General features: G+C 72.6%; 43 protein-coding genes and 1 pseudogene (1 of these 44 running past the window's edge). 32 read left to right on the plus strand and 12 right to left on the minus strand.

The genetic code is table 11. The features are described from left to right. From ACFHWE_RS15270 to ACFHWE_RS15295, 6 genes are all read right to left on the minus strand, one after another. A partial coding sequence (locus ACFHWE_RS15270; protein WP_416602303.1) for a hypothetical protein occupies positions 1-1,312 on the minus strand: 1,312 nt, incomplete at its 3' end. A 278-nt stretch (positions 1,313-1,590) separates the two neighbouring features. Continuing rightward, positions 1,591-2,079, minus strand: a complete 489-nt coding sequence (locus ACFHWE_RS15275) for a YbhB/YbcL family Raf kinase inhibitor-like protein (RefSeq protein ID WP_416602304.1) — start codon at positions 2,077-2,079, stop codon at positions 1,591-1,593. Between the two features lie 307 nt (positions 2,080-2,386). Further along, positions 2,387-3,220, minus strand: a complete 834-nt coding sequence (locus tag ACFHWE_RS15280) for an ABC transporter permease (RefSeq protein WP_416602305.1) — start codon at positions 3,218-3,220, stop codon at positions 2,387-2,389. Beyond that, entirely contained in the window at positions 3,217-4,191 is a 975-nt protein-coding gene (locus tag ACFHWE_RS15285; protein WP_416602306.1) for an ATP-binding cassette domain-containing protein, read from the minus strand. Before ACFHWE_RS15285 ends, ACFHWE_RS15280 begins: the two co-directional genes overlap by 4 nt. Before the next feature lie 520 nt (positions 4,192-4,711). Further along, positions 4,712-5,899: a septation protein SepH gene (gene sepH, locus ACFHWE_RS15290; protein ID WP_416602307.1), complete on the minus strand. Its 1,188-nt coding sequence runs from the start codon at positions 5,897-5,899 to the stop codon at positions 4,712-4,714. Between the two features lie 410 nt (positions 5,900-6,309). Further along, complete coding sequence (locus ACFHWE_RS15295) at positions 6,310-7,608, minus strand: D-arabinono-1,4-lactone oxidase (RefSeq protein WP_416602308.1); 1,299 nt, start codon at positions 7,606-7,608, stop codon at positions 6,310-6,312. 110 nt (positions 7,609-7,718) lie between these two features. Here ACFHWE_RS15295 and ACFHWE_RS15300 point away from each other — a divergent pair, with 110 nt between their 5' ends. Both ACFHWE_RS15300 and ACFHWE_RS15305 read left to right on the plus strand, forming a co-directional pair. Continuing rightward, positions 7,719-8,750: a ferrochelatase gene (locus ACFHWE_RS15300; RefSeq protein ID WP_416602309.1), complete on the plus strand. Its 1,032-nt coding sequence runs from the start codon at positions 7,719-7,721 to the stop codon at positions 8,748-8,750. A gap of 66 nt (positions 8,751-8,816) precedes the next feature. Then, positions 8,817-9,629: an inositol monophosphatase family protein gene (locus tag ACFHWE_RS15305; protein WP_416602310.1), complete on the plus strand. Its 813-nt coding sequence runs from the start codon at positions 8,817-8,819 to the stop codon at positions 9,627-9,629. 111 nt (positions 9,630-9,740) lie between these two features. On the opposite strand, the gene ACFHWE_RS15310 is transcribed toward ACFHWE_RS15305, so the two are convergent. Continuing rightward, positions 9,741-9,905 carry a hypothetical protein gene (locus ACFHWE_RS15310; protein ID WP_416602311.1) on the minus strand — a complete coding sequence of 55 codons (165 nt, stop codon included), beginning with the start codon at positions 9,903-9,905 and terminating at the stop codon, positions 9,741-9,743. Positions 9,906-10,461: 556 nt separating this feature from the next. Here ACFHWE_RS15310 and ACFHWE_RS15315 point away from each other — a divergent pair. From ACFHWE_RS15315 to ACFHWE_RS15325, 3 genes are all read left to right on the plus strand, one after another. Further along, a complete protein-coding gene (locus ACFHWE_RS15315; protein WP_416602312.1) occupies positions 10,462-11,115 on the plus strand; it encodes a response regulator transcription factor in 654 nt (217 codons plus the stop codon). After that, complete coding sequence (locus tag ACFHWE_RS15320) at positions 11,112-12,362, plus strand: sensor histidine kinase (protein WP_416602313.1); 1,251 nt, start codon at positions 11,112-11,114, stop codon at positions 12,360-12,362. The genes ACFHWE_RS15315 and ACFHWE_RS15320 overlap by 4 nt, the downstream gene beginning before the upstream one ends. A gap of 460 nt (positions 12,363-12,822) precedes the next feature. Continuing rightward, positions 12,823-13,122: a DUF4193 domain-containing protein gene (locus ACFHWE_RS15325; RefSeq protein WP_028649319.1), complete on the plus strand. Its 300-nt coding sequence runs from the start codon at positions 12,823-12,825 to the stop codon at positions 13,120-13,122. A gap of 146 nt (positions 13,123-13,268) precedes the next feature. Here the strand turns inward: ACFHWE_RS15325 and ACFHWE_RS15330 are convergent, their stop codons facing one another. Continuing rightward, on the minus strand, positions 13,269-13,547 hold the full coding sequence (locus tag ACFHWE_RS15330; RefSeq protein ID WP_416602314.1) for a DUF4235 domain-containing protein: 279 nt from the start codon (positions 13,545-13,547) through the stop codon (positions 13,269-13,271). A gap of 180 nt (positions 13,548-13,727) precedes the next feature. Between ACFHWE_RS15330 and valS the strand changes: the two genes are divergently transcribed. From valS to ACFHWE_RS15350, 4 genes are all read left to right on the plus strand, one after another. Then, on the plus strand, positions 13,728-16,301 hold the full coding sequence (gene valS, locus ACFHWE_RS15335) for a valine--tRNA ligase (RefSeq protein WP_416602315.1): 2,574 nt from the start codon (positions 13,728-13,730) through the stop codon (positions 16,299-16,301). 117 nt (positions 16,302-16,418) lie between these two features. Beyond that, entirely contained in the window at positions 16,419-16,895 is a 477-nt protein-coding gene (gene dut, locus ACFHWE_RS15340; protein ID WP_416602316.1) for a dUTP diphosphatase, read from the plus strand. Positions 16,896-16,953: 58 nt separating this feature from the next. Beyond that, positions 16,954-17,763 carry a DUF3710 domain-containing protein gene (locus tag ACFHWE_RS15345; protein WP_416602317.1) on the plus strand — a complete coding sequence of 270 codons (810 nt, stop codon included), beginning with the start codon at positions 16,954-16,956 and terminating at the stop codon, positions 17,761-17,763. Positions 17,764-17,808: 45 nt separating this feature from the next. Beyond that, positions 17,809-18,549, plus strand: a complete 741-nt coding sequence (locus ACFHWE_RS15350) for a PIG-L deacetylase family protein (protein WP_416602318.1) — start codon at positions 17,809-17,811, stop codon at positions 18,547-18,549. Between the two features lie 8 nt (positions 18,550-18,557). Here ACFHWE_RS15350 and ACFHWE_RS15355 read toward each other — a convergent pair whose 3' ends face one another. Next, positions 18,558-19,649, minus strand: a complete 1,092-nt coding sequence (locus ACFHWE_RS15355) for a serpin family protein (RefSeq protein ID WP_416602319.1) — start codon at positions 19,647-19,649, stop codon at positions 18,558-18,560. Between the two features lie 244 nt (positions 19,650-19,893). Between ACFHWE_RS15355 and ACFHWE_RS15360 the strand changes: the two genes are divergently transcribed. After that, positions 19,894-20,700, plus strand: coding sequence for a DUF3159 domain-containing protein (locus ACFHWE_RS15360; RefSeq protein ID WP_416602320.1), 807 nt, complete (start codon positions 19,894-19,896; stop codon positions 20,698-20,700). A gap of 15 nt (positions 20,701-20,715) precedes the next feature. Here the strand turns inward: ACFHWE_RS15360 and ACFHWE_RS15365 are convergent, their stop codons facing one another. Both ACFHWE_RS15365 and ACFHWE_RS15370 read right to left on the minus strand, forming a co-directional pair. After that, complete coding sequence (locus tag ACFHWE_RS15365) at positions 20,716-21,399, minus strand: potassium channel family protein (protein ID WP_416602321.1); 684 nt, start codon at positions 21,397-21,399, stop codon at positions 20,716-20,718. Between the two features lies 1 nt (position 21,400). Continuing rightward, positions 21,401-22,066, minus strand: a complete 666-nt coding sequence (locus ACFHWE_RS15370) for a potassium channel family protein (protein ID WP_416602359.1) — start codon at positions 22,064-22,066, stop codon at positions 21,401-21,403. A gap of 217 nt (positions 22,067-22,283) precedes the next feature. Between ACFHWE_RS15370 and ACFHWE_RS15375 the strand changes: the two genes are divergently transcribed. The 21 genes and pseudogenes from ACFHWE_RS15375 (at position 22,284) to ACFHWE_RS15475 (ending at position 54,455) form a co-directional block, all read left to right on the plus strand. After that, positions 22,284-23,576, plus strand: coding sequence for a class I SAM-dependent RNA methyltransferase (locus tag ACFHWE_RS15375; protein WP_416602322.1), 1,293 nt, complete (start codon positions 22,284-22,286; stop codon positions 23,574-23,576). A gap of 794 nt (positions 23,577-24,370) precedes the next feature. Continuing rightward, positions 24,371-27,007: a class III lanthionine synthetase LanKC gene (lanKC, locus tag ACFHWE_RS15380; RefSeq protein WP_416602323.1), complete on the plus strand. Its 2,637-nt coding sequence runs from the start codon at positions 24,371-24,373 to the stop codon at positions 27,005-27,007. Between the two features lie 20 nt (positions 27,008-27,027). Continuing rightward, positions 27,028-27,153, plus strand: coding sequence for a SapB/AmfS family lanthipeptide (locus ACFHWE_RS15385; RefSeq protein ID WP_416602324.1), 126 nt, complete (start codon positions 27,028-27,030; stop codon positions 27,151-27,153). 155 nt (positions 27,154-27,308) lie between these two features. Further along, positions 27,309-29,066, plus strand: a complete 1,758-nt coding sequence (locus ACFHWE_RS15390) for an ABC transporter ATP-binding protein (protein WP_416602325.1) — start codon at positions 27,309-27,311, stop codon at positions 29,064-29,066. Between the two features lie 107 nt (positions 29,067-29,173). Beyond that, positions 29,174-30,913 (plus strand): ATP-binding cassette domain-containing protein, encoded by a 1,740-nt coding sequence (locus tag ACFHWE_RS15395; RefSeq protein ID WP_416602326.1) that lies wholly within the window; start codon positions 29,174-29,176, stop codon positions 30,911-30,913. Positions 30,914-31,123: 210 nt separating this feature from the next. After that, positions 31,124-32,509 carry an MFS transporter gene (locus ACFHWE_RS15400; RefSeq protein ID WP_416602327.1) on the plus strand — a complete coding sequence of 462 codons (1,386 nt, stop codon included), beginning with the start codon at positions 31,124-31,126 and terminating at the stop codon, positions 32,507-32,509. 85 nt (positions 32,510-32,594) lie between these two features. Then, a complete protein-coding gene (locus tag ACFHWE_RS15405; protein ID WP_416602328.1) occupies positions 32,595-33,527 on the plus strand; it encodes an LLM class F420-dependent oxidoreductase in 933 nt (310 codons plus the stop codon). A 371-nt stretch (positions 33,528-33,898) separates the two neighbouring features. After that, positions 33,899-36,613, plus strand: coding sequence for an aconitate hydratase AcnA (acnA, locus tag ACFHWE_RS15410; protein WP_416602329.1), 2,715 nt, complete (start codon positions 33,899-33,901; stop codon positions 36,611-36,613). A gap of 326 nt (positions 36,614-36,939) precedes the next feature. Then, positions 36,940-37,575, plus strand: a pseudogene (locus ACFHWE_RS15415) (serine/threonine-protein kinase); the annotation flags it as partial. 389 nt (positions 37,576-37,964) lie between these two features. Next, a complete protein-coding gene (locus ACFHWE_RS15420) occupies positions 37,965-39,032 on the plus strand; it encodes a hypothetical protein (RefSeq protein ID WP_416602362.1) in 1,068 nt (355 codons plus the stop codon). Positions 39,033-39,121: 89 nt separating this feature from the next. Beyond that, the gene (locus ACFHWE_RS15425; protein ID WP_416602330.1) at positions 39,122-41,110 is read left to right on the plus strand and encodes a hypothetical protein; all 1,989 of its coding nucleotides are present in this window, start codon (positions 39,122-39,124) and stop codon (positions 41,108-41,110) included. Next, the gene (locus ACFHWE_RS15430) at positions 41,100-42,392 is read left to right on the plus strand and encodes a hypothetical protein (protein ID WP_416602331.1); all 1,293 of its coding nucleotides are present in this window, start codon (positions 41,100-41,102) and stop codon (positions 42,390-42,392) included. Before ACFHWE_RS15425 ends, ACFHWE_RS15430 begins: the two co-directional genes overlap by 11 nt. A gap of 44 nt (positions 42,393-42,436) precedes the next feature. After that, positions 42,437-44,092 carry a serine/threonine protein kinase gene (locus ACFHWE_RS15435; RefSeq protein WP_416602332.1) on the plus strand — a complete coding sequence of 552 codons (1,656 nt, stop codon included), beginning with the start codon at positions 42,437-42,439 and terminating at the stop codon, positions 44,090-44,092. Between the two features lie 88 nt (positions 44,093-44,180). Beyond that, positions 44,181-44,831: a potassium channel family protein gene (locus ACFHWE_RS15440; protein WP_416602333.1), complete on the plus strand. Its 651-nt coding sequence runs from the start codon at positions 44,181-44,183 to the stop codon at positions 44,829-44,831. Positions 44,832-44,949: 118 nt separating this feature from the next. Further along, positions 44,950-46,125, plus strand: coding sequence for an ROK family transcriptional regulator (locus tag ACFHWE_RS15445; RefSeq protein WP_416602334.1), 1,176 nt, complete (start codon positions 44,950-44,952; stop codon positions 46,123-46,125). A 263-nt stretch (positions 46,126-46,388) separates the two neighbouring features. Continuing rightward, entirely contained in the window at positions 46,389-47,537 is a 1,149-nt protein-coding gene (locus ACFHWE_RS15450; protein WP_416602335.1) for a substrate-binding domain-containing protein, read from the plus strand. Positions 47,538-47,628: 91 nt separating this feature from the next. Continuing rightward, complete coding sequence (locus ACFHWE_RS15455; protein ID WP_416602336.1) at positions 47,629-48,426, plus strand: ATP-binding cassette domain-containing protein; 798 nt, start codon at positions 47,629-47,631, stop codon at positions 48,424-48,426. Further along, positions 48,426-49,700 carry a sugar ABC transporter permease gene (locus ACFHWE_RS15460; protein ID WP_416602337.1) on the plus strand — a complete coding sequence of 425 codons (1,275 nt, stop codon included), beginning with the start codon at positions 48,426-48,428 and terminating at the stop codon, positions 49,698-49,700. Before ACFHWE_RS15455 ends, ACFHWE_RS15460 begins: the two co-directional genes overlap by 1 nt. Before the next feature lie 150 nt (positions 49,701-49,850). Beyond that, positions 49,851-50,621, plus strand: a complete 771-nt coding sequence (locus ACFHWE_RS15465; protein ID WP_416602338.1) for a sulfite exporter TauE/SafE family protein — start codon at positions 49,851-49,853, stop codon at positions 50,619-50,621. A gap of 371 nt (positions 50,622-50,992) precedes the next feature. Next, complete coding sequence (gene dxs / locus ACFHWE_RS15470; RefSeq protein ID WP_416602360.1) at positions 50,993-52,918, plus strand: 1-deoxy-D-xylulose-5-phosphate synthase; 1,926 nt, start codon at positions 50,993-50,995, stop codon at positions 52,916-52,918. A gap of 100 nt (positions 52,919-53,018) precedes the next feature. Beyond that, complete coding sequence (locus ACFHWE_RS15475; protein ID WP_416602339.1) at positions 53,019-54,455, plus strand: FAD-dependent oxidoreductase; 1,437 nt, start codon at positions 53,019-53,021, stop codon at positions 54,453-54,455. On the opposite strand, the gene ACFHWE_RS15480 is transcribed toward ACFHWE_RS15475, so the two are convergent. Then, positions 54,425-55,504 carry a neutral zinc metallopeptidase gene (locus ACFHWE_RS15480; protein WP_416602340.1) on the minus strand — a complete coding sequence of 360 codons (1,080 nt, stop codon included), beginning with the start codon at positions 55,502-55,504 and terminating at the stop codon, positions 54,425-54,427. The genes ACFHWE_RS15475 and ACFHWE_RS15480 overlap by 31 nt on opposite strands. A 374-nt stretch (positions 55,505-55,878) precedes the next feature. Between ACFHWE_RS15480 and ACFHWE_RS15485 the strand changes: the two genes are divergently transcribed. Beyond that, a protein-coding gene (locus tag ACFHWE_RS15485; RefSeq protein WP_416602341.1) for an MMPL family transporter crosses the window boundary here: on the plus strand, positions 55,879-57,671 show its 5' portion. It continues 421 nt past the right edge of the window; only the first 1,793 of its 2,214 coding nucleotides appear in the window; the start codon lies at positions 55,879-55,881; the stop codon falls past the right edge of the window.

Raw genomic sequence — 57,671 nt, forward strand, 5'->3', positions numbered from 1 at the left:
CGGTGATGCCGTAGCCGGGCCCCGCCGGGGTGCCGTAGGCGGAGCGTGTGTGGTCGCCGGTGTCGTAGGGCGAGGGCGGTGTGCGGTCCTCGGCGGGGTAGGGGTGGTACTGCTGTGGTCCGGAGGGGGGCCCGCTGGGCGGTGGGCCCGCCTGGCTGCCGCTGCCGAAGGGGTAGGTGGGTGTGCTGGTGCTGTCGGGGATGCCGTGCGGTGTGCCCCAGGGCGGCGTGGTCGGGGCCTGGTCGGTGATGCCGTAGCCGGGCCCCGCCGGGGTGCCGTAGGCGGAGCGTGTGTGGTCGCCGGTCTCGTAGGGGCGTGCCCGTTCCGCGGGGGCGAAGAAGGAGTCGGCGGAGGCGCTGTAGGCGGAGCGTGTGTGGTCGCCGGTGTCGTAGGGCGAGGGCGGTGTGCGGTCCCCCGCGCCGTGGAGCGGCTGCGGGCCCGTGTCGTGTCGGCGGGGAAGGCCGCCCACGGTGTCGTCGACCGGCGTGCTCCGGCGCTGCTGGGAATCCGTACCCAGGCTCGACCAGATCGGTGAACCGGTGTCCGGGCGCTCGGAGGGGGACGGAGTGCGAAAGTCCGGGGAGAGCGGGTCGGACCAGCGTTCCGCGGTGGCTCCGTAACCCGGGTCGTTCTCGAACGCGCGGCCGAGCGGGGCGTCGGCCGCCGCCGGTGCGCCCAGAGGGTCGCTGGGGGCCGCGGGTGCGGGAACGGAACGCGCCCCGCGCCAGGAGTCGCCCCCGAGCGGGTCGTCGTCCCCGGCGGCGTCCACCGGCTCGGGCAGCGGGGGAGCGGGGTCGGCCGGGGGATCCTGGTGCGCGGTGCCCAGGCTGGCCAGCATGGCGAGGTCGTCGGCCCCGTCCGCCACGGGGGCAGCGGCGTCCTCGTCGGCGCGCACGGAGCGGTCCGGTTCGGGGCTGTCGTAGTCGTCCTCGTAGCCGTCGTCGGCGTACTCGTCGTCGTAGTCGTCCTCGAAGGAGTGCGGGGCGGTGTCCCGGCGGTCGTAGCCCTCGTCCCCGCTCAGGCTAGACCAGAAGTCGTTGTCGGACATGCCGTCGTCGTCGCCCCAGTCGACATCGACCTCGCGCCTGCGTTTGAGCTTGGGGCGGCGCTCCGCCTTCTGCCTCACCTCCTGCCGGGGGCGTCCGCGCGATCGGGGGGCCTCATCGTGTTCCGGGCCGCCCCCGTCGGCGGCATCCTCGTGGGCACGGTCGTCCCCGCCCGGGCCCGCACCCAGGAAGCGCATGCCCACCAGGAGGAGCAGAAGCACGGCCACAACGACGACGATGGCGATGATGATGACGGTGACGGTCATGTCGCACTACCTAGGAGAGGTCGGCCACGCCCGGAGCGCACCGGTGGTCGGCCTGGTGGGAACAGGCCGGAGAGCAGCGGTGCCGGGGCTCCGGCGCGGTCCCGGGGGCGGGTACCGAGCAGCGAGCGAACGGGTATCGGTCATCTGAAAACGAGACGAGGGGCACATCCCCACTGTATGCCTTGTCGCGCGCCGTGTGCAGAGGTGGACCGCCCCTTCTTCCGTGAGAGGTGAGGCACCGAGGCGTTGGCCGCCCCGCTGAGCGGCCCGCCCCCGCGTCAGCCGCTGGTGGCGACCAGGGAACCCCTGGCGACGGCCTGCTCGGCGATCGCGTCCAGTGTCCTGCTCAGTTCCGCGCCGTCGGGCAGGTCCAGGGTGTCCTCCAGGGCGTAGACGGTGAACCTGTACTCGTGGATGTCCTCGTCGGTCGGACACGGGGCGCCGTACCGGGCCTCGCCGGCGCTGTTCTCCGCCTGTTTGGCGTCCGCCGGGACGGTGTTCTGGCGCAGTTCGACCAGTTGGGGGTCCAGATCGAAGACGATCCAGAACACCTCGGCCTCCTGGGGGTCGTCCACGACCACCGCGATGGAGCCCACCCCGTCGGGCAGGCCCGACCAGCGCAGCGGGGGGGAGACGGCCCCGTCGGTGTCGCTCTCGGGGTCCCCCTCGCACACGTAGGCCTCCGGGAGCGGCTCGCCTTGCTGCATCAGGGGGCTGGTGACGTTGATGTCGGTGCGCATGTCGCCGTTCTGGCTGGGGGAGAACACACCGCACCCGGTGCTCAGGGCCAGACAGAGCCCTGCGGCCGCCGCTCCCACCCCGCGGACGGGGAACCGACGGGGCGTGTTCCGCGCACCGGTGATCCATGAGGGACTGAGGGCCGACGACAATGGGACTCCTGCTGGGCTTTTGGGCCGAAGAGGCGCAATTCGCTGTGGGCACGGGAGCGCGGCCGGATGGAACCCCGGCGCACGTCCCAGTGCGAACCCTACTGCGACCGGAGGCGAACTCCCCAGCCGTTCCCCGGGAGCGGGCGGCGGGTCGCGGCGATCCGCCGCCCGCTCCCGGGGCCGCTCACACGCGGCGCAGGTAGGACCACACGGCCAGCGGAGCGAAGACCGCGATGAAGACCGCCGTCCACACCAGGGTCCACGCGACGGGGGCGGCGGCCTCCCCCGTGCCCAGCATCAGGGCGCGCATCGCGTCCACGACGTGGCTGACCGGGTTGTGGGAGGCCACCGCCTGCAGCCAGCCCGGCATGTCGTCGGGGTCGACGAACGCCGAACTGCCGAAGGTGAGCGGGAACATCAGGACCATGCCGAAGGCCTGGACCGTCATCGGCGTGCGCGCCAGCATGCCCACGAACGCCGACATCCAGCACAGGGCGAAGGCGAACAGCAGCGCCAGCGCGGCCGCGGCCGCGGTTCCGAACAGTCCGCCCTCCGGCCGGAATCCGATGACCAGGCCCACCAGCAGCACCATGGTGACGGTGATCGTGTAGCGGACCAGGTCGCCCAGGATGGCGCCGGTCAGCGGGGCCGAACGGGCGATGGGCAGGGACCGGAACCGGTCGAAGATGCCCCGCTCCACGTCCTGGCTGAGGGAGAACCCCGTGCCGAGGGTGGCGAAGATGACCGACTGGGCGATGATGCCGGGCATGAGGAAGTCCCGGTAGGCCTGCCAGTCTCCCATCATCGCCTGCCCGAAGACGAACACGAACAGGGTGACGAACATGGCCGGCTGCATGACGAGCCCGACCACCTCGCCGGGGTTGGCCTTGAGTTTGAGGAGGCTGCGCTTGGCCAGGTGCAGGCCGTGTAGCGTTCCCGCCAGCGGTGTGCTCCGCCCCGCGGCGGCGGGGGAGGCCGCAGGGGCCCCGGACGGGGCGGGGGTGGTGACGGCGCTCATGCTCGGCTCCCTTCGCGCACGGCCTCGTCCGTGCCCTGGTCCTCGGCGGTGTGTCCGGTCAGCGCGAGGAACACCTCGTCCAGGCTGGGGCGGCGCAGCGACAGTTCGGCGACGGCCACGCCCTGCTCGTCCAGGCGCCGCACGACCTCGGGCAGCACACCCGTGTCGGTGGCCGGAGCGCTGGCGATCAGCCCGTCGGAGCTCGCGGGCACCCCGGTGGCCGCCTCGATGGCCTTGGCCGCCAACGGCAGGTCCTCCGGATCGGTGGTGCGCACCTCCAGCACCTGCTCACCGGCGCGGTCCTTGAGCTCCTCGGGGGTGCCCGTGCTGATCACGCGCCCGTGGTCGAGCACCATGAGGTCGTCGGCCAGTTGGTCGGCCTCCTCCAGGTACTGGGTGGTGAGCAGGACGGTCACTCCGTCCTGCGCCAGCCCGCGCACCACGTCCCACAGGCCGTTGCGGCTGTGCGGGTCCAAGCCGGTGGTGGGCTCGTCCAGGTACAGCAGCGAGGGGCGTCCGACCAGGCTCGCCGCCAGGTCCAGCCGTCGGCGCATACCGCCCGAGTAGGTCTTGGCGGCGCGCCCGGCGGCGTCGCTGAGTTCGAAGCGCTCCAGGAGCTGTGCGGTGCGCGCCCGCGCCTCGGACCGGCCGTAGCCGAGCAGACGGGCGATGAGCATCATGTTGTCGGTGCCCGACAGTTCGGCGTCGACCGCCGCGTACTGGCCGGTGAGGCCGATGAGCCGACGCACCTCGTGCGGCCGCTTCACGACGTCGAAGCCGCCGACCTCGGCGTGCCCGGCGTCTGGGCGCAGCAGGGTGGCGAGAATGCGCACCGTCGTGGTCTTCCCCGACCCGTTGGGGCCCAGGACGCCCAGCACCGCGCCCTTCCTGGCCCTCAGGTCCACCCCGTCCAGGGCGCGTTTGCCCTTGAACTCCTTGACTAGGCCCTCCGCGCGGATGGCGTCCGTCATGTCTCTCCCGTTGGTCCCCGTTCTGCGTGTTCGTCCACCAGTGTGCCTGGTCGAACCGACAGAACGCTGACATTTTTCCCAACGGTGGCCTCCTGTGTGAGGCCCAACGGCGGCGGCCCCGCTCTCGGTGCGAGGGCGGGGCCGTGCCGGAGGGGAAGGGCTCTAGGAGCTGTTTTCGAACGCGTTGCCGCATCGCAGGGGGTCGGCTCGGGCGCCCACGGGGCTGGCGGAGGTGCCGGAGGCGGGTTCGCGGGGAACGAGTGGCGAGGGGCGTACCGGTCTCTGCGGGAGGAGTCTCCGCCGCGGCGGGGGACGAGCAAGAAGGTAGCGACGACGAAGAGGCCGGTTCTCCGCGCCCGGAGCGCCGTCCGAGCCTGCGAGGGCGCGAAGGCACGCCGCAGGCGCCGAAGGTTCCCGTTCTCCGGGCGCCCGAGCACGAATTCGGAAAAGGGCTGCGCCGTCAGGTGTCCGTTGAGGGTGGTGGCGGGTGACGGGCGGGCGGAGGTTCAAAAAACACGGCCTAGTCGTCCTTCTTGGCACCGAACATGATCTCGTCCCAGGACGGGACGGAGGCCCGCCGCCCCCGGCCCTTGCGCTTGGGCGCGGTGCGCTCGGCGGCGCCACCGGGGGCGGCGGCGGGGCGGGGCGGCTCGGGCACCTCGCGGTGGCCCATGCCGGTGTCGCCGAGGTCGATACCGACCCGGCGGCGGCGCGCGGGGCGGGCCGGTGCCGGCGGCTCGGCGGGCGGGGGAGCGGTCTCGGGTCCGGGGCGCCGCGGTGCCGCGGCGGGGGCGGTGTCCTCGGGCGGCCTGCGCGCCGCTCCCTCACTCTCCGGGGCCGTGGTCGCGGCGGGTTCGGAGTGCTCCGCCTCCCGGGGCGCGCGGGGCCGGGACGGGGGCCGCTCCTCGGGCACGGGGGGGACGGCGGGGGCGGGGTCGGAGCGCCTGGCGCTCAGCGGCCGCAGCGGCTCGTCCAGGGGCGTGGCCGGGGGCGGGTTCCGGGGAGCGGCGGGGCCGACCGGCCGTTCGGGGCCCGTCGGGTAGTCCGCGTACGGCCGCTCGACCGGTGCCTCGGGCCGACGCGGGGGGAGAGGGGTCACCGTGGCCTCGGGGAGGGTCACCGGCGGCGGTGGGGAGGCGGGCGCGGAGAACCGGGCCGCCTCCTCGTCGGAGGGGGTGACGCTGTTGTGCCTGGGCTCGTAGAGCCAGTGGGCGACGCGCTCCTCGCCGCTGTGGACGAAGGCGAGTCTGACCTGCCAGGTCCGGTCCTCACGCTTCCAGGAGTCCCACGAGGCGTCGCCGCTCTCCAGTTGGTGGCCGCCGATCCGCTTGGCTACCAGTTCCTCCAGGGTCGCCCCGGGGACGGCGTCGCCCTGTGCGCGGACGGTGGCGTTCTGGGCCTGCTGGGCGATGTACTCGCGCTCCTGGAGGACGGGGCCCTCGAACCAGCGCACCCGTTCGATGGGGATCCCGGAGATCTCGGAGATGCCCTCGGCGGTCTCGCCGGACCGGATACGGGCCTGGATTTCCTTGGGACGCAACGGATTCTCCACTTCGATCTCGTACTGGCCGAGCCGGGAGAACTGGCCGCGTACGGCGGCGCGAAGGCGGTCGTCGACGGGCAGCATGAAACGGGTTCCACGGCCCGTGCTGGCGAGCACCAGGTAGGTGCTGTCCTCACTCACGGCCACGAGGCGAAGCTCGTGCATCGCCCTCCCTTTCGCGTCCCGACGAAGGCCGGGACCCTGCGGCCAACCCTCGCGTTCTCCAAGTCTGGTCGGCCGACAACCGCTCGGCCAGTACCGCGCCCGGCATGTCCGAACTGTGTGCCCGCCTCCCGGCCGCGGGCTCTACCGCGGCCGAAAGCCGCGCCCCGGGGTGCGGGCCCGGGGCCCACGGTCGTCTCCAGTGCCAATCTTGGCATGTGGACACTACGGCGACCGGGAGCGGTAGCGGTGCAATAGCGTCGCTTCCGCGTGTGGGCTCCGCCGCGATGGTATCCCGCGGAGCCCGAATTACCCCAGGGTCGGGCAAGCGATGGATTCGCGACGTTCCACCACGGATGAGGGGTGGTCACCCTGCACCGGCCCCCGGTCGCCGCCGGAGGGCCGGTCCGCCGTCAGCCCAGAACGCGGTCCAGGTAGGCGTTGCCGAACCGGCGGCCCGGATCCACGCGCTCGCGCACCTCCAGGGCCTCCCCCAGACGCGGGTACACCCCCTCCAGGTAGGCTCGGTCGCGCGTGTGGAGCTTGCCCCAGTGCGGACGACCGCCCACGGAGGCGAACACCGCCTCCAGGTCGGCGAAGTAGGCCTCGTAGGGCATGCCCTGGTACATGTGCACGGCCACGTAGGCGGTGTCCCTGCCGTAGGCGGTGGACAGCCACACGTCGTCGGCCGGCGCGAAACGCACCTCCACGGGAAAGCTCACCCGGTGCCCGCCGCGGTCCACGATCGACCGTGCCTCGCGCAGCACGTCCGCCAGGTGCTCGGCCGGGATCGCGTACTCCATCTCCACGAAGCGCACGTCGCGCACCGAGGTGAACACCGCGTGGGATACGTCGGTGTAGGTGCGGGATGACAGGGCGCGCGAACTCACCTGGTTCACCGCCGGTACCAGGGAGGGCAGGCGGCGGCACAGCCGGTTCGTGTACTCGAAGACCCTGTTGGACAGGAAGTCGTCGTCCAGCCAGGCCCGGAAGGCGGACAGCGGGCGGGCCGGCCCGTCGCTGATGTTGTTGCGCTTGGTGTTGGTGTTTCCGGTGTGCGGGAACCAGTAGAACTCGAAGTGCGCGTTGTCCGCACGCAGTTGCGGCAGTCGCTCCAGGACCTCCTCCAGCGGCATCGGCTCCTCGCGCGCGTGCAGCAGGAACGCCGGGCGCACCGCCATGGTCAGGGCGGTGACGACCCCGAACGCGCCCATCCCCACCCGCGCCGACTGGAAGAGCTCGGGCTCCCGCTCGGCCGAGCACTCCACCACCGACCCGTCGGCCAGGACCAGCTCCATCCCCACCACCTGGCCCGCCAGGCCGCCCGAGTCGCGCCCGGTCCCGTGCGTGCCGGTCTGCACCGCGCCGGCAACCGTCTGCACGGCGATGTCGCCCATGTTCGCCAGCGCCAGTCCCCGCTCGGCCAGGCGGTCGTTGAGGTCGCACAGGGGCAGCCCCGCCTCGACCGTGACGGTTCCCGCGCCGGGATCGACCGATCGCAGGGCGGTGAGAGCGGAGGGGGAGAGCATGAGCCCGTCGGTCACGGCGACGTCGGTGAAGGAGTGCCCCGACCCCACCATCCGCACGCGCATGCCCTCCTCGGCCGCGGCGCGCACGGACGCGGCCACCTCCGCCGTTCCGGTCGGGGCCGCCGTCCTCCGGGGGCGGGCCCGGTGGGTGTCCGCCCATGTACGCCACAACACGCCTGTCATGGCAGGCGACACTACCCACCGCCCGCCCGCGGGGCCAGAGGGGCGGTGAGCGCGTGCTGCCGGACCGGGGCTGCGCGAAAAGCCCTCGGAGAACTGGTTTCATGAACCCCATGAGGCCCTACGATGCTTTTCTGCTGATCTCCTTCGGTGGCCCCGAGGGCGAGGACGAGGTCATCCCGTTCCTGGAGAACGTCACCCGCGGACGCAACATCCCCCGCGAGCGGCTGGCGGAGGTCGGTGAGCACTACTTCCTGTTCCAGGGCGTGAGCCCGATCAACCAGCAGTGCCGCGACCTGGTCGCCGCCGTCACCGCCGACTTCGCCACCTCCGGCGTGGACCTGCCCGTGTACTGGGGGAACCGCTTCTGGCGGCCGATGCTCGCCGACACCCTCGCCCGGATGCGCGACGACGGGGTGCGCAGGGTGCTGGCGCTGCCCACCTCCGCCTACTGCAACTGGTCCAGCAGGACGGCCTACCGCGAGGACGTCGACCGGGCGCGCGCCGCCCTGGGCGGGGACGCACCCGAGGTGGAGCTGATCCGCCCCTTCTACGACCACCCGGGGTTCGTCGAGCCCCTCGTCGAGCACACCCGCGCCGCCTTGGACGCACTGCCCGAGGACCGGCGCGGAGGCGCCCGGCTGCTCTTCTCCGCGCACTCCGTCCCCACCGCCATGGCCAGGGCAAGCGGCGGGCCCTGCCAGGGGTTCGGCCCGTCGGGGGCCTACGGGGCGCAGCTCGCCGAGGTGGCGCGGCTGGTGGCCGAGCGCCTCGGCGGCGAGTACCCGTACGAGGTCGTCTACCAGAGCCGCAGCGGGCCGCCCAGCCAGCCCTGGCTGGAGCCCGACGTCAACGACCGCATCGAGGAGCTGGCCGGGGAGGGCGTGCCCGCCGTCGTCGTCGTTCCCCACGGGTTCGTCTCCGACCACATGGAGGTCAAGTTCGACCTGGACGTGGAGGCCCGCGAGACCGCCGGCAAGCTCGGCCTCGGATACGAGCGCGCTCTCAGCCCCGGCACACACCCCCGCTTCGTCTCGATGGTGACGGAACTGGTGCGCGAGTACACCGACGGGGCGGAGCCGGTGCGCCTGGGCGGCCTTCCCGCATGCGCCGAGGGCGCCGGGAACTGCTGCGGCCAGAGCTGATCACGTGACCGGGCGGAGGACGATAGCCTCTTCGCTCCCCATCACCTTCGACGGGAGACCGAACAGTTGAACAACACCCACCACACGCCCGATCCCGAGTCCCTGCGCGACCTCGCCGTGAGCGTGGCCGCGGAGGCGGGTGAGCTCGCGGCCGAGGGGCAGGCGGGCATCACCGTCCTGGACACCAAGTCCAGCCCCACCGACGTCGTCACCAAGATGGACAGAGCCGCTGAGGAGCTCATCCGCACCCGCCTGCTCCAGGAGCGGCCCGACGACGCGATCCTCGGCGAGGAGGGCGGCGGTGTCCCCGGCACCAGCGGGGTCCGATGGATCGTCGATCCGATCGACGGCACGGTCAACTACCTGTACGGCCTGCCGGACTGGGCGGTGGCGATCGCGGCGGAGGTCGGCGGGCGGGTCGTGGCCGCGGCGGTGGCCGTCCCGGTCCGGGGCGAGATGTTCGAGGCGGTGCTGGGCGGAGGCTCCTACCGCAACCGCGAGCCGCTGCGGGCCCCGGCCGCCGTGCCCTTGGAGCGCGCCCTGGTCGCCACCGGTTTCGGGTACTCCGCGCAGCGCCGGGAGCACCAGGCCAGGGTGCTGCTCGACGTGCTGCCACGGGTCCGCGACATCCGCAGGGACGGGTCGGCCGCCGTGGACCTCACCGGCCTGGCCGTGGGGCGCTACAACGCCTACTACGAACGCGGGCTGAACCTCTGGGACTGGGCCGCGCCGGGGCTGGTCGCCACCGAGGCGGGGATCCGGGTCGGGGGCCCGCACGGCGGCCCGCCCTCCACCGATCTGGTGATCGCGGCCCGGCCGGAGCTGTACGAGGACCTCGACGCGCTGCTGGCGCCCCTGGCCGCCGACACCGACGGCTGAGGACCGACCGCGAGCGGGGAGGGGCGGGCTGTCGCCCTTCCCCTCCCCGCGGGCTGCGACCGTCCCCGTCCCCTGTGGGGGATCAGAGCGGTCCCGGCTCGACCGCCGTTTCTAGCAGCGGGTATCGATGCCGTTGCGGGCGGCGATGCGGTGCAGGTCCTCAAGTTCCGAGGCGTGCGTCTCGGCGAGGAATTCGTCCCCGGCGGCCTGAGCCGAGCGGAGCGACCGGTGGGTCTCGTTGATCCGGCCCTTGATCTCTGCGAGGAACTCGCCCATGACACCTCTTTCTAGGGGTAGGGGCCGGTGTGTACGGGCACACCGGCGTGAAGACGTCAGCGCGCGGAGGTCGCGCCCGTGCGGGGCGCCCGCGTGTCACGGTCCGGATCTCACCGGTGTGCGTGCACGCCCGATGAGTCCTACCGCATCGGAGTCGCGGTCAAACATGGGTCCGGGTCCCGTCTTTCGGCGGGGGTGGCGGGTGGTGTCCTAGGTCATATCCGCTTGGCGTCCCCTGTGCTTACTTGTTTCTTATCCTTGATGTGTCACATTTGAGATGTGCGGGGTTGGGTCGCCGCCGACGGTTGGGGGATTCGTCGGCGGCGACTCCCCGCGCGTCGTCGCTGGCGACACTCCCGGTCCAGCGCCCGTGCTCCGCACGGGGTGGGGCGGCCGCAAGGCCGCGGCGGGTTTACCGCCCCCTTACCCTGTGTGTGGGAGAACGGATGACGCGGCCGGGACACAAGAACGCCGCTGCCGGTGTGTTGGGGGATGCGCCGGCAGCGGCCCTTTTTCTCAGTACGGTTTCCAGGTACTCCAGGTCGAGAAGGACAACGTGCGCGTACTCGTGGTCGAAGACGAACGGGTTCTTGCCGACACCGTCGCGGTCGGGCTCCGGCGTGAGTCGATGGCGGTCGACGTGGCCTACGACGGCGACACCGCCCTGGAGCAGGTGTCGGTCAACGACTACGACGTGATCATCCTCGACCGCGACCTGCCCGGCGTGCACGGCGACGACGTCGCGCGCACCCTGGTCGGGGACGGCCACCCCGGACGCATCCTCATGCTCACCGCCTCCGACGCCGTCGAGGACAAGGTGGAGGGCCTGACCCTGGGCGCCGACGACTACCTGGCCAAACCCTTCGCCTTCGCAGAACTCGTCGCCCGCGTGCACGCCCTGGGCCGCCGCGCGGTCCCGCCGCTGCCCCCGGTACTGGAGCGCCACGGCATCACTCTGGACCCGGCCAACCACCGGGTGCACCGTGACGGCCGCGAGCTGTCGCTCACCCCCAAGGAGTTCGCCGTCCTCCAGGTCCTCATGCGCGCCCAGGGGACGGTGGTCAGCGCCGAGGGCCTCCTGGAGAAGGCCTGGGACGAGAACGCCGACCCCTTCACCAACGTGGTGCGGGTCACCGTCATGACGCTGCGCAAGAAACTGGGGGAGCCCCCGGTCGTCCAGACCGTGCCCGGCGCGGGGTACCGGCTGTGAGGCCGGACGGTGTCCCCGAGCCGGGGCACGTGGAGCCCACCCGGCCCGGTGACACGAGCACGTGGCGCAGCCTCGCCGCCGTCGCCCCCTCGGGGGAGGGGGCGCAGCCCTCGGCCGCGGCCGCGCACATGCGCCGCTTCAGCGACAACCTCAGCATCCGGGCGCGGCTCACCCTCATCTACGGGATGCTGTTCTTCGCGGCCGGCTCCGTGCTGGTCCTGGTCAACTATCTGATCGTCGCGGTGCTGCTCAACGCCCTCCTGGCGGAGGAGAGCGCCTCGGAACTGGTGGTGCACGGCTACCTCATCGAGGAGGTCCTCACCCAGGTCACCCGGTTCTCCCTGCTCGCCCTGTTCCTGGTGGGCCTGCTCGCGGTGGCCCTGGGCTACGCGGTGGCCGGCCGCGCCCTGTCCCCGCTCCAGAAGATCACCCGCATCGCCCGGCGGCTCTCCGAGCGCTCCCTGCACGAGAGGATCGCCCTCTCCGGTCCCGACGACGAGATCCGCGAACTCGCCGACACCTTCGACGGCATGCTGGAGCGGCTCGACCGCGCCTTCGACGGGCAGCGCCGCTTCGTGGCCAACGCCTCACACGAGCTGCGCACGCCACTGGCGATCAACCGGACGCTCCTGGAGGTGGCGCTCAGCGCTCCCGAGGTGTCCGCCGACCTCAAGAGCGTCGGCCAGACCCTTCTGGAGACCAACGCGCGCCACGAACGCCTGATCGACGGGCTGCTGATCCTGGCACGCAGCGATCGCGAACTGGAGGCGCGCACCGCGGTCGACCTCGGCGAGGTCGCCGAGACGGTCCTCAGCCAGTCGTCGGGGGAGTCGGCCGAATCCGGTCTGCGCGTGCGCCGGGACCTGCGCCCGGCCGTGGTGGAGGGCGACCCCGTCCTGTTGGAGCGGCTCGTGGCCAACCTGGTGGAGAACGCCCTGAAGTACAACGTCGACGGTGGAGAGGTGACCGTCCGCAGCGGTATGTACGAGGGCCGCCCCGCCGTCCAGGTGGAGAACTCCGGCAAGGTGATCCCCGCCTACGAGATCGAGGGCCTCTTCGAACCGTTCCGCCGGGGTTCGGGCGATCGCGTGGGTTCGGGGCGCAGCGCGGGCCTGGGGCTGTCCATCGTCCGCTCCGTGGTGCGCGCGCACGAGGGCGTGGTGACCGCCTGGCCGCGCGCCGGGGGCGGCCTCGTCGTCACGGTCTGCCTGCCCGTTCCGCCGGGGCAGGGCGCCGAACGCCGCTGACGCGTCCCCTGAGCTGCGCGCGTCGGCGCTTCGTGGTATCTATACGTGTCCGAAGACACGCCCACCCCTGTCACGGGCGCTGACTCCGGGTGGGTATGCTTCCCCGGGCGTGGACACGGAGGGAAACCCTCATGACGTGGGCATGTCTTGTTTCTTGCCGACGTAGGGGGAGTGTTCCGCGTCCGCCCGTGATGGGCGGAAAAGCAGGGTCACCAGGTCTACGAGGTGCCCGGAGCCGGGCGGCAGGCGGGGACATCGGCGTGAGGAGCGGCTGTCGGCGTGTGGCCGATTCCGGTCACGATCCCGTGAAGGCGTCGCCGACCTGCGGATCGTGGCCCGGGAGGGGACACGGTCCGCAGAAACCGGGGAAACTCATCGGCCGGATCGGGCACAACCGAGGTCTCTCAAGCGTTACACCCGCGCGACGAGGCACTGAACGAGGGGGATGGAGTTAGCAGAGATGGCCACCGACTACGACAGCCCGCGCAAGACGGACGAGGAAATCAACGAGGACAGCCTGCAGGAGCTACAGGCGCGGCGCGGCGCTGACAAGGGCACCGGCACGATCGACGTCGACCCCGACGAGGCCGCCGAGGGCATGGAACTGCCCGGCGCGGACCTGTCCGGTGAGGAGCTGGCGGTGCGCGTGCTCCCGCGCCAGTCCGACGAGTTCACCTGCGGGCGCTGTTTCCTGGTGCACCACCGTAGCCAGCTCGCCGAACAGCGCGACAACCAGCTCATCTGCAAGGAGTGCACCTGACCGGACGGGGCGGGGGCACCGCTCCCGTCCGGTGAGCCCCGGTGGGCAGGGCCCGTTCCCCGCCACCGCCAGGGGCAGTCGCCCGCGTGAGCGGGCACCGTCGACGGAGCCTGGCGGCGCTGTGCCCTCCGGGCCCGCCCCCCGTGTCAGACCCCGGGTTCGCCTCCGGCGGGCCTGCTCATCCCCTTGCGCGCGGCGCGCACGGCCAGGACCCGTGCCACCTCCACGCCGACACCGGCCACCACGGCCCAGCCCAGGGCGTGGCCGAGGCCGACCTCGGGGGACTCCAGATCCGTGGGAGGCTCCTCGCCGGTGGCGCGGGTCCAGGCGAAGGTCAGGGCTTTGCGCGTCACGTACTCCGCGGCGAATCCCGCCACGAATCCGAGAAGCGCCGGGGCGATGTCACCGCCGTCCTTCTTGGCCATGATGAATCGTTCACCGTTTCCGTTCGCGAGTGGGGCGGCGCGCGTGCGTCCGCCGTGTTCCTTCCTGGAATACTGTCATGGCCTGCCCGGGTTCGCGCGTCCGCACCGGCGCGCGTCCGCTTCACGGAAACCGCGCCGGACCCGGAACGATCACGGTCGTCGGCGCACTACCATTGGGCCATGACCAACCGCTCTCATTCCTTCCGCATGCCCGACAAGCCTTCGCTGGACGGTATCGAGGCGAAGTGGGTCGACGTATGGGATGAGTCCGGCGTCTACCACTTCGACCGCACCCGCAGCCGCGAGGACGTCTACTCCATCGACACCCCGCCGCCCACGGTCTCGGGCTCGCTGCACATCGGCCACGTGTTCTCCTACACGCACACCGACACCGTCGCCCGCTTCCAGCGCATGAACGGCAAGGCCGTCTTCTACCCCATGGGCTGGGACGACAACGGCCTGCCCACCGAGCGCCGGGTCCAGAACTACTACGGCGTGCGCTGCGACCCGTCGGTCCCCTACGACCCGGACTTCCGGCCGCCGGCCAAGCCCGACCCCAAGCGGCAGGTCCCCGTCTCCCGCCGCAACTTCATCGAGCTGTGCGACGAGCTGACCGTCGAGGACGAGAAGGTCTTCGAGTCGATCTGGCGCCGGCTGGGGCTGAGCGTGGACTGGCGGCACACCTACGCCACCATCGACGACAACTCCCGCGCCGCCGCCCAGCGCGCGTTCCTGCGCAACCTGGCCCGCGGCGAGGCCTACATGGCCGAGGCGCCCACCCTGTGGGACGTCACCTTCCGCACCGCGGTGGCCCAGGCCGAGCTGGAGGACCGCGAGCGGCCCAGCGCCTACCACCGGCTGGCCTTCCACCGGCCCGACGGTACCCCCGTCCACATCGAGACCACGCGCCCCGAACTGCTCGCGGCCTGCGTGGCCCTGGTCGCCCACCCCGACGACGAGCGCTACCAGGACCTGTTCGGCACCACCGTGCGCACCCCGGTCTTCGGCGTGCAGGTCCCGGTCCGGCCGCACCGCCTCGCCGACCCCGAGAAGGGGTCCGGTATCGCGATGATCTGTACCTTCGGCGACATCACCGATGTCACCTGGTGGCGCGAGCTCCAGTTGGAGACCCGCCCGATCATCGGCTGGGACGGCCGCATCATGGCCGAGGCGCCCAAGGGGCTGGACTCCGAGCGGGGCCGCGAGGCCTACGCACGGCTCGTGGGCGCCACCGTCCACACCGCGCGCGAGCGCACCGTCGAACTGCTCCGGGAGAGCGGCGACCTCGTCGGCGAGCCCACGCCGATCACCCACCCGGTGAAGTTCTACGAGAAGGGCGACAAGCCCCTGGAGATCGTCACCACCCGCCAGTGGTACATCCGCAACGGCGGCCGTGACGCGCGGTTGCGCGAGGCGCTCCTCGGGCGCGGCAGGCAGCTCGCCTGGCACCCCGAGCACATGCGCTCGCGGTACGAGAACTGGGTCAGCGGCCTCACCGGGGACTGGCTCATCAGCCGCCAGCGGTTCTTCGGCGTGCCCTTCCCGGTCTGGTATCCCCTGGACTCCGAGGGCAATCCGCGCTACGACGAGCCGATCGTGCCCGGTGAGGACCAGCTTCCGGTCGACCCCAGCTCGCAGGCGCCCGAGGGCTACACCGAGGACCGCCGCGGCCAGGCCGGGGGCTTCATCGGGGACCCCGACGTCATGGACACCTGGGCGACCTCCTCCCTCACCCCGCAGATCGCCTCGGGCTGGGAGCGCGACCCCGACCTGTTCGAGCGCGTCTTCCCCATGGACTACCGGCCCCAGGGCCAGGACATCATCCGCACCTGGCTCTTCTCCACCGTGGTCCGCGCCCACCTGGAGAACGACACGCTGCCCTGGAGCACCACCGGCATCTCCGGCTGGATCCTGGACCCGGACCGCAAGAAGATGTCCAAGTCCAAGGGCAACGTCGTCACCCCCATCGCCCTGCTGGAGAAGTACGGCTCCGACGCGGTCCGGTACTGGGCGGCCAGCGGCCGCCTGGGCACCGACACCGCGATGGACGAGGGCCAGATGAAGGTCGGCCGCCGCCTGTCCATCAAGATCCTCAACGCCGGCAAGTTCGTCATGTCGGTGGCGGGCGAGGACGCCTCCACCGACCCGGCCCGGGTCACCGAGCCCCTGGACCGGGCGATGCTGGCCGCCCTCGCCGACGTGGTGGAGGAGGCGACCGCCGCGTTCGCCGCCTACGACCACACCCGGGCACTGGAGCGCACCGAACGCTTCTTCTGGGACTTCTGCGACGACTATCTGGAGCTGGTCAAGGCCCGCGCCTACGACGCCTCCTCCGCAGGGGGCGCCTCGGCGCGCTCCGCCCTGCTCATCGCCCTGGGCGCCCTGCACCGGCTCTTCGCCCCCTTCGTGCCCTTCGTGGCCGAGGAGGTCTGGAGCTGGTGGCGGGAGGGCTCCGTGCATGCCCAGCCCTGGCCGGAGGCGGCCGAGTACCGTGCCGCGGCCGCCGACGGCGACCCGGCCGTCCTGGCGGCCACGGCCGAGGTCCTGCGCGCCGTGCGCAAGGCCAAGTCCGAGGCCAAGCTGTCTATGCGGGCCGAGGTCGAGCACGTCAGGGTCTCCGGCAAGCGCGTCGAGGCCGCCCGTGCCGCCGCAGGCGACATCGCCGCCGCGGGCCGGGCCGCCGGGATCGACTTCGAGGCCACCGACGAGGCTGAACTGACCGTCGGTGTGACGCTCCCGGACCCGGTCGGGTAGGGGATCGGTACACCAGGGATCGGCGGGGCGGGGCGGCGAGGAGCCGCTCCCGCCCCGCCGGCGTTCGGCGGTGCCGGAAACCGCCAGCACTCACCGGGGGCGATAAGCTCAGCGGTTGTGAGTACCTCATCCCTGGCCGATGGTCCGATCGCCGTCACGGTCCACCGCCTGGACCCCGGCCTTCCCCTGCCCGAGTACGCGCATCCGGCGGACGCGGGTGCCGACCTGTACACCGCCGTCGACGTCGAACTCGCCCCGGGGGAGCGCGGCACAGTCCCCACCGGGCTGGCGATCGCCCTGCCCGACGGGTACGCGGCCTTCGTCCACCCCAGGTCGGGGCTGGCGGCCCGCTGCGGTCTGACGATCGTCAACGCGCCGGGCACCGTCGACGCCGGCTACCGCGGCGAGATCAGGGTGACACTCGTCAACACCGACAGGGAGACCCCCGTGCGGCTGTCACGGGGGGACCGCATCGCGCAGTTGGTGATCCAGCGCGTGGAGCGGGCGGAGTTCGTGGAGGCGGACTCCCTGCCGGAATCGGCACGCGGTACCGGCGGTTTCGGTTCGACCGGAGGGCACGCCGCTCTGCGGTGAGGAGTCCCCAGACCCCGGATGCGACCCGGGAGCAACCTAGAGCGTGAGAGGTGAGGGCGTGTTCGGACGCCGCCGTAAGAAGCAGGACGAGGAGACCGGGACGAGGGACGCTCCGCGCCGGAGCACCACCGGGGAGGAGGTCTCCTTCGGCAATGTCGTCGAACCCGAGAAGTCGTCCGCGCCGGCCGACAAGGAGTCGGACCGGCACCGTGCCACCGGCCCCTGGGACGTCTCCGAGGAGCCTTCGGAGGCCAAGCGGATGGACCTGGGCAGTCTCAGGCTGCCGATGGAGCAGGGCCTGCAGATCCAGGTGAACGTCGCCCGCGACGACCGGGGCAAGCAGACGATCATCGGCGTGACCATGGTCAAGGGCAAGAGTTCGCTCCAGGTGCAGCCCTTCGCCGCGCCCAAGAGCGAGGGCCTGTGGGACGACATGCGCCGGGAGCTGCGGGAACAGGTGGCCAAGCAGGGCGGCAACTCCCACGAGCACGACGGCACCTTCGGCCCCGAACTCCAGGCGGTCGTGCCCGTCAAGGGCAAGAAGACCGAGGACGGCAAGCAGATCGCCCAGCGGGTGCGGTTCATCGGCGTGGACGGCCCGCGCTGGGTGTTGCGCGGGGTGATCCGCGGCGAGGGGGCGGCCAGACCCGAGGCGATGGGCGAGATCGAACGCCTCTTCGCCGACATCGTGGTGGTCCGCGGCGATCAGCCCTCGCCCCCCGGCGAACTGCTGCAGATCACCGTTCCCAAGCAGCTCCAGGAGCAGATGGCCGCCGCCCAGGCCCGTGCGGCCCAGCAGGCGGCCCAGAGCGGCAACGCAGGGAGCTCCCCCAACGGCAGCGCACCGGGCGGCTCCGACGGGGCCTGAGCCCTTCTCCGGCCGCGGGGGCGCCGTTCGCCCTAGAGTGGTGCCATGGCACAGACCAAGGACAGCAACGCCCCCCGGCCGCTCCCCGAGGACTGGGACCGCGCACTGGCGGTGGTGGCCCACCCCGACGACCTGGAGTTCGGCGCCTCCTCGGCGATCGCCCGCTGGACCGGCCAGGGCAAGGACGTGGTCGAACTCATGGCCACCAGGGGCGAGGCGGGGATCGACGCGATCGCCCCGCACGAGTGCGGTCCCCTGCGCGTGGCCGAGCAGCGCGCCTCGGCGGCCGAGGTCGGGGCGCGGGACGTGGAGTTCCTGGACTTCCCCGACGGGACACTGGAGTACGGCCTGCCGCTCAGGCGCGCGCTGGCCGAGGCGATCCGGCGCCACCGTCCCGAGGTGATCGTCTCCATCAACTTCCGCGAGGCCTTCCCGGGCGGCACCTCGTTCAACCACGCCGACCACAGGGTGCTCGGCCCCGCCCTGCTGGACGCGGTCCGCGACGCCGCCAACCGGTGGGTGTTCACCGAACAGCTCGACGGCGGGCTCCGCCCCTGGTCCGGTGTGCGCTTCGCGGCCTTCGGCGCCTCGCCGCGGCCCACGCACTACGTGGAGCTCTCCGAGGCTGACCTGGCTGCGGGGATCGCCTCCCTGGACCGGCACGAGGTGTACCTGGCCAATCTGGAGGGGTTCGACCAGAGAGCGTTCCTGTCCACCGCCGCCCGGGAGGCGGGCGGCCGGGCGGGGACGGCGCTGGCCACGGAGTTCGAGGTCTTCGACACCTGAGAGTCCGCTCAGCCGCCGGCCGGACCCGGGTCCTCGGGGTCGGCGACCCGGCCTAGGAAGAGGAGCGTCCCGCCGCGCCGCAGCGCGAAGGAGAAGGGGCGGTCCACGGTGAAGTCGACGGGCCGGGTCGGGGCCGCCGCGCGCATCACCATGACCGCGGCGGTGGCGGCGGCCCCCTCCGCGCCCTTCTCGTCCACCCTCAGCACGGCCTGGTGCAGCAGCGCGTCCACCTTCAGCGGCTCCCCGCTGATCCCGTCGAAACGGGCGGCGTCGGTGGCCAGAGCGCGGACCCCGAGCCGTGCCAGGGGTTCGAGCAGGCCGGTCCCGGTCCGCACCGCGAAGCGCGGCAGCGCCAGGCGTACCGGGGTGCGCCGCCGGGCGCGGTACAGGGCCTCCAGCGTGTCCGCGTCGGGGACGGTGCCGCGGCCCTTCGCCAGCAGCACGTCCAGCGCCAGATCGTGCTCGCCCCTCAGGGACACCATGCGCCACCCCCGCGCGCGGGCGAAGGTCAGATCCCCCTCGCGGTGCATGGTGGGGACCGCCCGGTCCCCGCCCGGGGCGTGGAAGCGCCGAGCGCGCGTGGCCCGCACCTCGAAGGGGTGCGCCCACACCACCTTCGCCCACAGGGCGTTGGCCAGCAGCATGCGCACGTCCGGGTCAACGCTGCCGGGCGGGAGCAGTTCGGGGACGAGCCCGCGGGTGGCCTCGGCGACCCTGGCGTTGACCCCGCGGCGCACGCCCTCGGGGTCGCCGCGGAAGTCGGAGCCGCGCACCTCGGCGGCGGGGCGTGCGCGTACCAGTTCGGTGAACGCGGGACGCACCACCAGGTCGTCGGGGACGTAGAGGCCGTTGAACGCGGACAGGTCCAGCCCCTCCTGTGCCCCGGCCGCCCCGCCCAGTGCGGTGAGCAGGGCGTGCGGGTCCGCACCCAGCAGTGACTCCAGTTCGTCGCGTGTGCCTCCGGAGGAGCCCGCGGCGAGCAGGCAGAGCACGGTGCCCACCGAGTGGGGCGACCACACGTGGGAGGCGTCGGGCCGGGCCAGCGCCCGGTCCAGGGCGGCGGCGAACTCCAGGTGGTCGCGGCAGACGGGGGTGTGCACGGGAAGGCCTCCTCGGGTGTCGCCGACAGACTACGGACGGCCGGTGGCGTTCGTGACACCGGACACACGGCAAGAGGTATCGAACCAGCGCGAAACGGCACGCGCCGGGCGGGTCGCGGGGGTGCGGAGCCGGTGCGCTTTCCGTGCCCTTGGCGGCGTGTCCACTAGTCTTGGCGGGGACGGGACCGGCCCCGACGGGGCCGGCCGGAGCACGCACGAGCACCGACCACGGACCGGGAGCGGGATGACTGAGCAGCGGCGGGCCGCCGAGGAGGCCGCCCGGGCGGCGGGTGCCGACGACGGCGGGCCCAAGGTCACCGAGGACACGGTCGAGGCGCTCGTGCGCTCCCAGTTGGCCAAGGTGCTGGGCGGCAAGCGCGGCATGGTCGAGGCGGCCGTGCCCACCCTGGCCTTCACCCTCTCCTACATCGTCCTGTCCAGGATTGACGGGGCACTCACCCTCTTCGGCGACACCTACTCCGATCTGCGGGTGGCGATCACCGCGGGCGTGGTGGCGGCCCTGGTCCTAGGGGCGGTTCGCCTCGTCCAGCGCTCCACGGTGCAGTACGTCGTCACCAGCCTGTTCGGGATCGGTATCGCCGCGGTGTTCGCCATGCGCAGCGGCGAGGCCGCCGACGCCTTCCTGCCCGGCATCATCTACAACGCCGTCTACGCCGTCGTACTGACCCTGTCCATCCTGGTGCGCTGGCCCGCCATCGGCCTCATGATCGGCCCGTTCATCGGCGACAAGGAGGACCTCACCTCCTGGCGGTCCGACCCGGCCGTGGTCTCACTGGCCGCCAAGCTCACCTGGCTGCTCGTCCTGCCCTGCGTGATCCGGGTGCTCGTGCAGTACCCCCTGTGGTTCATGGACCACTACGACATGGCCGACACCTTCGCCCTGCTCGGCCTGGCCAAGATCGGTATGGGCTGGCCGCTCCAGGTCGCCGGGCTCGCCGCCATGGTGTGGGTGCTCGCGCGTGGGCGCACGCCGCTGCGCCAGGGGCCCGCCGGGGAGGCCGGACGAGGCGGCGGAGACGGCCGGGGCTGACCCCGCCCGGGCGCCTCAGCCGTCCCCGGCCGAGTCGTCCGCCGGGCCGAGCAGGCCCTCCAACGTCTCCAGAGCACCGGGTTCGGCGAGGAACACCACGGTGTCGCCCACCGACAGGGTCCGCCCCGACCCGGGCGCGCGCACGCCCCCGGACCCGACCACGGCCACTAGGGCCACCCCCTCGGGCAGCCGTGAGGTGAGCGCGCTCTCGGGGCCGCCGACGAACGCGCTCCCGGCGTGCAGCACCGATTCGGCGATCTCCGCACCGGGCAGCGGCGGCGTCTCCTCCTCGGCGAACCCGTCCTCACCCGCGTCCTCGACCAGGTCGGCGATGAGCCGGGGCGGGGAGACCGCCAGGTCCACCCCCCAGGAGTCGTTGAACAGCCACTCGTTGTCGGGCTCGTTGATCCGGGCGATGACCCGGTCCACCCCGAACTCGGTCTTGGCCAGCAGCGACACCACCAGGTTGACCTTGTCGTCGCTGCTGGCGGCGATCACCACGTCCGCCTCGCCCAGACGGGCGTCCTCCAGGCTGGCCAGCTCGCAGGCGTCGGCGAGCAGCCACTCCACCTGCGTCAGGTCGTCGACGTCGATCGCCCGCGTGTCGCGGTCGATCAGCAGGACGTCGTGCCCGCTCGCGGCGAGTTCGGTGGCGATGGAGCGGCCCACGCTTCCCGCTCCCGCGATGGCGATCCGCATGTCAGTGTCCCGTCTCGTCGTCGGAGCGCAGCGCGTCCAGGTCCCGGCCGCGCGCGACCACGTGCAGGATGTCACCCGCCTCCAGGGGTAGGTCGGAGCGGGCGAGCAGGATGCCGCCGCCCCGGGCCACGTACACCACCCGTACCGGTGCGCGCGACTCCAGGTCAGACACGCGCCGCCCGGCCCAGCCGAGGGGGAGCGTGACCTCGTTCATCGCCAGCGTTCCGGAGGCGTCGTGCCACTCCGGCCCTGCGGTGAGCCGCTGGTCGCCGGGGACCATGCGCCGCAGGATGGTGTCGGCCGTCCAGCGCACCGTGCCCACCGTCGGGATGCCCAGCCGCTGGTAGACCTCGGCGCGGCGGGGGTCGTAGATGCGGGCCACCACGTGCTCGACGCCGTAGGTCTCGCGCGCCACCCGGGCGGAGATGATGTTGGAGTTGTCGCCGTTGCTGACGGCGGCGAAGGCGGAGGCGCGCTCGATGCCCGCGGCGAGCAGGGCCTCCCGGTCGTGGCCCACGCCGCGGACGGCGTGTTTGGCCACAGCGCCGCGCAGGCGCCGGAACGCCTCGGGATCCTGGTCGATGACCGCGACGGTGTGCCCCAGGTCCACCAGGGTGTGCGCCAGGGTGGAGCCCACGCGCCCGCACCCCATGATCACGATGTGCACCATCACTCCAGGATCGCTGTTTTCGACCGCGGCGCCGCGCCGCCGCTCCACGGTCACACCATGGCACACATCCTCCCGACACGCGCGGCGGCCCCGGAGCCGCGTGCGGGAGCGTCCCGGGCGGCCCCGCGCGTCCACTAGATTGGATCCGGTTGGTGGCTGTGCACGCAGGTCACCCGCGAACAGCACCCGACCGATCTCTCTTGAGGACCCTTCCATGGCGACCCGTGTGGGCGACGAGTTCGAACTGACCGTGAACGACGCCGCGCACGGCGGCTGGTGCGTGGGGCGCCACCATGAGCAGGTGGTCTTCGTCCGCCACGCCCTGCCTGGTGAGCGTGTCCGGGTACGGGTCACCGAGCGCACGTCGCGCTTCCTGCGCGGCGAGGCGGTCGAGGTACTGGAGGCCTCCCCGGACCGGGTCGAGGCGCCCTGCCCCTTCGCGGGGCCGGGCCGCTGCGGCGGGTGCGACTGGCAGCACGCCTCACTGGCGGCCCAGCGTGCGATCAAGGGCCGGGTGGTCGCCGAGCAACTGCGCCGTATCGCCGGGATCGACCGAGAGGTCACGGTCGAGGAGCTGCCCGGCCACCCCGACGGCCTGGGCTGGCGCACCCGGGTGCGCTTCACCGTCGACGCCGACGGCCGTGCCGGGCTGCGCCGCCACCGCTCCCACGACGTCGAACCCGTGGACCGGTGCCTGATCGCCCACCCCGGAGTGGAGGAGCTCGGGATCACCGACCTCACCTGGGAGGGCGTGCGGGACGTGGAGGCGGTCGCCTCCGCGAGCTGCGCCGACCGCGCCGTCGTGGTGACCCCGTCCGGTTCCAAGCTGGGCCCCCTGCCCGACCTCAAGGCCTCCAGCGCCGTCCTGCGCCGGTTCAGGGGCGGCCGGGTCCAGCAGGTGCGCGGCCGCCGCGGGGTCCGCGAGGCGGTCACCGGACGGGAGTTCCGGGTCAGCGCGGGCGGCTTCTGGCAGGTGCACCCGGCGGCGGGCGAGGTCCTCACCGGCGCGGTCATGGACGCCCTGGCCCCCGAGGAGGGGGAGACCGCGATCGACCTGTTCTGCGGCGCGGGGCTGTTCACCGCCCCGCTCGCCGAGGCCGTCGGCCCGCAGGGCCGGGCGATGGGGGTGGAGGGCGCCGCCGAGGCCGTGCGCGACGCCCGCTACAACCTCAAGGACCTGGAGCAGGTACGGATCGAGCACGGGGACGTGACCGCGCAGTTGCGGGAGTGGGCCGACGTGCGCGCCGACGTGGTCGTCCTGGACCCGCCGCGTGCGGGTGCGGGCGCCGAGTCGGTCCGCCTGGTCGCGGGCATGCGGCCCCGCGCGGTCGCCTACGTCTCCTGCGACCCGGCCACGCTCGCCCGAGACCTGGCCTCCTTCGAGCGCGAGGGGTACCGGCTCACGGCGCTGCGCGCCTTCGACGCCTTCCCGATGACTCACCACGTGGAGTGCCTCGCGGTGCTGGAGCCGGTGCGCCCGGCCCGCCGCCACCGAGAGCGCGTCTAAGGAGGCCGTGTCGGGGATCCGCCGACACGCGGTCGCCTACGTCTCCTGCGACACTCATCTTTTCCCCGAGAACCTACGGTTAATCTTTTCTATGGTGAAGAATCTTATCCGTTGTTCTCCGCCGGTGGCCGACAAGGGTCCGATTCCGTTCTGCGGTGCCCTGTGCAGCGAGTTCTGAGGTTCATCACTGTGAACCGGGTGAAGGATTTTCCTGGAGTTTGGCGGCAGGGTCGGGGTGGGCCCGTGGTCGCCGGAAACTTCTCTATAGAATTTGATTCCTCCGCGGCGCCCGTCCGGGAGTGAAGTCCCTTCTGCTCTCTAGTGAGATCTCCACGGTAATTCGTCCTACGTTTCTCTGGCGCATTGAGTCCGTTTCCGCCTGCCCCGATAGGAAAGTGCTGGACGGGGGCTCCGGGAGGGTCCTGGCTCATCTTCCACTGCTGCCACGGGGTTCTCAGAAATTTTTGAAGCCACAGTTCGATGACAGGGTCCCAGTAGTGTAAAAACGCCACACCAGAAACCTCCCACGGTCCCGACCTGCTCTTTTCGGCGTTCCGTGTGATGGTTGGTGGTTTCCGCTCATCCCTGTCCGGGGGCGTGGTTCCGGAGAAACCCCTGGCAGGGTGCTTAAATGTTCGGCGCAAGGTTCGCCGGAGAAGTTATCTTCACTCTCGCGTAAGGTTTCCGGGGTCGATCAATGGTGGCAAAAACTATGCGTAAAGGCATGGACACGGATATGCGGACTGTGTCAATATCTGGATGTCGCTGAACGGAACGGCTTCGAGGGAGTTCGTATGATCAAGGGGTATGGCGTTTTCTGTGACGCCGACCGCTACTTCTACGACACGCCCCACCGCCTCTGGTCGGGCTCCGGCGCGGCAGACGGGCGCGGCCTGGTCTTCGAGGCGGCCCGGCGCCCGGTGCCCGAGGGGTGGCAGAGCCACCGAGCCGGCGACTGGCTGGCACTGCGCCCCGTCGAGCACCGCCTGCCGGACCAGGGATGGAAGATCCACGTCTCCGCCTGCCTGGACAACGCCGAGTCGGTCCTGGCCCGGGTCTGGGACTACTGCGTGGCGCGGGGCGTCTCCTTCAAGTTCGTCCCCACCCGGTACCTGCTGCACAACCGGAACGCCAAGTACGCCGACCGCGGGGGCAGCGGGAAGTTCATCACCGTCTACCCGGCCGACGACGGCGAGTGCGCCTCGGTCGCCGCTGGTCTGGACGCACTCGTGGGCGGTGAGCCCGGACCGTACATCCTCAGCGACGTGCGCTGGAACGCCGGACCGGTCCACCTGCGCTACGGGAGCTTCACCAGGAGGTACTGCTACGACGAGCACGGCGATGCGGTGCCCGCGTTGGAGAACGCCGAAGGCGTGCTCGTGCCCGACCACCGCGGTCCAGTCTTCCACCTGCCGGAGTGGGTGCCCGTTCCCGACTTCCTCCGCCCGCACCTGGAGGCGCGCGGTGCCGTCGACGTCACCGGTCTGCCCTACGCCATCGAACGGGCACTGCACTTCTCCAACGGCGGCGGTGTCTATGCGGGGCGCGACCGGCGCACCGGCGAGCCGGTGGTGCTCAAGGAGGCCCGTCCGCACGCCGGCCTGGCCGCCGACGGCGCCGACGCGGTACGCCGCCTGGAACGGGAGCGCACCGCCCTGGAGCGCCTCGCCGGGCTGCCCTGCACCCCCGAGGCCAAGGACGCCTTCACCCTCGGCGGCCACCACTTCCTGGTTATGGAGTACGTCGAGGGCAAGCCGCTGAACTCCTTCTTCGCGCGCCGCCACCCGTTGGTCGGGGCCGACCCCGCGCCGGAGGCGCTGAGGGACTACGGCCGGTGGGCGATGCGCGTGCACGGCCTGGTGTCGGAGGCGGTGCGGGCCGTGCACGAACGCGGCATCGTCTTCAACGACCTGCACCTGTTCAACATCATGGTCTCCGAGGACGAGTCCTCGGTGGTGCTGCTCGACTTCGAGGCGGCACGGGACGCGGGCGAGGAGAGCCGCCAGACGGTCGCCAACCCGGGGTTCGTCGCCCCGCGCGGCCGCAGGGGGCTCGATGTGGACCTGTATGCGCTGGCCTGCCTGCGCATCGCCCTCCTCCTGCCCCTGACCAGCGTGCTGGCCATGGACCGGAGCAAGGTCCGGCACCTGGCGGAGGAGGCCGTGCGCGTCTTCCCCGAAGCCCGGGAGTTCCTGGAGGCCGGCGTCACGGAGATCCTGCGCGACCCGGACGACGGGACGGGTGCGCCCCCGGCCGCCGTCGGCGCGCACGGCCCCTACCTGCCGGCCGATCCGGGGGACTGGCCGCGCGGCCGGGACTCGATGGTCCGTGCCATCCTCGCCTCGGCCTCACCCGACCGGGAGGACCGCTGCTTTCCCGGTGACATCGCCCAGTTCACGACAGTGGGGGGTGGGCTCTCCTTCGGCTACGGTGCCGCCGGGGTGCTCTACGCCCTAGCCGAGAGCGGCGCCCCGCGGTACCCCGAAGCAGAGGAATGGCTGCTGCGGCACAGCAAGGAACCCGCGTCGGGGTTCCCACCGGGTTTCTTCGACGGCCTCTCCGGCCTGTCCTGGGCCCTGCGCCGCCTCGGCCACGGGCAACCTTCCCTGGCACTGGCCGAACTGGTCCTCGCCCAGCCGTGGGAGGGGCTCGGACCCGGACTGCACAGCGGGACGGCCGGGATCGGTCTGGCACTGGACTCCCTGGCCGCCGACACCGGCGAGCCGGAAGCGGCGGCGGGAGCGCTCCGCTGCGCGGAGCTGGCCGCGCACGGGTTCCTGGGCGCTCCGCCCGAGCGCCGCCGCGCCGGGCTGCTCCACGGAGGCGCGGGCGTGGCCCTGCTCTGCCTGCGCCTGTACGAGCGCACTGCTGACACCGGGCTGCTCGACCTGGCCGAACAGGCGCTCCGGGCCGACCTCGACCGCTGTGTCACCAGCGCCTTCGGCACGCTCCAGGTGGACGAGGGGTGGCGCACCATGCCCTACCTCGGCGCGGGCAGCGTGGGGGTGGGGATCGTGCTCGACGACTATCTGGAGCACCGTGCCGACGAGGCGTTCGAGCGGGCCCGGCCGGAGATCGCCGGGGCCGCGCGGTCCGGTTTCTACGCCCAGCCCGGGCTCTTCCGGGGCTTGGCGGGCATGGTCCTGTACCTGAGCCGGACCACCGCCCCGGGGGTCGAGCCGACGGAGGTGCGCCGCCAGATCGACGCCCTGTCGCGCTACGCCATGCGCTACCGGGGCCACCTGGCCTTCCCGGGGGAGCAACTGATGCGGCTCTCCATGGACCTTTCCACGGGCACGGCGGGATGCCTGCTCGCGCTCACCGCGGCGCGCGGCGAACCCGCCCAATTGCCCTTCCTCCCTCCGCTGAGGCGGACCCAGAGCCGGGCCACTGCCATGGCCCGGAACAAAGAAGAGAAGAAGAGAAGATAACCGACGAAAGGATATCAGTCATGACCCTGTTCGACCTGCAGTCCCTGGAGACCGCCAAGGACGAGGCCCACGGCGAGACCGCGGCCACCAGCACCGCCAGCCTCCTGCTGTGCGGCGACAGCAGCCTGAGCGTCACCACCTGCTAGGGGCGCGCCGCGGATGAGCGCGGCGCGACCGGGCCGTGGGGCCGGGAATCCGGCCCCACGGCATCGGGTCCGGTGAACGGACCTCCTCCTCCGGCCCGGCGGTGCCCCTGGGCACCGCCGGGCTCCGCCACGAGCCACGCAGGAAGGCGGCCCAGATGGTGCCCACCCGCCCGCGCGACGGTACGGCCGACGACGGCGCCGCACGGTCCGCGGACGCCCTGCTCGCCCGCATGGCCCGGGCCAGTGCCGGGCGGACCGCGGGGATCCTGCTGTGCGCCGCCGCCGCGGCGGCGGCCTCACTCGCCCTGCCCGCCCTGCTCGGCCTCACCCTCGACCTGCTCCTGGAGGGGCACCCAGACGCCGGACGGGCTCTGGCGGCGGCCGTGGCCCTGACCGCCGCCGAGGTCGGGCTGGACGCGGCCGTCGCCCTGCTGGCGGGCACGGTTGGCGCGCGCTCCACCGCCTGGCTGCGGCTGCGGGCGGTCCGGCGGCTGCTGGCCGCCGCTCCCCGGGACGTGAGCCGGTTCTCCAACGGAGACGTCGCGACCCGGCTCTCGGCGCACGCCACCGAGGCCGGTGCCGCCCCGGCCGGGGCGGCACAGATCGTCGCCGCGGTCCTCGCCCCGGTCGGAGCCCTGGTGGCGCTGTTCGTGATCGACCCGTGGACCGGGCTCGCCTTCGTCCTGGGGCTGCCCGTCCTGGGACTGCTCCTGCGCTCCTTCGCACGCCACTCCTCCGACACCGTCTCCCGCTACCAGCGGGTGCAGTCCCTGATCGCGACCCGGCTGACGGATGCCCTGGGCGGCGCACGCGCCATCGCCGCCGCCGGGACACTGGAGGACGAGCGCGCCCGCGTCCTGCGCCCCCTGGTCGATCTCGGCGCCGAGGGACGGCGCATGTGGTCGGTACACGGTTCGGCGATGGCGCGCAGCGGAGTGCTCATGCCCCTGCTCATCACCGCCGTGCTCGCCGTCGGCGGCGTCGGTCTGGCGCACGGGAGGATCAGTGTCGGCGATCTGCTGGCAGTGTCGCGCTACGCCGCGCTGGCCGCGGGGCTGGGGTCGGTGGCCGGACCCCTCGGAGCGCTGGTCCGGGGCCGGACCGCGGCCCGCCGGGTGGGCGCGCTCCTGGCGGTTCCCCCGCTGGCCCACGGGCGGGCACAGCTTCCCCCGGCTGGCCCCGGAACACTGGAACTGCGCGGTGTCGGGGTGAACACCGACGGCGTGTGGGTGCTTCGGGGGGTCGACCTGTGCGTGCCCGGCGGCCGGACGGTGGCCGTCGTGGGGCGCTCCGGCTCGGGCAAGTCGACGCTGGGAGCCGTCGCCGGACGGCTTCTCGCCCCCGACGAGGGCGAGGTCCGCCTGGACGGCGTGCCCCTCGACACCGTGGCCGTCGACGTGCTCCGCCGGGAGGTCGTGTACGCGTTCGAGCGCCCCGAGCTCCAGGGCGCCACCGTCGCGGACGCCATCGCCGCGGGGGCCCGGACCGCTCCGGACGAAGGCCTGCGGTCGGCCACACGGGCGGCCGGAGCCGATGACTTCGTGCGGGCGCTCCCCCTGGGATACGCCACGCCGCTGGAGGAGGCGCCGCTTTCCGGCGGGGAGCTGCAAAGGCTGGGGCTGGCGCGGGCGTTCGCCCACGCGGGGCGCCTGATGATCCTGGACGACGCCACCTCCAGCCTCGACACGGCGACCGAACGGCAGGTGGACCGGGCGCTGGCGCACGAGGTCCGTCCCGGCACCCGTCTGGTGATCGCCCACCGGCTCTCCACCGCGGCCCGCGCGGACCTGGTGGTGTGGCTGGAGGGCGGCCGTGTCCGGGCCGTCCGCACACACGCCGAACTGTGGCGGGACCCCGACTACCGCGCGGCCTTCGGCCGCACCGACACCTCAGGACACCGGGGGGACCGGTGAGGCCGGGGACTGTGGTGGACGAGGCGGCCGACCGGCACCCGGCACGGCCCGGGCGGGGCCGCCTGAGTCCGCGGCCGGATCGCCGTCGGGGTCCGCTGCGCGCTCTGGTGCCGCACGCCCGTCCCTTCCTGTGGCGCCACAGGCGTGTGCTGCTGAGGCTGGGCGCCTGGTCGCTGGTGGAGTCCGTACAGACCTTCCTGGTCGGGATCTGCTTGGCACGCGCCCTGGACCAGGGCTTCCTGGCGGGGCGGACCGCCACGGGCCTGGCGTGGCTCGCCGTCGCCGGGGGCTCGATCCTCCTGGCGGGCCCCGTGCTGCGCGGCGTGTTCGGCCAGCTCTCAGCCCTGGTGGAGCCGTTGCGGGACGGACTCGTGCGGCGTGCGGTCGGACAGGCCCTGCGCCGGGCCGTGGCCGATCCGGCGCGTGCGGCGAGGGTGGAGCGGGCCGCGGTCTCGCGGCTGACCCAGCAGACGGAGATCGCACGGGACAGTTTCGCCGGGCTGGTCCTGACGGTGCGGTCCTTCCTGTTCACCGCGGCGGGGGCGCTCGCGGGGATGCTCACCCTGGCCCCCGAGCTGCTGCTGGTCGTGGTACCGCCCATGCTGGTCGGCCTGGCGCTCTTCCTCTGCACCCTCGCTCCCATGGCGGCGGCGCAGCGCCGGTTCCTCGACGCCGACGAGGCGTTCACCGAACGCGCGGGAGCCCTGCGCGGCCAGTTGCGCGACCTGGTGGCCGGCGGTGCCACGGATGCCGCCGCCCAGCGGGCCGGGGTCCTGGTCGACGATGCCGCCGCGTCGACCCGGTCCCTGGCCCGCTGGGCGGCCGTGCGGACGCTGGCGCTCGGTACGGCGGGGCAGCTCCCCGTCGTCCTGCTGCTCGTGGCCACGCCGTGGCTGCTCGACCAGGGCGTCACGACGGGGGCACTCATGGGTGCCCTGGCCTATCTCGTGCAGTCCCTGATGCCGGCGCTCCAGACGATGATGACCGCGGTGGGCGCCGCCGGCAGCCGGCTCGTGGTGGTCCTCGACCGGTTCGTGTCCGCGGAGGCGGACGGTGCCGACGGGGGAGGTACCCCGGCCGAGGAGACCGGTGGCCCCGTGCCGGTCGCCCCTCCCACTCCGGAGGGGGCCCCGGCGGTGTGGTGCCGCGGGGTGCGGGTGTCCTACGGGGCGGGGACGCGCCCCCTGGTGGAGGGGCTCGATCTCTCGGTGGAGGCGGGGGAGCGCATCGCGGTCGTCGGACCGAGCGGGATCGGCAAGTCCACGCTGGCGCACGTGCTGTCCGGGCTGCACCCCCCCGACGAAGGCGACGTGCGCCTGGCGGGCCGTCCGGTCTCCGGGCGCTCCCCTCGCGAACTGGCACGGGAACGGGTCCTCCTTCCCCAGCGGGGCTACGTCTTCGCCGGATCGGTCCGGGAGAACCTCGCCCAGTTGGAGCCCGGGGCCGGGGACGACCGCCTCGCCGGGGCGGTGGCGGCGCTGCGTCTCGGGCCGCTGGTGGACCGCCTCGGCGGACTGGCGGCCGATGTGGACCCCGAGACACTCTCCGCCGGGGAGCGGCAGGCGCTCTGCCTGGGCCGGGCCTACGTGTCCCGGGCGCCACTGCTCATCCTGGACGAGTCCACCTGCCACATGGACCCGGTCGCCGAGGCGCACGCGGAGGAGGCGCTGGCGGCCCGGCCCGGCACGACGCTGATCGTCATCGCGCACCGGCTGTCGTCGGCGCTGCGGGCCGACCGGATCCTCGTCCTGGACGGAGCGGGTACGGCGCTGGGCACGCACGGGGCCCTGCTCCGCAGCTCCCCGCTCTACCGGGACCTGGCGGGGCACTGGAACGCGTCCGTCTGAGCACGGCCGAGGCGGGAGCGCGCGCCCGGCCGCCCGGCAGCCGAGCCGGGAATAGGAAGGATGCCCCGTGGTGCCCGAACTCACGGCGAGTCCCCTCCCGGATTGAGCGCCATGTAGTGGCGGTGTCACGGGTGGGTGTCCCGGGGGCAACGGCGCCTCCCTAGCGTCTGCGGCGTCCGAACCGCACAGTGTTGAGGGAAGCCAGCAGCCATGAGATCAGCAGCCGAACGACGCCCGCGCTGGATCACCCGCTGGGACCCAGAGGACCCGGTCTTCTGGGAGGAGTCCGGCTTCGGCGTGGCAGGACGCAACCTGTGGGCGTCGGTCGTCACCGAGCACCTGGGCTTCTGCGTGTGGAGCCTGTGGTCGGTGCTCGTGCTGTTCATGACGCCCGAGGCCGGGTTCGCCACGACCGCCGAGCAGAAGTTCCTCCTGCTCTCGGCCGTGGCACTGGTGGGCGCCGTGCTCCGCGTGCCCTACACGCTCGCCACGGGCCTGGTGGGCGGGCGCACGTGGACCGTGGTCTCGGGGGCACTGCTCGTCGTGCCCACCGCCGCGGCGGCCGTCCTCATGACCCGCCCCGACACGCCCTTCCCGGTCTTCCTCGTCCTGGCCGCGACGGCCGGCCTCGGGGGAGGGAACTTTTCCTCCTCCATGGCCAACATCAACCACTTCTTCCCCGAGCACCACAAGGGTCTGGCGCTTGGGCTGAACGCGGGAGGGGGCAACATCGGCGTGGCCACGGTGCAGTTCGTCGGTCTGGCCGTCCTCGCCGTCGTGGGCGTGCACGCCGGGGCCTACCTGCCGCTCCTCTACCTGCCGCTGCTCGTGGCGGCCGTCTGGGTGGCCTGGCACTTCATGGACAACCTGGCGCCCGCCCGAGCGCGGGTCCGCGACCAGTTGCGGGCGGTGGGCGAGCGCCACTTCTGGATCCTGTCCCTGCTCTACCTGGGGACGTTCGGGTCGTTCATCGGGTTCGGCTTCGCGTTCGGGGTGCTCCTGCAGAGCGAGTTCGGCAGGCAGCCCCTGGAGGCGGCCTCGATCGCCTTCCTGGGCCCGGCCGTGGGCTCCCTCGTCCGACCCTTCGGCGGGTGGCTCGCCGACCGGGTCGGCGGGGCCCGCGTCACGGTGTTCTGCTTCCTCGGCATGACCGCGGCCAGCCTGCTGGTGGTGCCGGCCCTGGCCTGGTCCAGCCTCTCGGCGTTCATCACGGTGTTCGCGGTGCTGTTCGTCCTGACCGGGCTGTGCAACGGATCGACCTACAAGATCATCCCGGCGGTCTACGCGGCACGGGCCCGGGACCTGGTGGACCGGGGCGCCTCACCCGAGTGGGCGCGTGCCGAGACCAACCGCACCTCCGGGGTCCTGCTCGGTCTGATCGGCGCGGTCGGTGCTCTCGGTGGGGTGGTGGTCAACCTGGCGCTGCGGGAGTCGCTCGCGCGGATGGACTCAGCGGTGTGGGCCTTCGCGCCGTTCGCAGCCTTCTACCTGTTGTGTGCCCTCGTCACCGGGGCCGCCTACCGGCGCCGCCCGGGCCGCGCGTCCGTTCCCGTGCGGGGCGTGGGCGGTGTCCGCGCGTCCGCCTCCGTGCGGTGACCGCGGCGGGTTGCCCGCACAGGGCGGCCCGCCGGGGCCGCGCGCCGGGTGCCGGTGCGCCGCGGCGGTGCGCGAAGATGGGCACATGCGTCTGAGGATCTTCATCGAGCCCCAGCAGGGGGCCACCTACGGGGACCAGCTCGCCATCGCCCGGGCGGCGGAGGAACTGGGCTTCGACGCCCTGTTCCGCTCCGACCACTATCTGCACATGGGCGGCCGCGCCACTGGCCTGCCCGGCCCCACCGACGCGTGGATCACCCTCGCGGGCCTGGCACGGGAGACCTCCCGGATCCGCCTGGGCACGCTCATGAGCGCCGCGACCTTCCGCCTGCCCGGCCCCCTCGCCATCGCCGTCGCCCAGGTCGACCGGATGAGCGGCGGGCGCGTGGAGTTCGGGTTCGGTACGGGCTGGTACGAGGCCGAGCACGCCGCGTACGGGATCCCCTTCCCCGGCCTGCGCGAGCGCTTCGACCGCTACGAGGAGCAGTTGGAGATCGTCACCGGGCTCTGGGAGACACCGGAGGGCGGGTCGTTCCGCTACGAGGGCGGGTACTACCGTCTGGGGGAGGGGCCCGCCCTGCCCAAGCCGGCGCAGGCGCCGCGCCCGCCGGTGCTGATCGGCGGCGCGGGAAAGAGGCGCACCCCCCGTCTGGCCGCGCGGTTCGCCGACGAGTACAACGTGCCGTTCGCCTCGCCCGAGGAGACCGCGGCCGCGTTCGAGCGCACCCGTACGGCGGTGCGCGCCGCCGGAAGGGAGGCGCCCATGGTCTACTCGGCGGCACAGGTGCTGTGTGCGGGCCGAAACGAGGCGGAGGTCTCGGACAGGGCCGACCGGATCGGCCGCGAGGTCGGCGAGCTCCGCCGCAACGGGCTGGCGGGCGGGCCGGACGAGGTCGTGGACCGGATCGGCGCGTTCGGCGAGGCGGGTGCCGACCGGATCTACCTTCAGGTTCTGGACATGGCCGACCTCGACCACCTGGAACTGGTGGCCGCGAAGATCGTGCCGCAGCTCGGTTGAGGGAGGCGTTCGAAGGGGGGCGGCGCGGGAGGCCGGGAGGCCACCCGATAACTTGATATCGAGATATGAGTTGGATACCTTGACGTCAAGATAACAGCGGGGTTCCCCCCGGTCCGCTCAGGGTTCGGGTGTGTGGACGCGACCGCTTGCCCGCGCCCGGGCCCCGGCGGACGCCCCGCGGACCGCGGGGCTGACGACCGGCGGCGCGTGGTGTCGCCGCGGGTCATCGTCGGCCCTGTGGAGCGACCGGAGGCGGTGGAGGGCGGCCCGTGGCCCTCCGGGCCCCGGTCGGGGCCGCCCCGGCAGGCCCCGCACCAGGCCTACGGCCGAGAGGCCGGGAACACAGTGGCGAGATACAGGAGGCAGACACCGTGTCCGCGAACAGCTTCGGCGCCCGTGACACGTTGCGCGTTGGCGACGAGTCGTACGAGATCTTCCGGTTGGAGTCCGTTGAGGGCGCCGACCGGCTTCCCTACAGCCTGAAGGTGCTGCTGGAGAACCTCCTGCGCACCGAGGACGGCGCCAACGTCACGGCGGACCACATCCGCGCCCTGGGCCAGTGGGATCCGAAGGCCCAGCCCAACCAGGAGATCCAGTTCACCCCCGCCCGGGTGATCATGCAGGACTTCACCGGCGTCCCCTGCGTCGTCGACCTCGCCACCATGCGCGAGGCCGTACGCGACATGGGCGGCGACCCCGACAAGATCAACCCGCTGGCCCCGGCCGAGCTGGTGATCGACCACTCCGTCGTCGTCGACCTCTTCGGCCGCCCCGACGCCTTCGAGCGCAACGTCGAGATCGAGTACGAGCGCAACTACGAGCGCTACAAGTTCCTGCGCTGGGGCCAGACCGCCTTCGATGAGTTCAAGGTCGTCCCGCCCGGCACCGGCATCGTGCACCAGGCCAACATCGAGCACCTGGCGCGCGTCACCATGAGCCGCGGCGGCCAGGCCTACCCCGACACCTGTGTCGGCACCGACTCGCACACCACCATGCAGAACGGCCTGGGCATCCTGGGCTGGGGCGTGGGCGGCATCGAGGCCGAGGCCGCCATGCTCGGCCAGCCGATCTCCATGCTCATCCCGCGCGTGGTCGGCTTCAAGCTCTCCGGCCAGCTCGCGCCCGGCACCACCGCCACCGACCTGGTGCTCACCATCACCGAGATGCTCCGCGAGCACGGCGTCGTCGGCAAGTTCGTCGAGTTCTACGGCGAGGGCGTCTCCTCGGTGCCGCTGGCCAACCGCGCCACCATCGGCAACATGAGCCCGGAGTTCGGCTCCACCGCCGCGATCTTCCCGATCGACGACGAGACCATCCGGTACATGAAGCTCACCGGACGCTCCGCCGAGCAGGTCGCCCTGACCGAGGCCTACGCCAAGGCCAACGGCTTCTGGCACGACCCGTCCGTGGAGCCCCAGTACTCCGAGTACCTGGAGCTGGACCTGGGCCGGGTCGTCCCGTCCATCGCCGGCCCCAAGCGCCCGCAGGACCGCATCGCCCTGTCGGAGGCCAAGCCGACCTGGCGCCACGACGTCCAGAACTACGTCGCCGACGACGAGGCGGGCGAGGAGTCCTTCCCGGCCTCCGACGCCCCGGCCCAGAGCGCGGACGGCCGCCCGTCCCGCCCGGTCAAGGTCACCATGGCGGACGGCACCGAGACCGAGATCGACCACGGCGCCGTCGTGATCGCCGCGATCACCTCCTGCACCAACACCTCCAACCCCTCGGTCATGCTCGGCGCCGCCCTGCTGGCCAAGAAGGCGGTGGAGAAGGGCCTGTCCCGCAAGCCGTGGGTCAAGACCTCCATGGCCCCCGGGTCCAAGGTCGTCACCGACTACTACGAGCGCTCCGGCCTGACCCCGTACCTGGACAAGCTGGGCTTCAACCTGGTCGGCTACGGCTGCACCACCTGCATCGGCAACTCCGGCCCGCTTCCGGAGGAGATCTCCAAGGCCGTCCAGGACAACGACCTCGCGGTCACCTCGGTCCTGTCCGGCAACCGCAACTTCGAGGGCCGGATCAACCCGGACGTGAAGATGAACTACCTGGCCTCGCCGCCGCTGGTGGTCGCCTACGCCCTGGCCGGGTCCCTCGACGTGGACATCACCACCGAGCCCCTGGGCATCGGCAAGGACGGCGAGCCGGTCCACCTGGCCGACATCTGGCCCTCCGCCGAGGAGATCCAGGAGGTCATGGACGCCGCGATCGCCTCCGACATGTACGAGAGTGCCTACGCCGACGTCTTCGCCGGCGACGAGCGCTGGCGCTCGCTGCCCACGCCCACCGGCAACACCTTCGAGTGGGAGGGCGAGTCCACCTACGTCCGCAAGCCCCCCTACTTCGAGGGCATGGCCGCCACCCCGGCACCGGTCACCGACATCACCGGGGCCCGCGTCCTGGCCAAGCTGGGCGACTCGGTCACCACCGACCACATCTCCCCGGCCGGTGCCATCAAGCCGGGCACCCCGGCGGCCGAGTACCTCAAGGCCAACGGCGTCGAGCGCAGGGACTTCAACTCCTACGGCTCCCGCCGCGGCAACCACGAGGTGATGATCCGCGGCACGTTCGCCAACATCCGCCTGCGCAACCAGCTCGCACCGGGCACCGAGGGCGGCTACACCCGCGACTTCACCCAGTCCGATGCTCCGGTCTCCTTCATCTACGACGCCGCGCAGAACTACGCCGAGCAGGACACCCCGCTGGTCGTCCTGGGCGGCAAGGAGTACGGTTCGGGCTCCTCGCGCGACTGGGCGGCCAAGGGTACCCGCCTGCTGGGCGTGCGCGCCGTCATCACCGAGTCCTACGAGCGCATCCACCGCTCCAACCTGATCGGCATGGGCGTGCTGCCCCTCCAGTTCCCCGAGGGCCAGTCCGCGGACTCCCTCGGCCTGACCGGTGAGGAGACCTTCTCCATCACCGGCGTGACCGAGCTGAACGAGGGCCGCACGCCGAGCACGGTGAAGGTGGCCACCGACACCGGCGTCGAGTTCGACGCCGTGGTGCGCATCGACACCCCCGGAGAGGCCGACTACTACCGCAACGGCGGCATCCTGCAGTACGTGCTGCGCCAGCTCACCGCGGAGTAGTCGCCCACAGGACTCCGCCCGTGCCCACCAGGCGCGCCGCGCGGATACCGCGGGGCCGCCACCGTCCGACCGACGGTGGCGGCCCCGTCCCTCTTCGACCGGAACCGGCCACGGGGCCTCCCGGGCACCGGTTGGTGACGGCGCGTGGCTATAGTGCCCTGTGATCGGTCGTGGGGAGGAGCCCCCGGCCATGACCGCTCGACCGAGGAGCGGGGCCTGCCGTGGACGAAGCCCAGTACGGACCGGACCCGGCACGGGATCGGACCGACCGGTCCGTCGGAGACTTCCGGCTGGTGCGCTCGCTGGGGCGCGGCGGGTTCGGCGAGGTGTTCCTGGGCGAGGCTCCCGACGGCACCCGCGCCGCTGTGAAGGTCCTGCACAGCAGTTGGGCGGGCGACGCCGAGACGCGCCGCCGGTTCACCGCCGAGGTGGAGCAGGCGCGCCGGGTGAGCGGGTTCTGCATCGCCTCGATCCTGGACGCCGACCCGGAGGCGGCCCGGCCGTGGGTCGCCACGGAGTTCATCGACGGCCCCACGCTGCACGCCGCGGTGGCCAAGGACGGGCCGCGCACCGGTGCCGACCTGCACCGGTTGGCGGTGTCCACGGCCACGGCGCTGGCGGCGATCCACGCCGCTGGGGTGGTGCACCGGGACCTGAAGCCGGAGAACATCATGCTGGCCCCGGACGGGCCGCGGGTGATCGACTTCGGCATCGCCAAGGCCGTGGAGTCCTCCTCGGTGACCGCCAGCGGCCTGGTGGGCACCATCGGGTACATGGCCCCCGAGCAGTTGGAGGGCAACCGGCTCACCACCGCCGTGGACGTCTTCGCGTGGGGCGCGGTCATGGTCTACGCCGCCAGCGGGAGCCAGGCCTTCCCCGGCCCCACCCAGGCCTCCCGCATCATGCGCATCCTGAGCGCCGAACCCGAACTCGGGCCGCTCTCGGGCGGGCTGCGCGATATCGTCCTCTCCTGCCTGGAGAAGGACCCCGAGCGCAGGCCGGACGCGGCCGCGCTGCTCACCCTTCTGGTCGCGGCGCCCTCGGACGGCTCCCGTACCGCAACCGCATCGGGGACCGGTGCGGCCTCCGAGGCCGCCACCCGGATCGGTGTGGACCGCACCCGGATCGACGGCGGCGCCTCCGCCCGGGTCGACCCCACCCGGATGGAGCCCCCGGCCCGGATCGACCCCACCCGCGCCTACACCCGCTTCGCCCCCGAGGCCTCCGGCCCGAAGGGGACCGGACCGGCCACCGGGGCCCCGCGGCCGCAGGACACGTTCGCGCGCGAGGGCGTTCCCCCTACCACTTCACCGGCGTACGGTTCACCGACCCCCGCTCCCTGGCCGAGGCCATGCAGCAGAACTGGAACGCCGCCGTCCGCGTGTTCAACGATCCACAGGAGCGGGCCGCCCTGGGCGCGTGGATCATGGACGACCTCGGCGACACAGACGTGGACCGCTCCCTGTTCCGCCGCCAGGCGGGCGACGCCAACCTGTCCCTGGCCTCCTTCATCGCCCAACTGCGCCCGGACCTGCCCCCGGTCTTCCGAGGGCGCGGTGCAGCCCCGGCGGACCTGGCCTCGCTGTTCGACGACCCCCGGCCGCTGTTCACGGGCGCGCCCATGGCCAACGAGATGGCCCTCCTGGCCCGACCGGACGTCCTGCGGATCATGGACGCCCACTCCATCGGCGATCCGGGCCGCCTCCGCCTGCTGGCCGACCACCTGGAGGAGGCCGAACGCGTCGGTATCGGCTTCCACCGCCACCTCGCCGACCAGTTGGTCGGATGGGGCTCGTCCCAGGTCGGTGCCGATCCCGCGCTCATCCTCACCTTCCTGCTCCACCCCGAGCGGATGGTGCGGCCCGTGACCGGCGGGGACCGGGAGCTCTCCGCCTGGGTCGACATCCTCTGGGGCCGTGTCGAGGCCGGTCCGCCACCCGCCTGCGCCGGGATCGTCGCCGTGGTGTACCGGTCCGTACCCGTGCTGCGCGGACTCGCCGCGCAGCAGTGCGACTGGGAGCGGCGCCTCACCGAGGCGCAGGCCAGGAACGAGGCGCTGATGAGCGGGTTCGTGTTGCAGACGCGCCTGACACTCGCGCTGGAGATCTGCCGGTACGCCCTCATCGGCCTGGTGCTCGGCATTGGTCTGGTCTTCGCCGAGGTCCTGTTGGAGGACCTCGGCGGCGGCGACTTCGTCCCCGACTGGGCGGTGAACCTGCTGCTGTGGATCGGCATCCTCGGCCTGGCCGGCGTGGTCGTCGTCGGCACCGTGCTCAGGGTGGCGTGCGGCGGCCCGGTCCGCCGCAAACGGCGGGTCTGGGAGCTCCAACAGTCCAACGGCGAGTTGCCGCAGCTCACCTCGGGGGTCCAGCGGATCCGCGCCGACCTGGAGCGGGCGCGGCGCATCTGCGCCCCCTGACCGCGCTGCGCCCGCGGATCTGCGGCCGCCGGGGCCGTGGAACCGAGGGCAGCGCGGGCGAAACGGACTCCGTTCTACGAACGTCCGGTATGGGGGGTTATGCTCTGCGCATGCACGTCCCCTTCCCCCTCCGCCCTCTGGCCTGGGTGTTCGTCCTCCTGGCGGCGGCGCTCACCCTCGTCGCCCCGGCCTCCGCCGAGCCCGTCGACGGTGCCGTTCCCGAACAGGTGACGCTGGCCGCGCACTACGCCGGTCTGCTCTCGGGGGAACCCGAGGGGGCGGCGGTCGTCGTCGACCGGGCCACGGGCGGCCCCGTCCGGCATACGGAGATCCGCGAGGAGCTGCACGCCGTCTTCGACCCCTTGGAGGTCCCCTACTACGTGGTGGTCACCCCGTTCGTCGGAGCGGGCACGCCGGGGGGCATGGACGAGATCCTGCCCGCGGTGCACGACCGGATCGGTGCCGACGGGTTCTACGCCGTCCTGGCCCCCGAGGGGAACCCCGTCGAGATGCGCGCCTACGGCGTCGACGTGCCGGTGCGGGCCGCGACCGACGCGGTGCGCGATGACCCCGGCCTGGACTACGACGCCCCCGTCACCGAGGTCTCCCGGGTCCTGGCAGCGGCCCTGGCCGACCCCGCCGTGGCCGGGGAGGCCGCCGCGGAGCGCGAGCGCGCCGAGCGCGTCCCGCAGGGCTGGCAGGACTTCCTCGACGACATCGACCCCGCACGCTTCAACGGCCCGGAGAACCTCGGCTTCCTCGTCGGAGGCGTCGCCGGGTTCTCCCTCACCGTCGGCGGCTGGATGGTCTGGCGCAGCGTCCGGCGCGCCAGGCTCCTGCCCGCCGTGGCCGCCGCGCTGGGATCGGTCGCTGTCGCGGTCGCCGCGGTGGCCGGGCCCTACCCGTACGTGCTGAACGCGCCCGTCGGTGAGCACGAGGTCGCCGATCCGATGGAGCTGGTCCGGCTGGAGGAGCCCTACGTGCTCTCCACCGAGCGTGTCGAGTACGTCGCCGGCCGGCTGGCCGAGGAGCCGCTGTACGTCGACCCCCTCTTCCGGGGGAGCCGGGAGGGCCTGGCCGCGCTCACCGGGGGCCTGGACGGCGCCGGGGCGCCGGTGTACGCCGCGGTGCTCAACGGCAGCAACCACGACGAGGCGGAGGGCGACCCCGAGGTGCTGGCCGCGGCACTGGCTTCGGTGGCCGACCGGGAGGGGTTCTACCTGGTCGCCGTGCCCGGGTTCGACTCCTCCACCGCCGTGGTCGGCGCCGCCGCCCACGGGCTGGAGATCGACGGCTCCGCGCTGTGGTTCTCCGTCTACGACATAGAGGAGGCCACCCCGGCCCGCGCCCTGACCCAGGCCGTCGCGGCCCTTGAGGAGGTGGAGTTCGGCAGCGCGAGCCGGTTCGAGCCCCTGTTCGCCGACGACGAGCCGAACCTGCCCGGCCCCAGGACGGAGCGCTACTGGTCGGGCGGCATGGTGGCCTCGGCGATCATCATCGGTCCGTTCCTGGCCGGCCTGGCGATCGGCGCCTGGTACCTGACCGCCCTCCTGTGGCGGGCGCGCCGCTCCGCACGCGCCGTCGTCGGCGACCGCGCACTGCGGCGGATGGCGCTGCGCGAGACCGGCAGGCTCGGCAGGGTCCTGGCCGACGGCGGACAGCGCGTCCCCGACGCCCTCATGCCGCAGGCCGAAGCCGCACTGATGCTCATGGACCGCGAACCGTCGGGGCTCGACCTGCTCGGCACGGTCGTCCTGTCCCGCCGTGTCCTGGCCGCCTCGGAGGAGGGGGCCTCCGAGAGCCCCGAACCGTGCTCCGTCAACCCGCTCCACCCCATGGCCACCGCGCGGGCGGCCCCGTTCCCCAGGGGCCAGGGCGGCAGGCCCATGCTGTGCGCGGACTGCGCCGCGCTCACCGCGGACCAGCGGGAGCGGCGCGTGCTCAAGCTGCGGACCCGTTCCACGGCGCACAGCTATATGTCGAAACCGAAGAGCCCGTGGATCCGTCACAGGTTCGGGGCCGACCGGCCCGACCGGATGCTGAGACGGCTGATGGAGGAGAGGGACCTTGTCCGCTAGAGAACGGGCCGCCCGTGTCCCGGCGCTGCTCGCCGCGGCGCTGCTGGCACCGCTGTTCACCGCGCTTCCGGTGGCGGCCGAGCCCACCGGCCCCGCCGCGGAGGAGCCGCCCACCCCCGCCCAGGTCCTGGCCGAGGCGCTGGCCGCCTCCCCCGTCCACGTCGATCCCGCCTTCGCCACGGCCTTTCCGGAGGCCCGGCAGGAGGGCGTGGCCGAGACGATCGCCCAGGGCGGGTTGGAGAACCTCTACGTCGTCGCCGTCCCGATCGTGGCAGGAGACGCCTGGGACGGCGACGCGTCCGCGCTCATCGCCGCCGTCCACGACCGCATGGGCGGGGGCGAGGCGCACTTCCTCGTCCACGACGGCCGGCGGCTCACCGGAGAGGACTTCGGACCGGCCGCCGGTTCCATGGGGCCCTCGCCCGCCTTCCACGGGTCGCTCACCGCCAGCTACCGGACCATGGGCCAGCAGGAGGCGGCCATGGCCGACGAGGTCGACATCGCCGTCGAGACCGCGCTGTCCGACGACCCCGAGGCCGTCTACGAGGCGGCGATCGCCGCTTACGAGGAGGAGCGCGGGGACACCTACGGATCGTTCCCGCCCAGGGGGTGGATGTCCTGGGCGGCGGGCGTCGGCGCGGCCGCCGCCGCGGTCCTCCTGGGGGCGGGGCTGTACCGGATCGCGTCCCGCAGCCGGAGGAGCCCCGTCGGCCTCGCCCAGCACGCGGCGTTCGACAACGCCGACCGGGCCCGTCTGGAGTCCCTGCACGCACGGGGAGAGCGCGACCTCGTCGAACTGGGCGAGCGCCTGAGCTCCGCGTCGGACGTGGCGGGACGGCACCTGGCCCGGGCCCTGGACGCCAGGGACGCCGCGGCCCGGGTCCACGACCGGATGGCCGCCGAGGGGCCGAACCTGGCCGACGCGGTCGGCGTCCTCGTCCTGCTCGACCTGGCCGAGGACGCCCTGGCCGGGCGGCGGACCCCGCGCCGCCCCTGCTACGCCAACCCGCTGCACGGCACCGACACCCGGCAGGTCCAGTGGCGGGAGTTCGGCGGGGAGCGGAGCATCCGCGTGCCCCTGTGCCGGGAGTGCGCCGCGGCCGTGCGCAAGCGGGTCCGTCCCACCGTCCTGCCCGACGAGCACGACGGGCGCGGTGTTCCCTACTATGAGGTGCCCGCGCGGGAAAGCGTGTGGGCGGCCACGGGGTACGGCACTCTCGCCGACGACCTCGTGCAGCGGATCCAGAGGGGCGACCACCGCCGCGCGTCGGACACGCGCTGACAGGCGAAGGCACACGAGCGAGCGAAGTGAGGGGCGGCAGGTCCGTGAACGACTCCGCGAACGGCCGGGAGACGATCGGCGGCTACCGGGTCGTCCGGCCGCTGGGCAAGGGCGGCTTCGGAGAGGTGTTCCTCTGCCAGGCCCCCGACGGGTCCCCGGCGGCGGTCAAGCTGCTGCACGCCACCTTCTCCGGCGACGAGGAGACGCGCCGCCGGTTCACCGCCGAGGTGGAGCAGGCGCGCCGGGTGAGCGGGTTCTGCATCGCCTCGATCCTGGACGCCGACCCGGAGGCGGCCCGGCCGTGGGTCGCCACGGAGTTCATCGACGGCCCCACGCTGCACGCCGCGGTGGCCAAGGACGGGCCGCGCACCGGTGCCGACCTGCACCGGTTGGCGGTGTCCACGGCCACGGCGCTGGCGGCGATCCACGCCGCTGGGGTGGTGCACCGGGACCTGAAGCCGGAGAACATCATGCTGGCCCCGGACGGGCCGCGGGTGATCGACTTCGGCATCGCCAAGGCCGTGGAGTCCTCCTCGGTGACCGCCAGCGGCCTGGTGGGCACCATCGGGTACATGGCCCCCGAGCAGTTGGAGGGCAACCGGCTCACCACCGCCGTGGACGTCTTCGCGTGGGGCGCGGTCATGGTCTACGCCGCCAGCGGGAGCCAGGCCTTCCCCGGCCCCACCCAGGCCTCCCGCATCATGCGCATCCTGAGCGCCGAACCCGAACTCGGGCCGCTCTCGGGCGGGCTGCGCGATATCGTCCTCTCCTGCCTGGAGAAGGACCCCGAGCGCAGGCCGGACGCGGCCGCGCTGCTCAACCTCCTGGTCACCATGCCCGCGGACGGCTCCTCCGCGGCGGTCGACACCACCCGCGTACAGGCGGCGGCACCCGAACCCACCGCCACCCCGGCTCCGGAACCGGTCCTGACAGGGGTTCCCTACCGGTTCAACGGTGGCGTCTTCACCGACCCGCGTGTCCTGGCGGAGGCGGTGCAGCGGGACTGGACGGCCGCGATCCGCCTCTTCAGCGACCACGGCGAACGCGCCGCCCTGGGGGCGTGGGTCGCCAAGGCCCTCGGCGGCGCTGACCCGGACCTCTTCGGCCCCGAGGCCAACGACGTCAACCTGGCGATCGCCTCCTTCGTCGCCCGGCTGCGCCCGGACCTGCCGCCGCTCTTCCGCGGCCAGGAGGTCACGCTCGCCGAGCTCGGCGAGCTGTTCCGCAGCGCGCACCCGCTGTTCACCGGGGCCCCCAGGGCCAACGAGATGGCGCTGCTGGCCCGCCCGACCGTACTGCGGGTCCTGGACGCCCACCACAGCGACGGCCCCGGCGAGCTGCTCCGGCTCGCCGACGACCTCGACCGCGCCGAGCGCGCCGGTGTGGAGTTCTACGGGCGCGTCGTCCAGGGGTCGCCCGGTGCGGGCCCCACGCGCGCCGAGGTCGACCCCGCGCTCATCCTCGTCTTCCTCCTCCACCCCGAACTGATGGTGCTGCCCGATCCGGGGGAGGACCCCGAGCTCATGCGGTGGGTCGGGGGCCTGTGGAACCAGGTCGAGGCGAGCCCCGGTCCGGTCGGCGCCGGGTACGCGGCCGCGGTCTACGGCGCGCTGCCCGCCATGCGGGCCCTGCTGCGGCAGCGGCGCGGCTGGGGCGGCCCCCCGCCCCCCGCCTACGGCCCTCCGGCCGGCCACTGGTAGCCGCCGGAGTGTCGCGCTGACCGGGGCGGTGCTTTGCGCGCATCATCGTGGAGCGGCGCACGGACACGATGAGCGGCTGGGGGCGACGGTGAGGCGAGGGGCGAACCTGAGGCTGTTCCTCCTGTTCGTGGTCGCCCTGCAATTCGGGTACCCGGTCTCCCAGTACGGCCAGATGTGGCTGGTGCTGTACCTGCTGCTGTACACCGGGATGATCGCCTTCGGTCTGCGGGTGGTCCACGAGGAGCGCGACCGCGTCCTGCCGGTGCTGGGCATCGGCACCGTGTTCGCCCTGTTCGCGGTGTGGGTGGCCGTGGACCCCGAGCACCCCGTCGCTGTGACCGGACAGCACGCCAGCGTGGCGGCCTTCCAGATCATGGTGATGTACTCGCTGATCAAGTTCGTCTACCGCCGTGGATCGGCCCGCAGTCTGGACCTGATCCTGGCCGCGATCAGCGTCTACCTGCTGATCGGCGGGCTGTTCGCGTCCGTGTTCGCCGTCGTGGAGTTCCTCGCTCCCGGCAGCTTCACCAGCACCTCGGGGCAGGTGCTGGCCTGGCAGCAGTTGATGTACTACTCCTACGTCACGCTGGCCACGCTGGGCTACGGCGACATCGTCCCCGTGGGCCCGTGGATGCGCTCGCTGGCCACACTGGAGGCGGTGATCGGAACGCTCTTCCTCACCACCGTCATCGCGCGCCTGGTCGGGATCTACACCGGGCACGGCGGCGACCGGGCCTGAACTCCCGACTCCTCCCGACTGCCACGGGCTCGCGTACCGGCTTGTCTTCAAGCCTTGTAACATGCCTTTCAGCGGCGTCGAAGCGCCGACAGGCCAACCGAGCACGAGGGGGAGCCGGGTGACCGACACCGCAGTGACGCCCGGGTCCCAGTCCGCGCTGCGTCGGGCCAACGAGCGCCGCGTCGTGGACGTGCTGCGCCGGCAGGGGACGTGCACCCAGGCCGAACTGGCCAGGGCGACCGGCCTGTCCGCCGCCAGCGTGTCCAACATCGTGCGCGGGCTGCGCGCCGCCGGCACGGTGTCGGTGCGCGACACCGCCTCCAACGGCCGCCGTGCGCGGGGGGTCACGCTCCTGCGCCCGCCGGGCACGGTACTGGCCATCGACTTCGAGGCGGACCGCCTCGGCATCGGGATCGGTGACAGCGAGGGCAACCTCGTGGCGCGCGAGCAGATCGACTACGACGTGGCCGCCGACCCCGGCCGCGGGGTCCGACGCGCCGCGTGGCTGGCGGAGACCACTCTCCAGGGCGCGCGCATCGACGCGGGCACGGTGTCGGCCGTGGTGGCCTCGGTACCCGGACCGATCGACCCCGCGACCGGGGAGGTGGGCCCGATCTCGTGCCTGCCCCGGTGGGCGGGCTTTCGGCCCGCTGAGGCGCTCGCCGAGCGCCTCGGGGCGCCGGTGCGGGCCGAGAACGACGCCAACCTCGCCGCCTTGGCCGAGCAGCGCCTCGGCGCGGGCGCGGGGGCCGAGCACCTGATCCACCTGGTCATCGGCGAGGGCGTGGGTGCGGGCATCGTCCTGTCCGGCGAGCCGTTCCCGGGCGCGGGCGGGACCGCAGGGGAGATCGGCCACATCGCCCTGGACCCGCGCGGGCCGGTGTGCCGGTGCGGCAACCGGGGCTGCCTGGAGACCTTCGTGGGCGCCCGCTACCTGCTCGGGATGCTGCCCCAGGACTTCGAGGTGGAGCGGGGCAGGGGCGGTCCGCGGATGTCCGACGTCGTCGCCGCCGCGCGCGGCGGCGACCCCGGGAGCCGCAGGATCGTCGCCGAGGCGGGTACCGCCCTGGGCCAGGGTGCGGCGATCGTCGCCAACCTCTTCAACCCCGACCGGGTGACTGTCGGCGGGCCGCTGGCCGAGGCCGGTGAACTGCTGCTGGAGCCGATGCGCCGGTCGATGGAGCTGGGATCCCTGGGCAGTGCCCTGGACCGGCTCACCCTCTCCGAGGGGGCGCTGGGCCGCGACGCGTCCCTGTACGGCGCCCTGTGGACGGCGGTGCGCACCGCGCACTGACGGGCGTGCGCGGTGATCGTCCAGGTCAGGGGCGCTTAACTGGGTGTTAATGGTTCGTTCGTTCCCTTAGCCTGCACATATCGTCACAGGTGACTTTTGCGGCTCTGACCTGCGCATATACTTTCTTCAAAGCTTGAACACATCTCTTGTAATGTTTCGGTTATGTGTTCAGGAGTTGACGGCAAGCCGTTGGCGGGGTCTACTTCTGCACAACATTCACGAGTGGCCCCGCTCACTCATCCCCCGTCAGAGAGGTATCCGCGTTGCGCACACGACGCCCCACCCCACGGACGGCCGCCGTCGGCCTGGCCGCGGCGACCGCCGCGTTCGCCCTCCTCGCCTCCGGTTGCTCCTCCCTCACCACCTCCGACGAGGACGTGGCGGGAGAGCAGGAGGCCCACAGTGTCGACGAGGGCTTCAAGGTCGGCCTCCTGCTGCCCGAGCTCCAGACCGCGCGCTACGAGGCCTTCGACCGACCCTTCTTCGAAGAGGCCCTGGCCGAGCTGTGCCCCGAGTGCGAACTCTCCTACGCCAACGCCGACCAGGACGTCGACCAGCAGCAGACCCAGGCCCAGGCCATGCTGACCGACGGAGTCGACGTCCTCGTCCTCGGCGCGGTCGACGCCGAGGCCGCGGCCGGCACCATCAACGAGGCCCAGTCCCAGGGCGTGCCCGTGGTCGCCTACGACCGCCTCGCCCAGGGCGGCGCGGACATGTACGTCTCCTTCGACAACGTCCGCGTCGGCGAGGTCCAGGGCGAGGCCCTCCTGGCGGCCCTGGAGGAGGAGGGCACGACCGGCGACGGCCAGATCGTCATGATCAACGGCTCGCCGACCGACCCCAACGCCGCCAGCTTCAAGGCGGGCGCGCACTCCGTCCTCGAAGGCCAGGTGGAGATCGGCCAGGAGTTCGACACCCCCGACTGGTCGCCCGACGAGGCCAACAGCCAGATGGAGGGCGCCATCACCTCACTGGGCGTCGACGAGATCATCGGTGTCTACTCGGCCAACGACGGCATGGCCTCGGGCATCATCTCCGCGCTGCGCAGCGCGGGCGTGGCCACCGAGGACCTGCCGCCCGTCACCGGCCAGGACGCCGAGCTGCACGGCATCCAGCGCATCATCGCCGGAGAGCAGTACATGACCGTCTACAAGGCGATCCGCCCCGAGGCCGAGATCGCCGCGAAGATGGCCGTGGCGCTGGCCACCGGCACCGACCTCGACGCGGGCGAGTACAGCCTCACCGACGTCGAGGACGCCGACGGCGAGAGCGTGCCCTCGATCCTGCTCGACCCCATCGCCGTCACCGAGGACGACATCCTCGACACGGTCGTCGCCGACGGGTTCTACACCGTCGAGGAGATCTGCACCGACGACTACGCCGACACCGACTTCTGCCAGGAAAACCTGTAAGGACCAGGTGAGACGCTCCGGTGGCGGGGGCGGGCCGCAACACCCCGGCCCGCCCCCGCCACCGCGGGGCGAGGAAAGAGACACGAGCACGATGAGCACACCCGTCCTGGAACTGTCCGGGATCTCCAAGACCTTCGGGGCCGTCCGGGCGCTGAGCGAGGTCGACTTCCACGTCGCGCCCGGGGAGGTCGTCGCCCTGCTCGGCGACAACGGCGCCGGCAAGTCCACCCTGGTCAAGGTCATCGCCGGCGCCCACGCCGCCGACAGCGGCGGGACCGTCTCCTGGGAGGGCGAACCGGTCTCCATCGATTCCCCCTCCGACGCCCAGCGGCTCGGCATCGCCACGATCTACCAGGACCTCGCCCTGTGCGACAACCTGGACATCGTCGCCAACCTGTTCCTCGGCAACGAGGAACTGCACTTCCCCGGCACCCTCGACGAGGTCGCCATGGAGAGCCGGGCCAGGGAGCTGCTCGACTCGCTCTCGGTGCGGATCCCCAGCCTGCGCGTCCCCGTCGCCTCCCTCTCCGGCGGCCAGCGCCAGATCATCGCCATCGCCCGCTCACTGCTGGGCCAGCCGCGCGTGGTCATGCTCGACGAGCCCACCGCCGCGCTCGGCGTCGCCCAGACCGCGCAGGTCCTCGACCTCATCGAGCGCCTGCGCGACCAGGGCCTGGGCGTCGTGCTGATCAGCCACAACATGGCCGACGTGCGCGCGGTCGCCGACCGCGCCGTGGTGCTGCGGCTGGGCCGCAACGCCGGAGACTTCCCCATCGCGGAGACCAGCTACGAGGAGATCGTGGCCGCCATCACCGGGGCCGCCGACAACCCGGTCACCCGCCGCTCCGAGCGCGCCGACACCCCGGCCGCGGCCACGAAGGACCACTGATGACCCAGCAGACACACCTCACCAGCGAGGCACCCGACACGGGCTCGGCACCGGCCCCGGCCGACCCCCGACTGCTCACCACTGCCGCCTCCCCACGGGGATGGCTCCAGGCGGTCAGGCGCAACCTGCGCGGGGGCGAGCTCGGCCCGCTTCCCGTCATCGTCGGGCTGATCCTCATCGCCGTCGTCTTCCAGTCGATGAACGACCGGTTCCTGTCCCCGCAGAACCTGTCCAACCTGACCGTGCAGATCGCCGCCATCGGCCTCATGACCACCGGTGTGATCATGGTGCTGCTGCTGGGCGAGATCGACCTGTCCGTCGGCTCGGTCGCCGGTCTGGCCGCGGGCGTCCTCGGCGTGCTCGCGGTGCGCTACGGCGTCAACGAGTGGCTGGCCATCCTCATCGCCGTCGTCGCGGGCCTGCTCGTGGGCCTGCTGCACGGGGTGATCTTCGCCAAGGTCGGGGTCCCGGCCTTCGTCGTCACCCTCGCCGGGCTCCTGGGGTGGCAGGGACTGCACCTGTTCCTCATGGGCCAGGACGGCTCCATCAACACCAGCCCCAACGGGCCGATCGCCCTGCTCACCCAGACCTACTTCGTCCCGCTCGTGGGCTGGGGCGTCGTCGCGATCGCCCTGGCCTGCTACCTGGTGTCGGTCCTGGCCGCCGAGACCAAGCGCCGCAAAGCCGGGCTCCCCTGCAAGAAGGCCCCGGAGGTGGCCCTGCGCACCCTCCTGCTGGCCCTGCCGCTGGCGGGCGGCGCGTGGGTGCTCAACCAGTACAAGGGCGTGCCGCTGGCCTTCCTCATCTTCGTCGGCTTCGTGGTCGCGCTGGACCTGGTACTGCGCAAGACCCGCTACGGCCGCATGGTCTACGCGGTCGGCGGCAACGCCGAGGCCGCCCGGCGCGCCGGCATCGACGTGGACTTCATCCGCGTGTCGGTCTTCGCGATCGCCTCCGCCCTGGCATCCCTCGGCGGGATCATGCTCGTCTCGCGCAACTTCGCGGCGAGCGTGTCCACCGGAGCCGGCGAGGAGCTGATGATGGCGATCGCCGCCGCGGTCATCGGCGGCACCAGCCTCTTTGGCGGGCGCGGCAACGCCTACTCCGCCCTGCTGGGCGGTCTGGTCCTGGGCGCGATCTCCTCCGGGCTCCTGCTCCTGCAGATGGACACCTCGGTCCGGTTCATGATCACCGCCGCGGTGCTGCTGGTCGCGGTCATCCTGGACGCGGCGTCGCGCCGCGGCAGGAAGACCCACGCCCGGGGCGGCGCCTGACCCGCGCCACGGGAGGGCCGCGCGGAGGCGGCGGGAGGGCTCCCGGCCAGGGGCCCTCCCGCTCCGCCTCAGGCCGTGCACGGAGGCGGATATCGGTCCGCCTATCTCCGAATCCCTACCGGTTGGGTCGACATATAGCTTCGGCGCGTTATGTACACAGATCTTCTCCAGCCCAGCGCGTCCGGCCTGCTCGGAGCGGCAGACACGTGGGTCTTCGTCGCCGTCGCCGGGACCGCCGTCCTGGCCGGCGCGATGGTGCAGAGCACCGTCGGTGTGGGCCTGGGCCTGGTCGCCGCGCCGATCATCACCTTCCTCGACCCCGCGCTCATGCCCGGGGCGATGCTCATCGCCGCTGCCCTGCTGCCCATGCTCACGCTCCTCCAGGAATGGCGGCACGTGGACTGGGGCGGTGTGGCGTGGGGGCTCCCGGCCCGGATCCCCGGGACCGCGCTGGGGGTCTGGGTGGTCGCCGTCCTCGACCCCCGCGCCCTGGCCGCCGTGGTCGGGGCCATGGTGCTCGCCGCGGTGGCGCTGTCGGTGTGGTCCTTCCGCGTACGGATCACCCCCGTCTCCAGCATGGTCGCCGGATGCCTGTCCGGGTTCGCGGGGACCTCCACCTCGGTGGGCGGACCGCCGATGGCCCTGCTCTACCAGCACGAGCCGCCCGAACGGGTGCGGGCTACCCTGGCGGCGTTCTTCCTGTTCGGGGTCACGGTCTCGCTGTGCGCTCTGGGCCTGGGCGGCCAGATCGACACCCGCACCACCGTGGTGGGCCTGAGCGCCATCCCCTGCGTGGGCGCCGGGTTCGTCCTGGGCAACGTGGTCCGCCGGAGGATCGACGCCGCCCGGCTGCGGGTGGTGATGCTGTCCGTGGTCACGGTCTCGGCGACCGGACTGCTGGTCCACGCAGCCCTGGGCTAGGCTGTGCTTTTTCGAACCTCCGCTCCGCTTCGGCCCGCCCGTCGCCCGCCACCACCCTCAAACGCCGCCTTCGGCGCGGTTCCCTCTCCCTCGGACGCCCGTGGAACGGGAACCTTCGGCACCTACGGCGTGTTCACTCGTCCCTCGCGAACCCGCCTCCGGCACCTCCGCCAGCCCCGTGGGCGCCCTCGCAACCCCCCTTGCGATGCGGCACCGCGTTCAAAGACAGCTCCCAGGAGAACCGGGTACGACCCGAGGGCATCGGACCATAGACTCAAGTATGTGTACTTGTCGGTAGTCACCTCCGGGCAGGACGGACGCCAGATACGGTGGAGTCGACCGACACGCTGGACGAGGGGACTGACGAGACGGTGGCACTGTTCGAGTCGATGAACGACCCGGAGGCCCTCAAGCGGCTTCCGGCCGACCGGCTTCCGGCGCTGGCGCGGGAGATCAGGGACTTCCTGATCGACTCCTGCTCCCAGACCGGCGGTCACCTCGGCCCCAGCCTCGGGGTCGTCGAGCTGACCATCGCGCTGCACCGGGTGTTCGACTCGCCCAAGGACCCCATCCTGTTCGACACCGGGCACCAGGCCTACACGCACAAGATCCTCACCGGGCGCCACGACTTCAGCGCGCTCAAGTCCGAGGGCGGCCTGTCCGGCTACCCCTCACGCGCCGAGTCCGAACACGACTTCATCGAGAACTCGCACGCCTCCACAGCCCTGTCCTACGCCGACGGCATGGCCAAGGCCAACGAGGTGCGGGGCCGTGACGACCGCACCGTGGTCGCGGTGATCGGGGACGGTGCCCTCACCGGCGGCATGGCCTGGGAGGCGCTCAACAACATCGCTGACAAGCGCAATCGGCGCCTGGTCGTCGTCGTCAACGACAACGGCCGCTCCTACTCGCCCACCAGGGGCGGCATCGCCGAACACCTGGCCTCCCTGCGGCTGGCCCCCGGCTACGAGCAGGCCCTCGACCTGGCCAAGAGCACGCTCAACCGGACCCCCGTCGTCGGACAGCCGCTGTACGAGGCCCTCCACGGCCTCAAGAAGGGCGTCAAGGACGCCATCCAGCCGCAGATGATGTTCGAGGACCTGGGCCTGAAGTACCTCGGCCCCGTCGACGGCCACGACGAGCCGGCCCTGGAGAAGGCGCTGCGCCGCGCCCGCGACTTCGGCGGCCCGGTGATCGTCCACTGCATCACCCAGAAGGGCAAGGGCTACCCGCCGGCCGAGAACCACGAAGAGGACCAGTTCCACGCCCCCGGGCCCTTCGACGTCGACACCGGCCTGGCCAAGCCCGGGCCCAAGGCCGTCAAGTGGACCGCGGTCTTCGCCGACGCCATGGTCGAACTCGGCGCCGAGCGCGAGGACGTCGTCGCCATCACCGCGGCCATGCTGCACCCCACCGGCCTGAACAAGTTCGCCGAGGCCTACCCCGACCGCGTCTTCGACGTCGGCATCGCCGAACAGCACGCCGCCACGTCCGCGACCGGCATGGCCATGAACGGCCTGCACCCCGTCGTGGCCGTCTACGCCACGTTCCTCAACCGGTGCTTCGACCAGGTGCTCATGGACGCGGCCCTGCACCGGCAGGGGGTCACCTTCTGTCTGGACCGCGCCGGTGTGACGGGCAACGACGGCCCCAGCCACAACGGCATGTGGGACATGTCGATCCTCCAGGTGGTGCCGGGCCTGCGCCTGGCCGCGCCGCGCGACGCCGAGCGACTGCGCACGCTGCTGCGCGAGGCCGTCGCGGTCGAGGACGCCCCCACGGTCGTGCGCTACCCCAAGGGCGCGGTCGCCGAGCACCTCGACGCCATCGGCAGGGTCGGCTCCATGGACCTGCTCCGCGCGGGCGCCGACGGCGACCGCGCCGCGGACCTGCTCATCGTCGGTGTCGGCTCCATGGCCCAGACGGCCTGCGAGGTCGCCGACCGGATGGCCGCCCAGGGCATCGGCGTCACCGTCGTCGACCCCCTGTGGGTCAAACCCCTGGACCGGGCCCTGGTCGACGAGGCCGCCAGGCACAGCGTGGTGGCGGTCGTGGAGGACAACGGCCGCACCGGTGGCGTCGGCGACGCCGTGGCCCGGCTGCTGCGCGACCACGGCGTCGACGTGCCCGTCCGCACGTTCGGCATCGAACAGGAGTTCCTCGACCACGCCAAGCGCGACCGCATCCTCCAGCAGCAGGGCCTGACCCCCCAGGAACTGGCCCGCAAGCTCACCGAGACCGTCTCCCGTCACACCGAGGGCACCGGAGGCCGGGAACTGGCCGGCGAGAAGGCCTGACCCGACTCCGGCGGGCACGGGTACGCGCGCAGGGCCATCGCAGGGACCCCCTCCGCGCGTACCCGGAGCCGACCCTCTCCGGTGCTGCGAGAATGGGTCCATGACCTCTCCCGACCCCGAGCAGCAGCACACCGAGGCGGCAGGGCCCCTCCGGGTGGCCGTCATCGGCTCCGGCCCGGCGGGCGTCTACGCCGCCGACGCCCTCACCCGCCAGAGCCGTGTCCCCGTCCGGGTGGACGTCATGGACCGCCTACCCACCCCCTACGGCCTGGTGCGCTACGGGGTCGCCCCCGACCACACCAGGATCAAGGGGGTGGCGCGGGTGCTGCGCACGGTCCTGGAGCACCCGCACGTGCGCTTCGTCGGGGGCGTGGAGTTCGGCTCCGACCTCACCCGCGAGGACCTGGCCCGCTCCCACCACGCCGTCGTCTACGCCACCGGGGCCTCCGTGGACCGCCGGATGGGCGTGCCGGGGGAGGACCTGCCCGGCAGCGTCGCCGCCACCGACTTCGTGAACTGGTACTGCGGCCACCCCGACAGCGAACTGGAGCGGTTCGTCCTGGACTCGGAGGAGGTCGCCGTGGTCGGCGCGGGCAACGTCGCCCTCGACGTGGCCCGCCTCCTGCTCAAGACCGCCGACGAGCTCCGGCACACCGACATCCCCCAGCCCGTGCTGGACGCCCTCGCCGCTAGCCGTGTGCGCACAGTCCACCTGCTGTCCCGGCGCGGCCCCCTCCAGGCGAAGTTCACCGCACCCGAACTGCGCGACCTGCTCGCGCTGCCCGGGGCGGACGTGCTGGTGGACCCCGGCCAGGTCGACATCGACCCGGCCCGGGTCAGCGGCGGCTCCCCGGAGCCGAGCCGGGTGGCGCGCGCGGCCCGCACCAACCTGCGCCTGCTCTCGCAGCAGGCGGGCCGTCCCCCGCGCGGGCTGCCCCGCCGCCTGCGCCTGCACTTCTGGGCCAGGCCGCAGGAGGTCCTGGGCCCCGACCGGGTCCGGGGCGTGCGGGTGGAGCACACCCGGATGGACGCCGACGGCCGTCTGGTGGGCACCGGCACCGGGGAGGACCTGGCGGTGGGCATGGTGCTGCGCTCGGTGGGCTACGCGGGAGCCCCTCTGCCGGACGTGCCCTTCGACCCGGTGGAGCGCACCGTTCCGCAGGAGGCGGGGCGTGTGCTGGGACCCGAGGGGCGGCCCGTGCCCGGCGACTACGTGGCCGGGTGGGCCAAACGGGGTGCCACCGGTGTGATCGGCACCAACAAGTCCGACGCCGCCGCGACCGTGCGCTCCCTCCTGGAGGACGCCCCCGGCCTGTGCGCCGCACTGCCCGAGCCCGTGCCCCTGGAACGGGTCCTGGACGAGCGCGGCCTCGCCCACAGCGGCTACGGCGACTGGCTGCGCATCGACACCGCGGAGGCGGAGCAGGCCGAGGAGCTCGGCCGCGGCGAGCGCGTCAAACTGCACGGCTGGCGGGCCTACCGCGACGTGATCGAGCGGGGTGGGGCTCAGGAGACCCGGGAGGACTCCGCGTCGTAGGTGTTGCAGCCGTCGACGGTCTCCTGGGACCACCCCTGCTCGAACCAGTGGGAGCGGTTCGCCGCGCTTCCGTGGCTGTCGAGGTCGCCACCGCCGTTGAGGTAGGTGTTGACCACCCGCAGGGCGTCCTCGTCTCCGGTGATCGCGCGCATCCCCGCCCCGGCCAGGCACTCCGCCTGCAGTTCGGAGCGCCGCAGCATCTCCTGGTCGGAGTCCTCGCCGACCGAGGCGTGGGTGAGCTCGAACATGCCGGCCGCGTTCTGGATGTGGTGGCCGTACTCGTGCGCCATCAGCGCGAACCAGATCAGCTCGCGATCCTGTGGGGGGACGCCCGCGTCGACCGTGCGGACGCTGGGCAGCACCACAGTGATGCGCAGGGGATCGGGCTCGTAGTAGCCGAGGACGTAGGCGTCCGGATCGATGGGGACCGATCCGGGGGCGCTCCCGCTGACGCCGACCTCGGGGGCCTCCGGGAAGAGGCCAAGGCCGTTGAGGACCGGTGCCCACAGGGTGTCCAGGCACTCCCCGGTGACCTCGGCGAACTCCAGCCAGGACGCGTCCGAGTCCACGTCCAGGTCGGGCAGCTCGCAGGTGGCGCCCGTTGGCATCGGAGCCGAGTACAGGGGGTGGTCGACGAGGTCGACGGAGGCGGGTTCGGGGACGCCGGTCAGGTTCCGGTCGTAGTACAGGGCCAGGTCGGCTCCGCCGGTGGGGGGGTCCTCACGCGGGGTGCTGACCAGGACCACGACACTGGCGGCGAGTGCCGCCCCCGCGACCGTTAGCGCGACGGCCGTACTGAACAGGACGTTCCTGGCGCCGCTGCGCCGCGGGCGTGGCGGGGGCCACCCCGGCTGCGGCACCCACCCCTGGTGGTACGGCGGGGGCCAGGGGCCGGTCGCGGGACCCTGAGGGGGAGGGGGGCCGGGAAAGGGCGGGGGAGCCGAGGGGAGGCCCCGGGGCGCGGCGGCCGATCCGGGCGCTACCCAGGGGCCGGTCCGCTCGGGCGGGGGGTCCTCGCTCCCGGTCCGCTCACCGGGTGGGTTCTCCACGGGGGGTCGTCCTCGCTCTCGTGCGGGTGCGCGCTGGGGGGCCGAATCCGTGAATCCGGCGAACATGACGAAACTCCAGTATGGGGTCTGTTCGGGAGCGTCTGGTGCTCAGGGGGCATGTAGGGCGCAGAGCACACACAGGCCCCGCCGACACGTCCGCCGAAAAGTGTGGTATCGCGCACAGTCCGCCCCCGGGCGCGGGCCCCCGACCGGCCCCCGCCCACGTGAACTGCGGTTTCACCGCACGATACTTCCGACATGACACTGATGCGGCGATAGGCCGCATCAGTCCCCCTTACGCGCCGGTAGCGTAACCGTCGCACGTTCGGCCAACACCGGCCGCGCGGTCCACCGCTGCACTGAGGGGGCGTCGGATGTCGGCACAAACGGGGCTCTTCGGACGGCTGGGGGCCGCCGTCCACCGGCGGCGGTGGTGGGTGCTGGCGGCCACCGCGCTCTTCGCCGCCTTCTCGGCGGTCTGGGGCTCGGGGGTCTTCTCCGACGTCGGCGACAGCGGTTTCGAGGACCCGGGGTCGGAGTCCTACCGCGCCACACGCCTGCTGGAGGACGGACTCGGCCACGACGGGGCCGACCTCGTCGCCGTCTTCCGCAGCGACGAACTGGAGGTGACCGACCCCGACTTCGCGGACGCGGTCGCGGGCGTCACCGGCGACCTGCCCGAAGACCTCGTCGCCGACTACGACACCTACCTCGACGCCGATCTCGGCGAGGTGGGACGGGGCATGCTCGTCTCCGAGGACGCCCACGCCACCTACGTTCCCGTCACCCTGGCCGGCGGGTCCCACGCCGAGCGTCTCCACCAGTACGGCGACGTCGCCGAGATCCTGGAGTCGGGCCCCCTGGAGACCCGCCTGGGCGGCTCCGTGGCGATCGAGAGCGAACTGTCGGAGAGTGCCGAGGCCGACGTCGTGCGCGCCGAACTCGTCACCCTCCCGGTCCTGCTCCTACTCCTGGTCGTCATCTTCGGCGGGCTCGTCGCCGGCCTGATGCCCCTCGCCGTGGGCGGGCTGGCCATCCTCGGCTCCCTCACCCTGCTGCGCGCCCTCACCCACGCCACCGAGGTGTCGGTGTTCGCCGTCAACGTCGCCACCATCCTCGGCCTGGGGCTGGCCATCGACTACGGCCTGTTCATGGTCAGCCGGTTCCGTGAGGAACTCGACCGCAGACAGCCGGTCCGCGACGCCGTCGCCCGCACCGTGGACACCGCGGGCCGCACCGTGGCCTTCTCCGGCATCACCGTCGGCATCGCCTTCGCCGGGCTCCTGTTCTTCCCCCAGCCCATCCTCAAGTCCATTGGCTGGGGCGGCATCGCCGTGGTCGTGTTCGATCTCCTCGCCGCGGTGGTCTTCCTGCCCGCACTGCTGTCGGTGACCGGACGGCGCATCGACCGGATGCGCCTGCCACTGCCGCGACTGCGCCCGCGCACGGCCCCCGGTGCGGTCGGCGGCTGGGAGCGCGCCGCCCGTACCGTGATGCGCTTCCCCGTGGTCTCGCTGCTGCTCGTCGGCGGTGTGCTGGTGGCGTTCGGCCTCGGCCTGTCGGACACCCGGCTGGGCTCGACCGACCAGCGCTACCTGCCCGAGGACTCCTCCAGCCGGATCGCCACCGAGGCGCTCGCCGACGACTTCCCCGGTGGAGGCACCGGCCGCCTCGATATAGCGGTCGTCGGTGAGGTCGACGACGAGGAGCTCCAGGAGTACACCGCGCGCCTGGCCGACCTGGCCCCCCAGGTGCGGCGGGCGGCGGTGGAGCGCACCGGTGAGGCGATCGCCCACGTGGTCCTCGCCTACGAGGGGGAGGCCGACGCGCCGGAGACCGCCGACCTGGTCGAGGACGTGCGCTCAGAGGAGCCGCCCGAGGGCGCCGATGAGGTGCTGGTGGGCGGTGCCGCCGCCATGCAGGCCGACAACGTGGCGGCCATCGTCGAGGCGATCCCGGCCACCGTGGGGTTCGTGGCCGCCGCCACGCTGGTCCTGCTGTTCCTGGCCTTCGGCTCCGTCGTGCTGCCGGTGAAGGCTGTGCTCATGGGCGCGCTGTCGTTGGGGGCCTCGCTCGGCGTGGTGATCTGGGCCTTCCAGGAGGGGGCGCTCTCGGCGATGCTGGGCTTCGAGGCTGTGGGCACGATCGACCCGACCTACCTGGTGCT

Origin of the sequence: Nocardiopsis sp. LOL_012 (assembly GCF_048060475.1) — a bacterium.
Lineage (GTDB): Bacteria > Actinomycetota > Actinomycetes > Streptosporangiales > Streptosporangiaceae > Nocardiopsis.

What these genes read in the sequence shown, in the direction of transcription:
- ACFHWE_RS15280 (WP_416602305.1), bottom strand. Translation starts at nt 3,220, where the DNA reads ATGAGCGCCGTCACCACCCCCGCCCCGTCCGGGGCCCCTGCGGCCTCC.
- ACFHWE_RS15285 (WP_416602306.1), bottom strand. Translation starts at nt 4,191, where the DNA reads ATGACGGACGCCATCCGCGCGGAGGGCCTAGTCAAGGAGTTCAAGGGC.
- sepH (WP_416602307.1), bottom strand. Translation starts at nt 5,899, where the DNA reads ATGCACGAGCTTCGCCTCGTGGCCGTGAGTGAGGACAGCACCTACCTG.
- ACFHWE_RS15295 (WP_416602308.1), bottom strand. Translation starts at nt 7,608, where the DNA reads ATGACAGGCGTGTTGTGGCGTACATGGGCGGACACCCACCGGGCCCGC.
- ACFHWE_RS15300 (WP_416602309.1), top strand. Translation starts at nt 7,719, where the DNA reads ATGAGGCCCTACGATGCTTTTCTGCTGATCTCCTTCGGTGGCCCCGAG.
- ACFHWE_RS15310 (WP_416602311.1), bottom strand. Translation starts at nt 9,905, where the DNA reads ATGGGCGAGTTCCTCGCAGAGATCAAGGGCCGGATCAACGAGACCCAC.
- ACFHWE_RS15325 (WP_028649319.1), top strand. Translation starts at nt 12,823, where the DNA reads ATGGCCACCGACTACGACAGCCCGCGCAAGACGGACGAGGAAATCAAC.
- ACFHWE_RS15330 (WP_416602314.1), bottom strand. Translation starts at nt 13,547, where the DNA reads ATGGCCAAGAAGGACGGCGGTGACATCGCCCCGGCGCTTCTCGGATTC.
- valS (WP_416602315.1), top strand. Translation starts at nt 13,728, where the DNA reads ATGACCAACCGCTCTCATTCCTTCCGCATGCCCGACAAGCCTTCGCTG.
- ACFHWE_RS15350 (WP_416602318.1), top strand. Translation starts at nt 17,809, where the DNA reads ATGGCACAGACCAAGGACAGCAACGCCCCCCGGCCGCTCCCCGAGGAC.
- ACFHWE_RS15360 (WP_416602320.1), top strand. Translation starts at nt 19,894, where the DNA reads ATGACTGAGCAGCGGCGGGCCGCCGAGGAGGCCGCCCGGGCGGCGGGT.
- ACFHWE_RS15365 (WP_416602321.1), bottom strand. Translation starts at nt 21,399, where the DNA reads ATGCGGATCGCCATCGCGGGAGCGGGAAGCGTGGGCCGCTCCATCGCC.
- ACFHWE_RS15375 (WP_416602322.1), top strand. Translation starts at nt 22,284, where the DNA reads ATGGCGACCCGTGTGGGCGACGAGTTCGAACTGACCGTGAACGACGCC.
- lanKC (WP_416602323.1), top strand. Translation starts at nt 24,371, where the DNA reads ATGATCAAGGGGTATGGCGTTTTCTGTGACGCCGACCGCTACTTCTAC.
- ACFHWE_RS15385 (WP_416602324.1), top strand. Translation starts at nt 27,028, where the DNA reads ATGACCCTGTTCGACCTGCAGTCCCTGGAGACCGCCAAGGACGAGGCC.
- ACFHWE_RS15390 (WP_416602325.1), top strand. Translation starts at nt 27,309, where the DNA reads ATGGTGCCCACCCGCCCGCGCGACGGTACGGCCGACGACGGCGCCGCA.
- ACFHWE_RS15400 (WP_416602327.1), top strand. Translation starts at nt 31,124, where the DNA reads ATGAGATCAGCAGCCGAACGACGCCCGCGCTGGATCACCCGCTGGGAC.
- ACFHWE_RS15405 (WP_416602328.1), top strand. Translation starts at nt 32,595, where the DNA reads ATGCGTCTGAGGATCTTCATCGAGCCCCAGCAGGGGGCCACCTACGGG.
- ACFHWE_RS15420 (WP_416602362.1), top strand. Translation starts at nt 37,965, where the DNA reads ATGCAGCAGAACTGGAACGCCGCCGTCCGCGTGTTCAACGATCCACAG.
- ACFHWE_RS15425 (WP_416602330.1), top strand. Translation starts at nt 39,122, where the DNA reads ATGGGGGGTTATGCTCTGCGCATGCACGTCCCCTTCCCCCTCCGCCCT.
- ACFHWE_RS15455 (WP_416602336.1), top strand. Translation starts at nt 47,629, where the DNA reads ATGAGCACACCCGTCCTGGAACTGTCCGGGATCTCCAAGACCTTCGGG.
- ACFHWE_RS15460 (WP_416602337.1), top strand. Translation starts at nt 48,426, where the DNA reads ATGACCCAGCAGACACACCTCACCAGCGAGGCACCCGACACGGGCTCG.
- ACFHWE_RS15465 (WP_416602338.1), top strand. Translation starts at nt 49,851, where the DNA reads ATGTACACAGATCTTCTCCAGCCCAGCGCGTCCGGCCTGCTCGGAGCG.
- ACFHWE_RS15475 (WP_416602339.1), top strand. Translation starts at nt 53,019, where the DNA reads ATGACCTCTCCCGACCCCGAGCAGCAGCACACCGAGGCGGCAGGGCCC.